The organism is Solilutibacter pythonis (assembly GCF_003697345.1).
GTDB lineage: Bacteria > Pseudomonadota > Gammaproteobacteria > Xanthomonadales > Xanthomonadaceae > Solilutibacter > Solilutibacter pythonis.
Genome location: NZ_RFLY01000016.1, coordinates 1 through 57,671 on the forward strand (window position 1 = coordinate 1; position 57,671 = coordinate 57,671).

Annotated in this window: 41 protein-coding genes, 2 pseudogenes and 2 CRISPR repeat arrays (1 of these 45 running past the window's edge); of the genes and pseudogenes, 33 read left to right on the forward strand and 10 right to left on the reverse strand. The window is 64.2% G+C overall.

Features of this window, described 5'->3' with window-relative positions; all coding sequences use genetic code 11:
* Positions 1-696: 696 nt before the first annotated feature.
* The 24 genes and pseudogenes from groES (at position 697) to cas2 (ending at position 27,968) form a co-directional block, all read left to right on the forward strand.
* Positions 697-984, forward strand: coding sequence for a co-chaperone GroES (gene groES, locus EBB59_RS10640; protein WP_122102136.1), 288 nt, complete (start codon positions 697-699; stop codon positions 982-984).
* Between the two features lie 39 nt (positions 985-1,023).
* A complete protein-coding gene (gene groL, locus EBB59_RS10645) occupies positions 1,024-2,664 on the forward strand; it encodes a chaperonin GroEL (RefSeq protein ID WP_122102137.1) in 1,641 nt (546 codons plus the stop codon).
* A gap of 230 nt (positions 2,665-2,894) precedes the next feature.
* The gene (gene cas1f / locus EBB59_RS10650) at positions 2,895-3,866 is read left to right on the forward strand and encodes a type I-F CRISPR-associated endonuclease Cas1f (RefSeq protein WP_122102138.1); all 972 of its coding nucleotides are present in this window, start codon (positions 2,895-2,897) and stop codon (positions 3,864-3,866) included.
* Entirely contained in the window at positions 3,863-7,207 is a 3,345-nt protein-coding gene (gene cas3f, locus EBB59_RS10655; protein ID WP_122102139.1) for a type I-F CRISPR-associated helicase Cas3f, read from the forward strand. Before cas1f ends, cas3f begins: the two co-directional genes overlap by 4 nt.
* 587 nt (positions 7,208-7,794) lie before the next feature.
* The gene (gene csy1 / locus EBB59_RS10660) at positions 7,795-9,159 is read left to right on the forward strand and encodes a type I-F CRISPR-associated protein Csy1 (RefSeq protein ID WP_122102140.1); all 1,365 of its coding nucleotides are present in this window, start codon (positions 7,795-7,797) and stop codon (positions 9,157-9,159) included.
* The gene (gene csy2, locus EBB59_RS10665) at positions 9,156-10,142 is read left to right on the forward strand and encodes a type I-F CRISPR-associated protein Csy2 (protein ID WP_122102189.1); all 987 of its coding nucleotides are present in this window, start codon (positions 9,156-9,158) and stop codon (positions 10,140-10,142) included. Before csy1 ends, csy2 begins: the two co-directional genes overlap by 4 nt.
* A gap of 21 nt (positions 10,143-10,163) precedes the next feature.
* A complete protein-coding gene (gene csy3 / locus EBB59_RS10670) occupies positions 10,164-11,195 on the forward strand; it encodes a type I-F CRISPR-associated protein Csy3 (protein WP_122102141.1) in 1,032 nt (343 codons plus the stop codon).
* Between the two features lies 1 nt (position 11,196).
* Positions 11,197-11,757, forward strand: a complete 561-nt coding sequence (cas6f, locus tag EBB59_RS10675) for a type I-F CRISPR-associated endoribonuclease Cas6/Csy4 (protein ID WP_122102142.1) — start codon at positions 11,197-11,199, stop codon at positions 11,755-11,757.
* Positions 11,758-11,888: 131 nt separating this feature from the next.
* Positions 11,889-13,116: direct repeats of the CRISPR family, unit length 28 nt; unit sequence GTTCACGGCCGCGTAGGCCGCTTAGAAA.
* Positions 13,117-13,529: 413 nt separating this feature from the next.
* Entirely contained in the window at positions 13,530-15,065 is a 1,536-nt protein-coding gene (locus EBB59_RS10680) for a catalase (protein WP_122102143.1), read from the forward strand.
* Between the two features lie 211 nt (positions 15,066-15,276).
* The gene (locus EBB59_RS10685; RefSeq protein WP_245979262.1) at positions 15,277-15,813 is read left to right on the forward strand and encodes an ankyrin repeat domain-containing protein; all 537 of its coding nucleotides are present in this window, start codon (positions 15,277-15,279) and stop codon (positions 15,811-15,813) included.
* A gap of 127 nt (positions 15,814-15,940) precedes the next feature.
* Positions 15,941-18,190, forward strand: coding sequence for a CRISPR-associated endonuclease Cas3'' (locus EBB59_RS10690; protein ID WP_122102145.1), 2,250 nt, complete (start codon positions 15,941-15,943; stop codon positions 18,188-18,190).
* 337 nt (positions 18,191-18,527) lie between these two features.
* Positions 18,528-18,797 carry a nucleotidyl transferase AbiEii/AbiGii toxin family protein gene (locus tag EBB59_RS14245; RefSeq protein ID WP_245979239.1) on the forward strand — a complete coding sequence of 90 codons (270 nt, stop codon included), beginning with the start codon at positions 18,528-18,530 and terminating at the stop codon, positions 18,795-18,797.
* Positions 18,798-18,929: 132 nt separating this feature from the next.
* On the forward strand, positions 18,930-19,331 hold the full coding sequence (locus EBB59_RS14250; RefSeq protein ID WP_245979241.1) for a hypothetical protein: 402 nt from the start codon (positions 18,930-18,932) through the stop codon (positions 19,329-19,331).
* Between the two features lie 628 nt (positions 19,332-19,959).
* A pseudogene (locus EBB59_RS10710) lies at positions 19,960-20,784 on the forward strand (DnaB-like helicase C-terminal domain-containing protein).
* Entirely contained in the window at positions 20,766-21,290 is a 525-nt protein-coding gene (locus EBB59_RS14255; protein WP_245979243.1) for a transposase family protein, read from the forward strand. Before EBB59_RS10710 ends, EBB59_RS14255 begins: the two are co-directional and overlap by 19 nt.
* Positions 21,235-21,513 (forward strand): transposase, encoded by a 279-nt coding sequence (locus EBB59_RS14390; RefSeq protein ID WP_281273242.1) that lies wholly within the window; start codon positions 21,235-21,237, stop codon positions 21,511-21,513. Before EBB59_RS14255 ends, EBB59_RS14390 begins: the two co-directional genes overlap by 56 nt.
* Positions 21,513-21,716, forward strand: a complete 204-nt coding sequence (locus tag EBB59_RS14395; RefSeq protein ID WP_281273243.1) for a transposase — start codon at positions 21,513-21,515, stop codon at positions 21,714-21,716. The genes EBB59_RS14390 and EBB59_RS14395 overlap by 1 nt, the downstream gene beginning before the upstream one ends.
* On the forward strand, positions 21,713-22,195 hold the full coding sequence (locus tag EBB59_RS14400; protein ID WP_425451830.1) for a transposase: 483 nt from the start codon (positions 21,713-21,715) through the stop codon (positions 22,193-22,195). The genes EBB59_RS14395 and EBB59_RS14400 overlap by 4 nt, the downstream gene beginning before the upstream one ends.
* Positions 22,196-22,612: 417 nt before the next feature.
* Positions 22,613-23,287, forward strand: a complete 675-nt coding sequence (gene cas5c, locus EBB59_RS10720; RefSeq protein ID WP_122102148.1) for a type I-C CRISPR-associated protein Cas5c — start codon at positions 22,613-22,615, stop codon at positions 23,285-23,287.
* Positions 23,284-25,122: a type I-C CRISPR-associated protein Cas8c/Csd1 gene (gene cas8c, locus EBB59_RS10725; protein WP_122102149.1), complete on the forward strand. Its 1,839-nt coding sequence runs from the start codon at positions 23,284-23,286 to the stop codon at positions 25,120-25,122. The genes cas5c and cas8c overlap by 4 nt, the downstream gene beginning before the upstream one ends.
* Positions 25,119-25,985, forward strand: a complete 867-nt coding sequence (gene cas7c / locus EBB59_RS10730) for a type I-C CRISPR-associated protein Cas7/Csd2 (RefSeq protein WP_122102150.1) — start codon at positions 25,119-25,121, stop codon at positions 25,983-25,985. The genes cas8c and cas7c overlap by 4 nt, the downstream gene beginning before the upstream one ends.
* A 15-nt stretch (positions 25,986-26,000) precedes the next feature.
* Positions 26,001-26,624: a CRISPR-associated protein Cas4 gene (gene cas4 / locus EBB59_RS10735; protein ID WP_122102151.1), complete on the forward strand. Its 624-nt coding sequence runs from the start codon at positions 26,001-26,003 to the stop codon at positions 26,622-26,624.
* A 3-nt stretch (positions 26,625-26,627) separates the two neighbouring features.
* Positions 26,628-27,662 carry a type I-C CRISPR-associated endonuclease Cas1c gene (gene cas1c / locus EBB59_RS10740; protein WP_122102152.1) on the forward strand — a complete coding sequence of 345 codons (1,035 nt, stop codon included), beginning with the start codon at positions 26,628-26,630 and terminating at the stop codon, positions 27,660-27,662.
* A gap of 15 nt (positions 27,663-27,677) precedes the next feature.
* Positions 27,678-27,968: a CRISPR-associated endonuclease Cas2 gene (gene cas2, locus EBB59_RS10745; RefSeq protein WP_122102153.1), complete on the forward strand. Its 291-nt coding sequence runs from the start codon at positions 27,678-27,680 to the stop codon at positions 27,966-27,968.
* Positions 27,969-28,145: 177 nt separating this feature from the next.
* A CRISPR array of direct repeats spans positions 28,146-36,785; the repeat unit is 31 nt; unit sequence GTCACGCCCTCGCGGGCGTGGGAATTGAAAC.
* Positions 36,786-37,285: 500 nt separating this feature from the next.
* On the opposite strand, the gene EBB59_RS10750 is transcribed toward cas2, so the two are convergent.
* The 3 genes from EBB59_RS10750 to radC are packed head-to-tail and all read right to left on the reverse strand — an operon-like array spanning position 37,286 to position 40,574.
* Positions 37,286-38,137, reverse strand: a complete 852-nt coding sequence (locus tag EBB59_RS10750; protein ID WP_122102154.1) for an SPOR domain-containing protein — start codon at positions 38,135-38,137, stop codon at positions 37,286-37,288.
* A gap of 13 nt (positions 38,138-38,150) precedes the next feature.
* Positions 38,151-39,839: an arginine--tRNA ligase gene (argS, locus tag EBB59_RS10755; protein ID WP_122102155.1), complete on the reverse strand. Its 1,689-nt coding sequence runs from the start codon at positions 39,837-39,839 to the stop codon at positions 38,151-38,153.
* 60 nt (positions 39,840-39,899) lie between these two features.
* Entirely contained in the window at positions 39,900-40,574 is a 675-nt protein-coding gene (gene radC / locus EBB59_RS10760; RefSeq protein WP_122102156.1) for a RadC family protein, read from the reverse strand.
* A gap of 118 nt (positions 40,575-40,692) precedes the next feature.
* Here radC and coaBC point away from each other — a divergent pair.
* The 3 genes and pseudogenes from coaBC to EBB59_RS10775 all read left to right on the forward strand — a co-directional run bounded on the left by coaBC (position 40,693) and on the right by EBB59_RS10775 (position 44,723).
* Positions 40,693-41,894 (forward strand): annotated as a pseudogene (coaBC, locus tag EBB59_RS10765) (bifunctional phosphopantothenoylcysteine decarboxylase/phosphopantothenate--cysteine ligase CoaBC).
* Positions 41,895-41,897: 3 nt separating this feature from the next.
* The gene (dut, locus tag EBB59_RS10770; protein ID WP_122102157.1) at positions 41,898-42,356 is read left to right on the forward strand and encodes a dUTP diphosphatase; all 459 of its coding nucleotides are present in this window, start codon (positions 41,898-41,900) and stop codon (positions 42,354-42,356) included.
* 9 nt (positions 42,357-42,365) lie between these two features.
* Positions 42,366-44,723, forward strand: a complete 2,358-nt coding sequence (locus EBB59_RS10775) for a phosphomannomutase/phosphoglucomutase (RefSeq protein WP_122102190.1) — start codon at positions 42,366-42,368, stop codon at positions 44,721-44,723.
* A gap of 45 nt (positions 44,724-44,768) precedes the next feature.
* On the opposite strand, the gene EBB59_RS10780 is transcribed toward EBB59_RS10775, so the two are convergent.
* The 3 genes from EBB59_RS10780 to EBB59_RS10790 form a co-directional block, all read right to left on the reverse strand.
* Positions 44,769-45,248, reverse strand: coding sequence for a DUF494 family protein (locus tag EBB59_RS10780; protein WP_122102158.1), 480 nt, complete (start codon positions 45,246-45,248; stop codon positions 44,769-44,771).
* Positions 45,249-45,284: 36 nt separating this feature from the next.
* Positions 45,285-46,427: a DNA-processing protein DprA gene (gene dprA / locus EBB59_RS10785; RefSeq protein ID WP_122102159.1), complete on the reverse strand. Its 1,143-nt coding sequence runs from the start codon at positions 46,425-46,427 to the stop codon at positions 45,285-45,287.
* Positions 46,428-46,499: 72 nt separating this feature from the next.
* Entirely contained in the window at positions 46,500-47,672 is a 1,173-nt protein-coding gene (locus tag EBB59_RS10790; RefSeq protein WP_122102160.1) for a LysM peptidoglycan-binding domain-containing protein, read from the reverse strand.
* A gap of 144 nt (positions 47,673-47,816) precedes the next feature.
* Between EBB59_RS10790 and def the strand changes: the two genes are divergently transcribed.
* The 4 genes from def (at position 47,817) to EBB59_RS10810 (ending at position 52,473) form a co-directional block, all read left to right on the forward strand.
* Positions 47,817-48,326: a peptide deformylase gene (gene def, locus EBB59_RS10795; RefSeq protein ID WP_122102161.1), complete on the forward strand. Its 510-nt coding sequence runs from the start codon at positions 47,817-47,819 to the stop codon at positions 48,324-48,326.
* Between the two features lie 140 nt (positions 48,327-48,466).
* Positions 48,467-49,384 (forward strand): methionyl-tRNA formyltransferase, encoded by a 918-nt coding sequence (gene fmt / locus EBB59_RS10800; RefSeq protein WP_122102162.1) that lies wholly within the window; start codon positions 48,467-48,469, stop codon positions 49,382-49,384.
* Entirely contained in the window at positions 49,365-50,675 is a 1,311-nt protein-coding gene (gene rsmB / locus EBB59_RS10805; RefSeq protein ID WP_122102163.1) for a 16S rRNA (cytosine(967)-C(5))-methyltransferase RsmB, read from the forward strand. The genes fmt and rsmB overlap by 20 nt, the downstream gene beginning before the upstream one ends.
* 103 nt (positions 50,676-50,778) lie before the next feature.
* Positions 50,779-52,473 (forward strand): ArnT family glycosyltransferase, encoded by a 1,695-nt coding sequence (locus EBB59_RS10810; protein WP_122102191.1) that lies wholly within the window; start codon positions 50,779-50,781, stop codon positions 52,471-52,473.
* Here EBB59_RS10810 and EBB59_RS13505 read toward each other — a convergent pair.
* Complete coding sequence (locus EBB59_RS13505) at positions 52,444-53,235, reverse strand: glycosyltransferase family 2 protein (protein WP_147455567.1); 792 nt, start codon at positions 53,233-53,235, stop codon at positions 52,444-52,446. The genes EBB59_RS10810 and EBB59_RS13505 overlap by 30 nt on opposite strands.
* Before the next feature lie 14 nt (positions 53,236-53,249).
* Here EBB59_RS13505 and EBB59_RS10820 point away from each other — a divergent pair, with 14 nt between their 5' ends.
* A complete protein-coding gene (locus tag EBB59_RS10820; RefSeq protein WP_158601781.1) occupies positions 53,250-54,278 on the forward strand; it encodes a glycosyltransferase in 1,029 nt (342 codons plus the stop codon).
* Between the two features lie 3 nt (positions 54,279-54,281).
* Here EBB59_RS10820 and EBB59_RS10825 read toward each other — a convergent pair whose 3' ends face one another.
* The 3 genes from EBB59_RS10825 to EBB59_RS10835 all read right to left on the reverse strand — a co-directional run bounded on the left by EBB59_RS10825 (position 54,282) and on the right by EBB59_RS10835 (position 57,292).
* Positions 54,282-55,778, reverse strand: coding sequence for a PH domain-containing protein (locus EBB59_RS10825; RefSeq protein ID WP_122102165.1), 1,497 nt, complete (start codon positions 55,776-55,778; stop codon positions 54,282-54,284).
* Positions 55,779-55,788: 10 nt separating this feature from the next.
* Complete coding sequence (locus tag EBB59_RS10830; protein ID WP_122102166.1) at positions 55,789-56,301, reverse strand: PH domain-containing protein; 513 nt, start codon at positions 56,299-56,301, stop codon at positions 55,789-55,791.
* A gap of 79 nt (positions 56,302-56,380) precedes the next feature.
* Positions 56,381-57,292, reverse strand: coding sequence for a lauroyl acyltransferase (locus tag EBB59_RS10835; protein WP_122102167.1), 912 nt, complete (start codon positions 57,290-57,292; stop codon positions 56,381-56,383).
* Positions 57,293-57,335: 43 nt separating this feature from the next.
* On the opposite strand from EBB59_RS10835, the gene dtd reads away from it, so the two are divergent.
* Positions 57,336-57,671, forward strand: the 5' portion of a protein-coding gene (gene dtd / locus EBB59_RS10840) for a D-aminoacyl-tRNA deacylase (protein WP_122102168.1). Its footprint extends 105 nt past the window's final position; only the first 336 of its 441 coding nucleotides appear in the window; it begins with the start codon at positions 57,336-57,338; its stop codon lies beyond the right edge, outside the window.

Sequence of the window (57,671 nt, forward strand, 5' to 3'; positions counted from 1 at the left end):
CCGCCGTGACCTTGCTGCCGGCTTTCGGCAGGTCGAAGGGTTTGATGACCGGAAAGCCGTCGCCATAGTGGGTGGCATCCGGTGCCGGGGGCTGGACGGATTCGCTGACCGGCGAGCAGGCGGCCATACTCATCATCAATATCGATAATCCCAGTGTGCGCATGGGTGGGCTCCATGTGGGGCGGGGCTGGGGCAGTCTATCCATATCGCGGCGCGGCCGGCGGCATGGGCGGCCGAGGTCGTCGCATAGGTGAGGGCGAGGATCGATTGCGTGTCGAGCACGGGACGTGGCGGTGGCGAGGCGGACGTTCCGTGACGGGTCATGCAAGTGCGCAACGCATGGGGCCGGTCGCAGCGCCGCGCAATTGTTCGACGAGCGTGACGGGTCGCGCGGGTGCGAAACGCACATGCCCGGCGCTTTCGATGCGATCACCTGCATATGACGGGTCGCGCGGGTGCGCAACGCATGGGTCGCCCGCTGGCCTCCGCTCAGGTTGGCCCAGGGTGACGGGTCGCACGGGCGCGCAACGCACGGGCACGGTGATGCCGGTCGCCCCTTGAAAGCCCCGGGGGCCGCCCCATCTCGAAGGCATCCTGGCTCGGCGCCCTGCGCGTCCGGCGGTTTGGCGCTCCCCGGCGCCGATTGCTAAAATGGCCGGGTTTTTTCATCCCAATCAACCACTTGAGAGATTCGTCATGAACATCAAGCCACTCTACGACCGCATCGTGGTCAAGCCGATCGAAGCCGAGGAACTGTCCGCCGGCGGTATCGTCATCCCCGACAACGCCAAGGAAAAGCCGACCAAGGGCGAAGTGGTCGCGGTCGGCGCCGGCAAGGCGCTCGACAACGGCCAGACCCGTCCGATGCAGGTCAAGGTCGGCGACAAGGTGATCTACGGCCAGTATTCCGGCAGCGCCTACAAGCACGACGGCATCGAATACAAGATCGTGCGCGAGGACGACATCCTCGCCGTGCTCGCTTGATTCCCACCCCCCGAATTCGTCATTTGAAGGATTGAACACATGGCTGTCAAAGACATCCGTTTCGGCGAAGACGCCCGTTCGCGCATGGTGCGCGGCGTCAACGTGCTGGCCAACGCCGTCAAGGCCACCCTCGGCCCGAAGGGCCGCAACGTCGTGCTCGACAAGAGCTTCGGCGCTCCGACCATCACCAAGGATGGCGTGTCCGTCGCCAAGGAAATCGAACTGGCCGACAAGTTCGAGAACATGGGCGCGCAGATGGTGAAGGAAGTCGCTTCCAAGACTTCCGACAACGCCGGTGACGGCACCACCACCGCCACCGTGCTGGCCCAGGCGATGATCCGCGAAGGCATGAAGGGCGTGGCCGCCGGCATGAACCCGATGGACCTCAAGCGCGGCATCGACAAGGCCGTCACCGAGGCCGTCGGCCAGCTCAAGTCCATGTCCAAGCCCACCGCCGACGACAAGGCCATCGCCCAGGTCGGCACCATCTCGGCCAACTCGGACGAATCGATCGGCAACATCATCGCCGATGCGATGAAGAAGGTCGGCAAGGAAGGCGTGATCACCGTCGAGGAAGGCTCGGGCCTGGACAACGAGCTGGACGTCGTCGAAGGCATGCAGTTCGACCGCGGCTACCTATCGCCGTACTTCGTCAACAACCAGCAGAGCATGAGCGCCGAGCTGGAAGACCCGTTCATCCTGCTGCACGACAAGAAGATCTCCAATGTGCGCGATCTGCTGCCGGTGCTCGAAGGCGTGGCCAAGGCCGGCAAGCCGCTGCTCATCGTGGCCGAAGAAGTCGAGGGCGAGGCGCTGGCGACACTGGTGGTCAACACCATCCGCGGCATCGTCAAGGTTTGCGCGGTGAAGGCGCCGGGCTTCGGCGATCGTCGCAAGGCGATGCTGGAGGACATGGCGATCCTGACCGGCGGCACCGTGATCTCCGAGGAAGTCGGCCTCTCGCTTGAGAAGGCCACCATTAAGGATCTCGGCCGCGCCAAGAAAGTGCAGGTCTCGAAGGAGAACACCACCATCATCGATGGCGCAGGCGACACCGCCGGTATCGAGGCGCGCATCAAGCAGATCAAGGCGCAGATCGAGGAAACCTCCTCCGATTACGACCGCGAGAAGCTGCAAGAGCGCGTGGCCAAGCTGGCCGGTGGCGTGGCCGTCATCAAGGTCGGCGCGGCGACGGAAGTCGAAATGAAGGAAAAGAAGGCGCGCGTCGAAGACGCCCTGCACGCGACCCGCGCGGCGGTGGAAGAAGGCATCGTGCCGGGTGGCGGCGTCGCCCTCATCCGTGCGCTGTCGGCAATCAAGAACCTGAAAGGCGCCAACGAAGATCAGAACCACGGCATCGAGATCGCGCTCCGCGCGATGGAGGCGCCGTTGCGCGAGATCGTCACCAACGCCGGCGAAGAACCGAGCGTGATCGTCAACAAGGTGAAGGAAGGCGAGGGCAACTTCGGCTACAACGCCGCCACCGGCGAGTTCGTGGACATGGTCGAAGCCGGCATCCTCGACCCGACCAAGGTGACTCGCACCGCGTTACAGAACGCCGCCTCGATTGCCGGTCTGATGATCACCACCGAAGCCATGGTGGCCGAAGCGCCGAAGAAGGAAGAGCCGGCGATGCCGCCGGGTGGTGGTATGGGCGGCATGGGCGGCATGGATTTCTAAGACGCCCGCTCCCTCCCATCGGGTTGGCGGCCGCTACCCGGAGGCGCATGTGACGGCTCATGCACATCGCTTTCCGCTTGCCGGCCGCGCAACCCGCTGGCGACGACCCGGCGAATCTCCCGCCAGGGCCGCAAGACGAGAACCCCCGCAGCGATGCGGGGGTTTTTGTTTGCCGTCGAACCGGTGAAATATGCTGTTGTCATGCTGGCCCGGATGCCAGGGGGGAAGCCGTGGACGATCTGTCGCCATCGGATATGAAGTCCATTCTGCTGTCCAAGCGGGTCAATCTCTACTATTTGCAGCATTGCCGGGTGCTGGTCAACGGCGGTCGGGTCGAATACGTTACCGATGCCGGCAAGCAGTCCCTTTACTGGAATATTCCCATCGCCAATACCACGGTGGTGCTATTGGGAACGGGCACCTCCGTCACCCAGGCGGCGATGCGCGAACTGGCCAAGGCCGGCGTACTGGTCGGCTTCTGTGGCGGTGGTGGAACGCCACTGTTTTCGGCCAACGAGGTCGATGTCGATGTGGCCTGGTTCTCGCCGCAAAGCGAATATCGGCCCACCGAATATTTGCAGGCGTGGGTGTCGTTCTGGTTCGATGACGCGCGGCGCCTGCGCGCGGCCAAATCAATCCAGAAGGCGCGTCTTCAGTGCAGCGGCGCGCAATGGCTGAAATCGCGCGCACTGCGCGATGCCGGGTTCGAGCCCGATGCCCGGTTGTTGGGCGCGTCGTTGGAAAAATCGGCCGCCGCGGTCGAAACGTGTGCGGACGTCAATGCGTTGCTGACCGAGGAAGCCCGGCTGACCAAGGCCCTGTTCCGCCTCGCCGCGCGCACGGCGGGTTATGGAGATTTCACCCGCGCCAAACGCGGAAGCGGCACCGACCCGGCCAATCGGTTTCTCGATCACGGCAATTATCTGGCTTATGGACTGGCTGCCAGCGCGACCTGGGTATTGGGTCTGCCGCATGGCCTGGCCGTGCTTCATGGCAAGACGCGCCGTGGCGGGTTGGTGTTCGATGTCGCCGATCTGGTCAAGGACGCGGCCATTCTGCCGCAGGCATTCGTTTCGGCGATGCGCGGCGACGAGGAGCAGACCTTCCGGCAAGCCTGCATCGAACGACTCACGCGCATGGAGGCGCTGGACTTCATGATCGATACCTTGAAGCAAATCGCGCTGGAAACGGCCTCGGCATGAATATCCTGCTGGTTTCCGAGTGCAGCGGGCGGGCGATCAATGCGACCCGGCGCATCCTCGACCAGTTTGCCGAGCGCCGGGGCGAGCGCGCCTGGCAGACGCCGATCACGCGGGAAGGTCTGAATACATTGCGTCAGTTGCTGCGCAAGAGCGCGCGCAAGAACACGGCGGTGGCCTGTCACTGGATTCGCGGCTTGAACCACACCGAGTTGCTGTGGATTGTCGGCAACGCGAGTCGCTTCAATGCGCAGGGCGCGGTGCCCACCAACACGACCCGCCGCGACGTGCTGCGCAATACCGATGAAAACGACTGGCATACCGGCGAGGACATCGGTCTGCTGGCGCAACTGGCCGCCTTGCTGCATGACCTTGGCAAGGCCAGCGTGGCGTTCCAGCATCGATTGGCGGGCCGGCTTGTCGAGCGCAATCTGTATCGGCACGAATGGGTCTCGCTGCGCTTGTTCCTGACCTTCGTCGGCGAGGATGACGATGAAGGTTGGCTGCGGCGTCTCGCCAGCCCGACGGTGGATGACGATGTCGCATGGCTGGCGGCCGGGCGCTATCTGCGCGATGGCATCGATACCACCGCGCCCCCTTTCGCCCATTTGCCGCCTTTGGCCGCCGCCGTGGCGTGGCTGGTCCTGACGCATCACCGCCTGCCGATCATGCCGATGTATGAGGAAACCGGCGAGCAGTCCTGGCTGGGGCGGCGATGCAGGGATTTCGATCAAAGCGGACGGCTGCACGATCTGCTCGCCGATGTCCGCCACGACTGGAACGAAGTCCGGCGGCAGGCAGAGACGAAAGAAACATGCGCTTACTGGTCGATGGCGGGTGAACTGCCGGTGCGCCTGCCCCGATGGCGCGCCCGCGCCGCCAAGCTCGCACAGCGCTTGCTGGCGTTGCGGGCCAAGCCCGGCAAGGGCGACTGGCTGTCCAATCCCTACGTCATGCACGTCGCCCGCATGAGTCTGATGTTGGCGGATCACCATTATTCGTCGCTGCCGACGGATTCGCATGAGCGCGTCAGCGGGGATGTCGGTTACGCCATCTATGCCAATACCGATCGGGAGGGCAGGCTCAAGCAGCCACTGGACGAGCATCTGCTGGGCGTTGCGCGCAATGCGGCGATGATTTGCCGCAGCCTGCCGGACTTCACCGCGCACTTGCCCCATTTGGTCCACAGGACGCTCCGCAAACGCACCCGCCACCCCGCTTTCCGTTGGCAGGACAAAGCCTTCGATGCTGCCGAGGCCATGCGTGAACGCGCGTGCGCGCATGGCGCTTTCATCGTCAACATGGCCTCGACCGGGCGCGGCAAGACCATCGCCAACGCGCGCATCATGTATGCGCTGGCCGATCCGCAGCGTGGCATGCGGTGCAGCTTTGCCATCGGCCTGCGCACGCTCACCTTGCAAACCGGGCGCTCTTTCCAGCGCGACCTGGGGTTGCAGGATGACGAAATCGCCATCCGTGTGGGCGGCTCCGCCAACCGCCGATTGTTCGAATATCACCAGCGGCGGGCCGAGCGTTGCGGTTCGGCTTCCACGCAGGCGCTGATGGAAGAAGACGGCGCGGTGTTCTACGAAGGCAATACTGAAGACCACCCGCTGCTGCGCATGGCGATGAACGATGAGCGCATCAAGTACCTGCTGAGCGCGCCGGTGCTGGTCTGCACCATCGATCACTTGATGCCCGCTGCCGAAGCGCAACGCGCCGGTCGGCAGATCGCGCCGATGTTGCGCCTGATGAGCGGCGATCTGGTGCTGGACGAGCCGGACGATTTCGATCTCTCCGACCTGCCCGCGTTGACCCGGCTGGTGCACTGGGCGGGATTGCTTGGTGGCAGAGTGCTGCTGTCGTCGGCCACCTTGCCGCCGGGCCTGGTTCATGGGCTGTTCGAAGCCTACCGGCGGGGGCGCATCCAGTACCAGGGCAACCGCGGCATGGGCGGTGGGCAGATGTTGCCGCCGCCACCGGTCGCCTGTCTGTGGGTGGACGAGTTCAAGACCGTGGCGGCCGATTGCCGCGAACCGGAACAGTTCGAAGCGGCGCATGCGGATTTCGTCGCTGCCCGGGTGGGGGCGCTGGGCAAGCAGCCGCCCAAACGGCGGGGCGAATTGCTGCCGTTATCCATCAATGCGAAAAGCAAGGAACGTATTCGCCGCCAGTTCGCCGAGCATGCGCGGCAAGCGATATTGAAGGCGCATGCGCTGCATGCCGCGGTGGATGCGAAAACCGGCAAGCGCCGCAGTTTCGGCGTGGTGCGGATGGCGAACGTCGAGCCGCTGTACGACGTGGCCACGGAGCTGTTCCGGCTGGGCGCGCCGGAAGGCATCCATATCCATTTGTGCGTCTATCACTCGCGGTTCCCGCTGCTCCTGCGTTCGGCCATCGAGCATGAGCTGGATACCGTGCTGGATCGGCGTGGCGTGGACGACCCGGCCTGCTCGCGGCCCAACGTCCGCAAATTGCTGGAGGCCTGTCCCGAGCGGGATCACGTCTTCGTGGTGCTCGCCTCCCCCGTTGCGGAAGTGGGCAGGGATTGGTCGCTGGACTGGGCCGTGGTGGAGCCTTCGTCGATGCGCTCGCTGATCCAGTTGGCCGGGCGCGTATGCCGGCATCGCGACCCACCGAACGAACATTCCAATGTGTTCATCTTCGACACCAACCTCAAGCATTTCGAACGGGGCAGGCCCGCCTTCGTGCGGCCGGGGTTCGAGGAGATGCGAGATCGTCCCGGCGCGCTGCGCTTGGAGAGCCATGCCTTGAGCACGCTGCTGGCGCCAGAGGAGTATGCCGTCATCGATGCCCGTTCGAGAGTCCAGGCCAGGCCGCTCGAAAGCCTGCGTCCACGGACGCGGCTGGTGGATCTGGAGCATGCGCGCCTGCACCTGGTGATGCGCGCCAGTCAAAAGGGCGTGCTCAACGCGGCCAGCATCTGGGCCACGCCGCGCGCGGCGCTTACCTGGGCGTTACCGCAGCAGCAGCCGTTCCGCGACGATGGCGGATGTCGCGAAGAGACCCTGGCATTCCTGCCGGATGATGACGAAACACGCCTGATTCCGCACCGGGTGCGGGAAGCGCCCGGTGAAAAAATCTATACCACCGCCGGAGACGCGTTGGAGGATATCGATCTGACTGCCAGCGGTGGGCCGCGAATCGCACCGTGGATGCGGTTCGACATGCTCGCGTTACTGGAGCCGCTGGCCGAAGCGCAGAACGTTTCGCTTCGCACGGCCGCCGAACGCTTCACCATCGCCAATGTGCCATTGCCCACCGATGGTCGCCTGGCGCATTGGCGATGGCACCCGGTGTTGGGTTTCACCTTGGCGGGCTGATGGGGGCATGATCGTCATGGGGCGATCGTTTTCATGCCCATCGGGGGAGGTCGGTTGTGTGGGGTGTTGGCGTGCTTGGCCTCTGCTTCAGCATTCTTGTGGCGATCGCCATGGCGAGGAGAAGCCTGGGGGCGGGTGTGCGCTTGGCGTGTCAGGTATCAGGGTGATCCGGTTGGTGAGGGGCGTACGGCTGTGTTGCCGCAAGGCTGCCTGTTCGGCAGTGGATGTCGGTGCCGTGAAGCACGCGTGCAATTTTCTCAGCTACTTGTTCAGTAGAAGTCGGCGGCCAATAGAGTACATCGTAACGTGCAAACGTTTTTCGAAATACGCATACAATGGATTTATTTTTCAGAATGATTGAATTATCGTTGAATTGGCGATATTTCCATTCTGACAGGGATGGCGTCCTGGCAACCTGGCAACTTTCCCAATCGACGTTCGCGATTTATAGGAGGGACGAGATGTTTAGTACGCATCGCACCAGAAGAGTATGGGGGCCTGTTGGCCCCCATGCGCGCACCCCGTAGCGAGTTGCTGCGGGAGTCCTATCTCATTCGACCTTCCTGGGCCGAAGAACAGGAGTCCCCATGAACGAACGAACCCAGCGTATCCGTGAAACCATTGGCGGTTTCATTGAGGAGCGATTTGTCGCCAAGTCGAAAGGTGGCAAGGACGACGACGTATTAGCCTCCAAATACGGATACGACGCCTGGCTCGCCGACGCGGCTCGACGAGTCGGCCAGATCCAGGCAGTTACTCATGTGCTGAAGGCCACGCACCCGGATGCCAAGGGCAGCAGCCTGTATGTCCGGCCCAAACAGTTGCCGGAGCGGCCCGAAGCCGGTTCCCATGCACTGGGGGAAACGTATGCCGAAGATATCGTCGGTAATGCCGCCGCACTGGATGTCTACAAACTGCTGAAACTGGAGGTGGAGGGGCGGCGTCTTTTGGATTGGCTGCAAAGCGAGGATTCGGACTTGCTTGCCGCACTGTCCGACGATCCCGCCGTGGCGGTGGCCCATGCGGCGGCGTTCCGGTCACTGGTGCGTCCTGCGGAAACATATGCCAGCCATCTCAATGCCAAGCAGTTGTATTGGTGCATTGGCGAAGATGCGACCGACGATACCCAGTATCATCTTTTGCAGCCGATGTTTCCCAGCAGCCTGATGCATGCGGTCCATGCCAATATACAGCGCAGCCGCTTTGACGATGACGTGGTCGAGATGCGCAAAGCCCGGCGCGAGAATAAGCCGCATCATGGTGTGGAACCGGAATACCAAGGGCTTGGTGTGCGAAAACTCGGGGGAACTAAGCCCCAGAACGTTTCGCAATTGAATAGTGAGCGGGGGGGGATCAATTATCTTCTGGCATCTTTGCCGCCGGAATGGAAACAGGGCCGCCCACGTGAATTCCTGCGAGTCACTACGGCCATTCCACGCTTTGAATATTTTGAGGATGTGCGTGCCCTGCTGAAGGCTTACATCAAGCATGTGAAATCCTACGACCAGCGCCGTCATGCGCAGGATGATAAGCGCCGGCGGCTGGAGCGGCGTTTGGGGACGATGCTGGGGGTCTTCGGTGTGACGACAGCCCAATCGTTCGAGCCGGGTTGGACGCGGCAGGTGGAATGCAATCTCGCGGAATGCGAAAAACTCTGGCTCGATCCCGGGCGCAGGACACTTCAGTGTCGGGAGCAAGCCAATGACCCGGAAGGGCATGAGGACGATCTTGCTTTCAACAAGGCATTCGATCACCAGGACTGGCCCGACGAAGTGGCGGCCCGCTTCGCAAAATGGTTAAGCGACCGGCTGCGCAAGGAGGACGTACCCACGGGTGATGTCGAGCTCAGGCATTTTGCGCGCGAGGCCGTCGTCGATGCGGTGGATTGGCCCAATCCCATGCGGCGCGACTTGCCGAACAAGCGGCAATGGAATACCGGGGTGGCGTCATGAATGATCAATGCCCCGGCTTCAGCCATCTGCTGATATTTCCCAGGCGTCGCGTGCAGAACGCCAATGCCATTTCAAGCCCATTGACCCATGGCTTCCCTTCCATGACCGCTTTCATCGGCCTAATGTGGGCCTTGCAGCGAAAAGCGCGACTGGCGGGAGTCGAGGATATTCGCTTCCGGGCGATTGGCGTGATTTGTCATCGCCACCAGGAACTCGTCACCGGCCGATACGACAAGGCGTTCCGGCTCACCCGCAATCCGATTGGCAAGGATGGCAAGATCGCCGCCATCGTCGAGGAAGGGCGCATTCACCTGGACATCAGTCTCGTTCTGGCGGTGGAAGCGCCCATGATCGGGCGAGATCGGGACAGCGACCAAGCATTGGCGGCACGGCTCGGTGATTCGTTGGAGACGATGCGCATCGCCGGTGGCACGCAGCTTTCCGCCGGGCCCAGGTCGCAGCCGTATTGGGCGGCGATGACGGGGGATGCCGAAGGCCGTAATGCCGTGTTCCGTTCCACCATATTGCGGTTGCTGCCGGGCTTCGCACTGGTGTCGCGTGACGATCTGTTGTCGGAAACGCTCGAAGCGCAACGCAAGCATAATCCCGATGCCACCGTGCTGGACGCGTGGTTGACGTGTTCGCGCTGGAACCACCGTTACGACAGCAGTGAGCGGAAATGGGTGCAGGATCGGTCCAAGGGCAGCGGTTGGATCGTACCGATTCCGGTTGGCTACACCGCGTTGACCGACTTGCAGCCCGCGGGCAGCGTGGTCAATGCGCGCGACGCGGACACGCCGTTCCGCTTCGTTGAAAGCTTGTATTCGCTGGGTCAATGGATTGGCCCGCATCGCATCGAATACCCCGGGCAGCTGCTCTGGTATCCCGATACTCAAGCGGATACAGGGGTATATCGGTGTCGTAACGATTTCATCAACCCGCAAATGCCGGCTGATGAACTGGACTGGCTCGAAGACGCATAATCATTGACTCTGGAGAACATCATGACCATTAAGAATCCGTCCGTTCTGGCCTTCGAACGCAAGCTCGATCCATCCGATGCCGTTTTCAACGCGGGACGCTGGGATGGGCGCGGCAACAGCGAGCGTTGGGAGCCGGTACGTATCCGGGAAAAATCCGTGCGGGGCACTATTTCCAACCGTTTGAAAGCGGGTGAACAAGACCCGCTCAAGCTCGATGCCGCCATCGACAAACCCAATCTCCAGACCGTGGATGTCGCGGCATTACCGATGTCTGCCGATACGCTGCGGGTGCGTTTCACGCTCCGGGTTTTACCGGGCATGGGCGAGCCGTCCGCCTGCAATGAATCCGAATACCGCGAAAGGCTGCTATCGGTAGTGAGCGAGTATAAGGAGCGGCATGGCCTCGCGGCCCTGGCCCAGCGCTATGCGATCAACTTGGCCAATGGCCGATTCCTGTGGCGGAACCGTATTGGCGCCGAACAGGTTGAAGTGCATGTCGATCGTTTGAGAAATGGCGCCGTGGAAAATATCGGTATATTCGATGCGCTGGCATTTTCGCTGCGCGACTTCGAAGTGCCGGCGAGTGCGCAGTCGGCCGTAAGCGACGTGAAGAATGCCATCCAGATGGGTTTGTCAGGCCAGGAACATGTCTTGTTGCAAGTCACTGCCTATTTGCGAGTGGGGGAAGGACAGGAGGTGTTTCCTTCGCAGGAGCTGATTCTTGACCGCGGACGTGGAGATAAAAGCAAGACGCTGTATGGTGTCGGTTCCGAGGAAGATGCCGTCGCCGCCATGCACTCGCAGAAGATCGGTAATGCCCTGCGGACGGTGGATACTTGGTATCAAGGGGCGGATGTCAATGGCCCCATAGCGGTTGAACCTTATGGGTCGGTTACTACCCAAGGCAAGGCCTATCGACAACCGCGTGGAAGCAAGGATGATTTCTACACCCTGTTCGATGGCTGGATGCTCAAGGACAAGGTGCCTGCCGTCGAACAACAGCATTATGTGATGGCCGTGCTGCTTCGTGGCGGCGTCTTCGGCGAGGGTTGAGATGGATGCCTATATCGAAATCACCTTGCGGCCGGACGGTGAGTTCCCTCGGTATATACTGATGGATGCATTGATCGCCAAATTCCACCGCGCGCTGGTGAAGGCGGGCACTGAGCGGATGGGTGTGAGCTTTCCACAGTGGAGTAAAGGAAAGCGCCCGACCCTGGGAGGTGTTGTCCGTCTGCATGGGAATTCCGAAGATTTAAAACTATTGATGGAAAGAGACTGGTTCCGTGGCATGCGTGACCATGTGCGAATCGATGGTCCAAATCCCGTGCCGGCGCATCGGACATATTGGCGGGTGGAGCGCCAGAAAGCCAAGAGCGCAAACAACATGCGGAAACGCGCGATGCGGCGACACGGATTGAGTAAGGAGGAAGCAGCCAAACGTATACCGGATGATGCTGGTGATTGGCTGGACTTGCCATTCACTACCCAGCGCAGTAGCAGCACCGGCCAGCACTATCGTCTGTTCATTAACCAACGGCAAGTAGACTCGATCGGCTCGGGGGGCTTCAACAGCCATGGAATGAGCACGGGGAGCGGTGTACCGAGCTTCTGACCCAAATTTCGGCAAGGCCAAGGATGGCCTTTGTAATCAATAACTTAGCCATTCCCAGCATAAAAGGGATAACTTGCTCTCAGTTAACCTTGTTCTTTGTAAATTCAATGGGTTACGCCGAATTTTGGCTAGTTCACGGCCGCGTAGGCCGCTTAGAAATGGATGAGTCCCGGCCCCTCTTATTACTTGCTGTTCACGGCCGCGTAGGCCGCTTAGAAAACTGATTGAGTCCCGCGGTACGCAGCTCACTAGTTCACGGCCGCGTAGGCCGCTTAGAAAATACAGGGTTAGTACAGACGCGAGCGACAGGAGTTCACGGCCGCGTAGGCCGCTTAGAAAGCACGAGGGATCGAGGACCGGCCGCCACCGGGGTTCACGGCCGCGTAGGCCGCTTAGAAACGGTCAGATCATTGCCCCGGCGTAGCAACTCCGTTCACGGCCGCGTAGGCCGCTTAGAAATTATCGACACCAGTAAGACCGATAAACGATACGTTCACGGCCGCGTAGGCCGCTTAGAAAGGCCACATCTCGGGGGACCGAGACGTCAAATCGTTCACGGCCGCGTAGGCCGCTTAGAAAATCGAGATCATGCGGACGGACATTAATACGATGTTCACGGCCGCGTAGGCCGCTTAGAAATCCAGGCAGGGTAGCAACTGTGGCAAAATCGAGTTCACGGCCGCGTAGGCCGCTTAGAAAAATCGGGTGCTGCAAGATTACGGGATAATCCGGTTCACGGCCGCGTAGGCCGCTTAGAAAGCTAACCACGCGGGCTGTCGAAATACTGGAAGGTTCACGGCCGCGTAGGCCGCTTAGAAAATCATCCCACCGCCATGACCCATCATCACCCAGTTCACGGCCGCGTAGGCCGCTTAGAAAACGGTCTTGTGCCCGCGTCCCGTAGGGCCATCGTTCACGGCCGCGTAGGCCGCTTAGAAAACAAGAGACTCATCAGGCTGATAAAAGCTACGGTTCACGGCCGCGTAGGCCGCTTAGAAAGGGCGAAGTGCAGCTCTGGAACCGCGCGCATAGTTCACGGCCGCGTAGGCCGCTTAGAAAAATTACGGGACACTATCTCAAGACGACTATAGGTTCACGGCCGCGTAGGCCGCTTAGAAAACGATGGATGCGAGTATCGCCCTATAGGGCTAGTTCACGGCCGCGTAGGCCGCTTAGAAAAAACGATCAGCCGTTGATTTCTGTTCGTCGGCGTTCACGGCCGCGTAGGCCGCTTAGAAATGCGACGGCCCCTGCCTGCGGCCACCACCCTCGTTTACGGCCACGTAGGCCGCTTAGAAAAAGCGCCAGGGCGTAACGGACAGCCCGATATGGTTCACGGCCGCGTAGGCCGCTAAATAATGTATGCCGAAAATCCCATTTGCTCGACGGCACTCACGGTCGTATGGAAATACTTTAATATTTTCGGATCAAAATCTAATTGTCGGTGGATTTTTTTCATGTAAAAAATGGATGTTTTGAACTTATTGCCAACGGGGTGGGTTGACTTATCCAAAATTAATATTATTGTTGTGCTGCCCGCATTGAGTAATCATTGGCGCCCAGGTGAGCGGTTCCTGACGGGATTGAAAGACAAGTGCTCATTAAGGCTGGAGTATTCCAGTCAATTAATTCGTTCTTGGATTTAAATCTCCCTGATTGATAGGTAAGCTCTATCGTGCGGATGGGAAATTTCGATTTCATTTTGATGGCGAACTCTCGCAGTATGCCTGCGGGAGAGCGGTATCCATGTGTATTCAAAGCCGAGGTTTGCCATGACATTCACTACAACGCTAGGGACGACAGCTTTGCTGGTCGCCGGTCTGACGACTGGTGGCGTCTCCGACAGCACAATGACGCGCGATAACGGTGCGCCGGTTGGCGACAACCAGAATTCTCAGACGGCTGGCCCCGATGGGCCGGTGCTGTTGCAGGATGTGCACCTCATCGAGAAATTGCAGCGCTTCGATCGAGAGCGCATTCCCGAGCGTGTGGTGCATGCGCGCGGTACTGGCGCGTTTGGCCGGTTCGTCAGTTCTGGCGACCACAGTGCCCTGACGCAAGCGGCTCCGTTTCTGGCAGCGGGCAAGGTCACTCCGGTATTCGTGCGTTTTTCGACGGTAATCCACCCCTCTGGCTCGCCGGAGACACTGCGAGATCCTCACGGCTTCGCCACTAAGTTTTATAGCGATCAGGGCAACTGGGATTTGGTGGGCAACAATCTGCCGATATTCTTCATCCGCGATGCGATCAAGTTTCCGGACATGGTCCATTCGTTGAAGCCCTCGCCGATCAATAATGTGCAGGATCCGAACCGCTTCTTCGATTTCTTCAGCCATCAGCCCGAATCCACCCACATGCTGACGCAGGTGTATTCCGATCTGGGAACGCCGGCGAGTTACCGCATGATGGATGGCAATGGCGTGCATGCCTACAAATTCATCAATGCCGCGGGGGAAGTGCGCTATGTCAAGTTCAATTGGCGCAGCAATCAGGGGGTGAAGACCCTTGACCTGGACCAGGTGGCCGAAGTGCAGTCGCGCGATTTCAATCACTTGACCAACGATCTTTACGGCGCGATTGGGCGTGGCGAATTCCCGAGCTGGGATCTCTACGTGCAGGTGCTGAAGCCCGAGCAGCTCAATGGTTTCGCCTTCAATCCGCTGGATGCCACGAAGATCTGGCCGGATGTGCCGGCGGTGAAACTCGGCACCATGACGCTCGATAAAGTGCCCGGCAATTTCTTCCAGTCCACGGAGCAGAGCGCGTTCGCGCCCGCGAATCTGATCCCGGGTATCGAGCCGAGCGAGGATCGCTTGTTGCAGGGGCGTATTTTCAGCTATGCCGATACTCAGCTTTACCGGCTGGGTGCCAATCACAAGCAATTGCCGATCAATGCGCCGCGCAATATAACCATTGCCAACCACAATCAGGATGGTTTCATGCGCTTGCGGGAGGACATGGATAACGTCAATTACCAGCCCAGCCGTACCGGCGATGGCCATGTCGAGGATCGCCGCCATCTCTACTCGCAGTTGGCTTTGAGCGGCGCCACCCAGCAGCAGCGTATCGCCAAGACCGATAATTTCAGTCAGGCCGGTGCGTTCTGGCGGGGGTTGTCGCGCAAGGCGCAGGGCAATCTGATTCGCAATCTGGCGGCTGACCTTGGGCAGGTGCGTGATGCCATGATCAAGAACACGATGGTGGCGCACTTCTACAAGGCCGATGCCGATTACGGCCGGAAACTGGCGAGCGCGGTGAAAGCCGACCTCCGTGAAGTGGAACGGATCGCGGCCAAGCTCGAAGGTTGATCCAGCTCGCGCACCGGCGTCATGCGGTGCGCATACCGAATCCGGCATGCAGTTGCATCGCCGGCCGTCCGGGGTGGTTCATGCCGCTCTCCCTTCAGGAAGGCCACCCCGGACACCTCTTCATGAACATGGCCTGGTTTGGCCGGGCAGCTCGTCCCTTCGAAAAGAAACTGAAATGACTTCCATTGCACGCCACGTATTCTTGTTGTTGATGTTGCTTGGTCCGTCCATGGCGATATCGGCCGAGCCCGCCCGGGACCTGAGCCCACAGGGGCTTGCGCCATATTGGTTCAAGGCTGTCCGTGCGGGCGATATGGATTTGGTGGAAACGCTCTTGCAGCGCGGTATCGATATCGAAGTGACTAACGAGCGTGGCTTCAGCGCCTTGATTTTGGCCGCTTACAATGGTCAGCCGGCACTGGTAAGCGATTTGCTGAAGCGTGGCGCCGACCCCAATCGCGGCGACCGGACCGGCAATACGGCATTGATGGGCGCCTTGTTTCGTGGCGATGAAGCCTCCGCGCGTCTTTTGCTGGCGGACCCGCGCATTGATATCGATCGAAAGAACAATGCCGGCCAGACTGCCGCCATGTTCGCGGCCCTGTTCGGGCGTACCGAATTGCTGCTGGAACTGGCCGATCATGGTGCCGATCTCGATGCCGTGGACGCGGCTGGCGCCAGCGTGCGCTCGTTGGCCGCGCGGCAGGGGCATGACACGCTGCTTGCCGAATTGGACAAGCGCCATTGAAGTGAAATGCGGTTGTCGATGATGGCTGGAAGCTCCCCATCCTTTTTCGAGAGTGTCGATTTCCAGTGTCGTGGTAGATACACCAAAGCGGTGTATGCTTCGGTAAACCACGGAGGAGGGGGATGGGATGGATTTCTACGCGCATTCCGGCAGGCATGCCGATAAATCCGACTGGCAACCGCTGTCGGCCCATTGCAACGACGTAGGGGAGGGGGCCGCGCAACGGGCGGCGTTCTTCGGGGCAGAGGCATTGGCGCGCCCCGCGGGGCAATTACACGACCTGGGTAAATACACCGAGAAGTTCCAGGGGCGGCTGGAGGGCGAGGTGCCGAAGGTCGATCACTCCACTTGGGGGGCGTGGGTGGCGACGCAGCGTTATGTGGGCCGGGAAAAAGGGCTGGCCAATCTGATCGCCTATGCCATTGCCGGCCACCATGCGGGCCTGGCGAATGGCAGCGGTCTGGAGAGGGCACGGAAGTCGCTTGCCGAGCGATTGGGCGATGATTATCTCGCCACACTGCCGCCCCTGCTCCCGCATTGGGCGCGGGAAATCGAGCTTCCCACGCATCTTGCGTTGCCCCGGGGATTCAAGCCGAATCAGGCGCGCGGCGCGTTCCAGCTTTCATTGTTGACTCGGATGGTCTTTTCCTGCCTGGTCGATGCCGATTTCGTCGATACCGACAATTATTACCGGCGGCTGGAAGGAAAAGCGCCGCGTCCCGAGAATGCCGGGCTGGCGCTCGAAGCGTTGCGAGACCGTCTCGATGCCCGCCTGTCCAGCTTCAAGGCCGACAGCCACGTCAACCGTATCCGTGCCGAGGTGCTGGCGCATGTGCGCGCGGAGGCCACGCACGCGCCCGGCCTGTTTTCGTTGAGCGTGCCGACGGGCGGCGGCAAGACGCTGGCCTCGCTGGCTTTCGCGTTGGATCATGCCATCGCCCACGGCCTGCGCCGGGTGATCTACGTGATTCCCTTCACCAGCGTCGTCGAGCAGACCGCCGCCGTCTTCCGCGCCGCGCTTGGTGAGTTGGGCGCGGCGGCGGTATTGGAGCATCACAGCGCCTTCCACGAAGACCCCGACAGCGCCCCGCAATCCATCGAAAAACGCCGCCTGGCGATGGAGAACTGGGATGCCCCCATCGTGGTCACTACGGCGGTGCAATTCTTCGAAAGCCTGTATGCCGATCGCCCTTCGCGCTGCCGCAAGTTGCACAACATCGCCGGCAGCGTGGTGATCCTGGACGAGGCCCAGACCCTGCCGCTGGATCTGCTGCGTCCCTGCGTCGCCTTGTTGGACGAACTGGCCTTGAACTATCGCACGAGCCTGGTGCTTTGCACGGCGACGCAGCCTGCCCTGCGCAGGGATCAGGGCTTCAGCGACGGGCTGGAAAACGTCCATGAGCTGGCGCCCGACCCGTCCGCGTTATATCAGCGCCTGCGCCGGGTACGGGTGCGGCACGTCGGCGTGATGGATGACCAGGCGCTTGCCGGCGCCCTGCGTGAACGCGAGCAGGCGCTTTGCATCGTCAACAATCGCCGCCATGCCCGAACGCTGTTCGATGCCATCGCCGATGCGCCGGGTGCGCGCCACCTCACCACCTTGATGTATGCCCGCCATCGCAGCGACGTGCTGGCGGATATCCGTCAACGTTTGAAGGATGGGCAGCCCTGCCGCGTCGTATCCACCAGCTTGGTGGAAGCCGGCGTGGATGTGGATTTCCCGGCCGTTTTGCGCGCCGAAGCCGGGTTGGATTCCATCGCCCAGGCCGCCGGGCGATGCAACCGCGAAGGCCGGCGAGGCCCGGGCGAGAGCGATGTCCTGGTGTTCGCGGCCCCCGACTGGCAGCCGCCCCGCGAGCTGGAGCACCAAGCGGCCGTGTTCCGCGCCATCGAGCCGGCACACCGGGACGACCTGCTGGCGTTGGATGCGGTCGAAGCCTATTTTCGCGAACTATACGCCCGTCTTGGCGATGGAAGGCTGGACCGCGATGACCTGCTCGGCCTGCTCAGGGCGGCCGCGCCCGACACCTTGCCGCTGGAGACGCTGGCGGCGAAGTTCCGCCTCATCCAGACCCGGATGCGGCCGATCATCATTCCTTTCGACCACGACAGCGGCGAGCGTATCCCGGAGGTGGACGAAGCACTGGACGACCTGGCGTTCGCGCCCGGCGCCGCGCGCAAGCTACAACCCTATCTGGTGCAAGTTCCGGAGCAGGCTTACGACGCCCTGCGGCAAGCGCACGCCATCCAGCCGGTAGCCCCCGAGCGCTACGCCGATCAATTCGTGGTGCTGCTCAATCCACGCTTGTACGACAAGCGGTTCGGGCTGCATTGGGAGGCGCCGCAGTTTTTAGAGGCGGACAGACTTGTAATTTGAATTTGGGTATTTGGATTCTTTGGTTGGTGGCTAATCATGGGGCAGCAATCTGGCTTGGAGCTGGCTGTGGGGCACCTGGACGCTTCGTCGGGCCAGTGTTGACCGCTGAACAGTTGGCCTCTGCGCTGCGTGCTGGTTCCACGCGCAATTTGTCAGTGCCCCCTGCTGCTGCCGCGCTGATCAGTTCTTTGTTCGCCGAGCTTCCATCAGACTTGATACTGCGGTGTACGGTCGAAGCCGCTGCCGATGTTCGGCGCGTCAACAATCTCTATCGCGAGGCATTGGCCGATGCGCTTCCATCAGTTCGGACGTGGGAGACCTCGGTGGAGCACTTCTTGTGAGTGGCACCACGCATGATGAGGTGATTGCTCACCGCCAGTCCGGGTCATGGCGGAACCTCGAACGGGCTGCACTGACGATCATCGCCGACGTTCAGGAATACGCCGGCAGCGCTTTTCAGCCCAAACTCGGTGGTGGCACTCGCTTGATGCTGGCGTTGGATCACCGCATCAGCCATGACATCGACCTTTTCATACGTGATCCACAATGGGTCGGGTACATCACTCCTCGCCTGAATGAGCGTGTTGAAGCGGTGATTGCGGGCTAGGAAGAGGCGGCGGACTTCCTCAAGCTCAACTTGCCGGATGGCGAAATCGACTTCATTGTCCGAGGCTCCTTGCTCGGTCTCCCAGATGAAGTCTCGTAGGAAACAAGACTGCCACTGGAGCCCATTGCGGAAGTGCTGGCGAAAAAGTTGTTTTATCGGGGCTCGGCGCTAACGCCACGCGACCTGTTTGACTGGTGGACGGTGGAGACATTGAAACCAGCGCTTGTCCAGAAGGCAGAGATGGGGCGTCTGCTGGAGAGTAAGCGCCAAGGTATTCTAAAGGCACTCGAACTGCTGCCGAGATCAACTGCGGCTGCCAGGTTGTGGGATGGAATCTTTGCCCCGGATAAGCCTGATATGCCGGATGTTGCTGCGTGGGGGCGGGATGCACTGGGTCAGTACCAACAGGCTTCGATGAAGATGCTCGGACAGAAACTGGAAGTGAAACGTCTTTTCGAATATTGGGCTTCCAAGCCTGCCAGATCAGTTCCAAGCGCCGATGAACCGTCGACCGATGATGGGCCGGAGCCTTGAAATAATCGCTTTGAAACCATGCTTGATTGGCATGCTCGCAGACATTCTTTATCTGTCCGTCCACAGTGCAGGCGCAGCGGATGTAGTCAAGACGACCAGTCAAGTGGACGCTGGCGAGCGAGTGAGCCTCAGTCTCCGCAACCTGCTCCGTAAAGGCCAGGAAGCGTCTGCGCATTGATTGACTAGAGAACAAAAGACCTTGTGCGTGCGCTCGAATGTTAGGAGCGAAACTGGCGGTTGCTGAAAGACGTGGTCGATCCGGCAGACACCCGCACCACGATAAACCCCGTGCAAGTGTTTGGCGTGACCGCCACGGAGGTGTCCGCGAATCTGGAAACCGTGGCGCCAGAGTGGGGTTTCTCAGTGCCCGAGAAGTCCGTGCCAGAAGTCGTGAGGCTGGCTGGATTGCATTCTGATCCCGAGACGTCGCGCCGCTCAAGCGCGAATTCTCGGACGATGCCATGCGGCTTTCCGATGGGGGCAATGGTCGTTGGACGCTGAGCTGCGGCCAGTATTTCGAGGAGTTCGATGGCGATGGACCTTGACGAAAGCTAAAGAGTGGGTTGCCAAGGCCCCTGTTCGCGATGCCGTTCCTACGGAAGCGGCGCTATCTCAATGGTTCGAGGGATTGCAAGGCCGCTACAACGATCCTTTCGACCATGAATTCTCAACGGGTTTCCTCGAAATTGACTCGCTCACGGCTGGTCTCCATCCAGAGGGCTTGGTTGTCATCGGTGGACGACCGATGTCGGGGAAAACGGCTCTCGCGCTTGGAATAAGTCAGTATGTAGGGGGCAAGAATCAAGGCGGAGTCGTATTCTTCACTCCGGAGTCCACCTCCACTCTGATGGCAACACGCTTAGTCGCGGCATTGAGTCGGGTCGCAATTGGAGCCATTCGGTCTGGTCGCGACATTGATGGAAATCATTGAAGGAAAATAACAAATTCAGTCCACATCCTGAAACAGGCTCGAATATGGATCGACGATACGCTGGGGCTGACTCCGGAAGTGATGCGAAGCAAGGTATTTCGGATTGCCGAGGATCACGGCGCCCCAGAACTCATCGTTGTCGATAATCTGCAACAGATGCGAGTTCCCGGCCTCAGAGGCAACCGAATCGCATCGCTCAAAGAACTTGCTAAAGAGACTCGTGCTCCAATCATTGCCACTTCACATTTGCTGCGCTCTACGGAGAGAGGCTACGGTAACAATAGCCGCCCAGTCCTGAGTGATCTTCGAGATTCTGGAGCGATTGAAGACATTGCTGACGGTGTTCTACTGCTCAATCGGAATGATGCCGACCCAGAGATGCTTGAGGTCATTGTCACAAAGCAGAAGCATGGCCCCATTGGTTCAGTTCTTCTTCGCTTCCTCGAAAGCTTCTCACTCGTCGACTCCATCCAAACAACTGACGACCGTGAGCAGTCCTGGTCGTGCCAACGAACATCCTGAACCTCCCCGCGTACCGGGTGAGGCGGGGCGAGGAGGACGAGCACGACTATCGCGTCTACGTCGTGGTGGTGTCGCCGATCACGACCTGCATCCATTGCCGGTCGGACGCGCTGGTCGGCTTCGGACGGCGGGAGCGACACGTCAAAGACCTGCCGATGCACACCCGACGTGTCGGGCTGTACATCGACACCCGGCGCTTCCAGTGCCGGAGCTGCGGCAAGACTTTCTACGAGACGCTGCTCGACGTAGCCGTGACCGCTCGGCTGGCATGCTGGATCGGCCAGCAGAGCCTCAAGCGGCCGTTCCTGTCGATCTCCGACGAGACCGGCATCGACGAGAAGACGTTTGCAACATCTTCCGGGACTAAACCAACGAGCTGGAAGCACAGGTGCGCTTCGAGATGCCCAAGATCATGGGCACGACGAAATCCACCTGATCAAGCCGCGCTGCGTGATCTCAAACATCGGCAACAACACGCTGGTCGACCTGCTGCCGAACCGCAATAAGGACTCGGTGCTCAAGTACCTTGCCAAGCTGGATCGTCGCGACAAGGTGCAGGTCGTGGCGATGGATATGTGGACGCCCTGCCGCGATGCCGTCGAGACGGTGTTGCCGCACGCCACCATCGTCATCGACAAGTTCCACGTGGTTAGCATGGCGAACGACGCTGTGGAGAAGGCACGCAAGGGCCTGCGTGGGGCACTGACGCCATCTCAGCGGGTGGGTTGATGCACGACCGCTTCGTGCTGCTCAAGCGCCAGTGTGACCTGACTGACAAGGATCGCCTCAACCTCGACGGCTGGACCAAGAACTATCCGGCGCTGGGCGAGGCGTACCGCGCCAAGGAGGCGTTCTACGGCATCTACGAGGCCGCGTCGCCGCGTCGCCCGAGGACGCGGTTCAGCGCTACGCGGCATGGGAGCAGGCCCTGACGTCCGAGATCAGGCCGTACTTCGTCGATCTGCTGCGGGCGTGGTCCAACTGGCGCTTCCACATTCTCAACTACTTCGAGCATCCGGTGACGAACGCCTACACTGAGGGCCTGAACAACCTGATCCGAGTGATGAACCGGCTGTGTCGGGGCTACTCGTTCGAGGCATTCCGGGCCAAGATTCTGTTTGCCGAGGGCATCCGCAAGCACACGCTGTCGCGGCTCAAGTACCAGAAGCGCGCTCCTGATCGCGTGCCGAGGTCAATGCAGGCGCCCCGTACCGCCTCTGGAGCCGCCACGCCACGTCGCGCCGAAGAGCTACGGCATGGACATCGACCGGCTGGTCGAGATGTTGGAGCGTGGGGAGCTCTGACCCGATCAATCGAATGGCCAGCACGCGCCGAGCTGGCCACTACTGGCTGGATCAAACAACGATTCCGCACACCATCAAACTTTACTGATGATCATCCCGAAGGGTGAACTTTGCTTTTTTAATGTGTTGACAAGGGCATTCCCGCGCGATAAAAAGAAAGGGCCAGCGTGACAGCGCTGGCCCTTGTGTCCGAAGTGCTCTTTCTGAAGGGTGTATCCAGTGGTTCGTGCAGACCAAAGGAGGAAATGATGGTTGGCCATCATTTGAACAGAATATAGGAGCTTCGGTGCATGGCACATGGAAGTGCCGCGCACTGCTACCTTACGTTGAGAAGTCAGCTCAAGCAATGACTTGAATTTACCTTGGGCTGGGAATAGAAATACTGATGATCCCTCCCGGAGGGAGCTTTGCGTGTGTTTCTGCCTCCACTTTTGGGTGGAGGCAGTCTTCCTCTCTTAAGGCTGCTATAACATTCAGCATGAGGGGGTAATGGGAAAGTTTTCAGGTTGAGCATAGGGGTGGATATGGCTTACGGAATCAAACTTCACGTCTGGGGCGAGCGGGCGCTGTTCACCCGGCCGGAGATGAAAGTGGAACGGGTATCGTACGACGTCATCACGCCATCGGCGGCGCGCGGCATCCTGCAAGCGATCCACTGGAAGCCGGCCATCGAATGGGTGGTGGACAGCATCCAGGTGCTGAAACCGATCCGCTTCGAATCCATCCGCCGCAATGAAGTGGGCGGCAAGCTTTCGGCCGCCAACATCCGCAAGGCGATCAAGGCGGGGCGTACCGAGGGGCTGGTCAGTCTGGTCGAAGACGACCGCCAGCAACGTGCCGCCACGGTATTGCGCGATGTCGGTTACGTCATCGGCGCGCATTTCGAGCTGACCGGCCGGGCTGGGCCGGAGGACAACGAAGGCAAGCATCTGGACATCTTCAACCGCCGTGCCCGGCGCGGGCAGTGCTTCCAGATGCCCTGTCTCGGTACGCGCGAATTTCCCGCGAATTTCGCCCTGGTCGAAGACGAGACCGGCAAGCCCGCGCCGGATGCCGCCCTGCAAGGCGAACGCGACCTGGGGTGGATGCTGCACGACATCGACTTCGCCAACGGCATGACGCCGCGCTTCTTCCGCGCCCGCATGGTGGATGGCTTGATCGATGTGCCGCCCTTCGATGGCGGCGAGGTGCGCGCATGATCCTCGGCGCACTCAACGACTATTACCAACGCCTGCTGGAGGACGCGGATTCCGGCGTGGCGCGGCCCGGCTACAGCCAGGAGAAGATCGGCTTCGCCATCGTGCTGTCGGTGGAGGGCGAGGTGGTCGAGGTGATCGACCTGCGCGAGGATTCGGGCAAGAAGAAGATTCCCGCCCTGCTCAGCGTGCCGCGGCCGGAAAAGCGTACAGCCGGCGTCAAACCCAATTTCCTCTGGGACAAGACCAGCTACGTGCTGGGCGTCAGCGCCAGCAGCAAACGCAGCGAGCAAGAACATGCCGCGTTCAAGGCGTTGCACCAGGAAGCGCTGGCGGGCAACGACGATCCCGGCCTGGAGGCGCTTCGTGCTTTCTTGCAGAAATGGCGACCCGCGCAGTTCGACGGGCATCCGCGGTTCGCCCCCTTCGGCGAGGAGCTGCTCGATGCCAATCTGGTGTTCCGCTTGCGGGACGACGAGAAAAGCAGCGAGGGCCTGCGCTGGCTGCATCAGCGCCCGGCCGCCCTCAGGCTCTGGGCCGATCGACAAAGCGGGACGGCGGATGGCGCCTCCGCCCTATGTCTGGTGACTGGCGAACAAGCGCCGCTCGCGCGGCTGCATCCGGCGATCAGGGGGGTCAACGGCGCGCAGAGTTCGGGCGCCTCCATCGTCTCGTTCAATCTGGATGCCTTCAATTCCTACGGCAAGCGCCAGGGCGAAAACGCGCCGGTATCCGAACCCGCCGCCTTCGCCTACACCACCGCGCTCAACCATTTGCTGCGCCGGGTTGCTTCAAACCGCCAGCGCGTGCAGATCGGCGACACCACGGTGGTGTTCTGGGCGCAAGCGCCGAATGCCGGGGCGGCGAGCGAGGCCGAGGATTTGCTGGCCGGCTTCTTCAACCCGGGCGATGAGGATGCCCAGGCCACCACTCGCCTGCGCGAAGCCCTTGAACAAGTGCGGCGGGCGCTCCCGCTGCGCGATCTCGGCGGGCGGCTGGATGACGGCACCCGTATCCACGTACTGGGTCTGGCGCCGAATGCCTCGCGCCTGTCCATCCGCTTCTGGGAAACCGTGAGCCTGGCGCGGTTCGCCAGACGCTTGGCCGATCATTTCGACGACATCGCGCTGGCACCCCTGCCATGGCGCCACCTACCCACCCCGCAGACCCTGGCCCTGGCCACCGCCCCGCTTTACGAGGGCAAGAAACCCAGCGCGGAGGACGTTTCTCCCCTGCTGGCCGGCGAATTGACCCGCGCGATCCTGAACGGGAGGCGTTACCCGCAAAGCCTGTTGGCCGCATTGGTCATGCGTTTCCGCGCCGATGGAAAAATCACTCGCACGCGCGTCGCGCTCTGCAAGGCGGTACTGGTACGTAACGCAAGGCTCAAAAATCCACACGACAAGCAAAGGGAGGTTCTCGTGAGTCTCGATCAAGATTGTTCCGATGCCGGCTATCTGCTCGGCCGCCTGTTCTCCACGCTGGAAAACATCCAGCGCGCTGCATTGGGGGCACAGCTCAATGCGACCATCCGCGACCGTTATTACGGCGCGGCCTCGGCCACGCCGGCCAGTATTTTTCCGGTGTTGCTGCGTAATGCGCAGAATCACTTCTCCAAGCTGCGCAAGCAGAAACCCGGCCTGGCGGTCGTGTTGGAAAAGGAGATCGGCCAGGTCATGAATGCGTTGCCGACCCGCTTCCCGCGCAGCCTGTCCATCGAGCAACAGGGCCGCTTCGCCATCGGCTATTACCACCAGAACCAAGCTCGCTTCGCCGGCCATGGCGATGAAGCGGCCAATACCGAAATCGATACCGAATCCGAAGGAGAAACCGCATGAGCGCCATCGCCCACCGCTACGAGTTCGTCTACCTGTTCGATGTCACCAATGGCAACCCCAATGGCGACCCCGATGCCGGCAACCTGCCGCGGCTCGACCCCGAAACCAACCGTGGCCTAGTTACCGACGTGGCCCTGAAGCGGAAGATTCGCAACTACGTGGCGTTGGAAAAAGAGGGTGCCCCCGGTTTCGCCATCTACATGCAGGAAAAATCGGTGCTGAACAACCAGCACAAGCAAGCCTATGAAGCGCTCGGCATCAAACCGGAGCCGAAGAAATTGCCCAAGAAAGAGGCCCAAGCCCGCGAATTGACCGCATGGATGTGCGGCAACTTTTTCGATGTGCGCAGTTTTGGCGCGGTGATGACCACGGAAGTCAATACCGGCCAGGTACGTGGGCCGATCCAGATGGCTTTCGCCAGCTCCGTCGAGCCGGTGCTGCCGTTGGAGGTTTCCATCACCCGTGTGGCCGTCACCAACGAGAAGGATCTGGAAAAAGAACGCACCATGGGGCGCAAGCACATCCTGCCCTATGGCCTGTATCGCGCGCATGGCTTCATTTCCGCCAAGCTGGCCGAGCGCACCGGCTTCTCCGAGGACGATCTGCAACTGTTCTGGCGCGCGCTGACAAACATGTTCGAGCATGACCGTTCGGCGGCGCGTGGAGAAATGGCCGCCCGTAAACTGATCGTGTTCAAGCATGAACACGTCATGGGCAATGCGCCGGCGCACGTGCTGTTCGACAAGGTGAAGGTCGAGCGTATCGATGCCGAATCACCGGCGCCCGCCCGCGGCTACGGCGATTACCGGGTCGTGATCGACCGCGAGCTGCCCGAGGGGGTCAGCGTGGAAGAGCTGCTCTGAAGGCGGGGCGGAGACGTGGAGGACGAAGACTTCATCCCGATCTCCGCCCTCCAGCATTATTTGTATTGCCCGCGGCAATGCGCCCTGATCCACGTCGAACAGCAATGGGCCGAAAACCGGCTGACGGCGGAAGGACGCGTACTACACCAGCGTACCGATGCCCCGCAGGCCGAAAAGCGGCGAGGTGTCCGGTCGGTCAGCGCGATGCCGCTGGTGAACGCCGCGCTCGGCATCGTCGGCAAGGCGGACATGGTGGAGTTCCATTCCGGCGAAGAGGGGGCAAGCGTATTCCCGGTCGAATACAAGCGTGGGCGGCCCAAGCCACACCGGGCCGATGAGGTGCAGCTATGCGCGCAGGCACTGTGCCTGGAATCCATGCTGGCGCAATCGGTTCGGATGGGCGCGTTGTTCTATGGCCAGACGCGCCGGCGCAAGGATGTCGAATTCGACGAATCCCTGCGCTCGCTGACCCGCGAGACGATTCGCAAGACCCGGATAATGCGGGATGCCGGGAAAACGCCTTCGGCCAGTTATGATCCAAAGCGGTGCGATGCCTGTTCGTTGCTCGATCTTTGTCAACCGAAGTTGTTATCCGGCCACCCGGTCGCGAGCTGGCTGGCTCGTCAATTGGAGCTGTGAGTCGTGCGCCGGCAGCTCAATACCTTGTACGTCACCACCGATGGCGCCTGGCTCCGCAAGGACGGGGCCAATGTCGTGATGGAAGTCGATCGGGACGAGCGGGTCAGGCTGCCCGCGCATATGTTGGAAGGCTTGGTTTGTATCGGCCGGGTCGGTATTTCGCCGCCGCTCATGGGCTATTGCATGGAGCAAGGCATCAGCATCAGTCACCTCACCTCGCAAGGCCGGTTCCAAGCCCGCGTGGAAGGGCCGGTTTCGGGCAACGTGCTGCTACGACGCGCGCAATACCGCGCCAGTGACGACCCGGTGCGGTGTGCCGCCATCGTCCGTCATGTGCTGATCGGGAAAATTCACAACCAGCGCGCCGTGCTTGCGCGCGGCTGGCGCGATCATGGCAGTGGAATCCCCGACGTGCCCGCATTCCAACATGCGCTCAAGCGGCTGAAGCATATTCCCAGGCGATTGCTTCAAGAGCATGATGTCGACGTGCTGCGTGGCCGGGAGGGCGAGGCGGCGAAGTCTTATTTCGGCGTATTCGATCAGTTGATTCGGGTGGATGTCCCCGCGCTTCGATTTTCAGGTAGAAACCGACGTCCTCCCCGTGATGCCTTCAATGCGCTGCTGTCGTTTTTTTATACGCTGATTACACACGATTGCCGCTCGGCGCTGGAAACCGTCGGGCTCGATCCGGCGGTCGGGTTCCTGCATCGTGATCGCCCCGGTCGGCCAAGTCTGGCGCTCGACCTGGCCGAGGAATTGCGTCCGCTGCTTGGCGAGCGGATGGCGTTATCGCTGATCAACCGCAGGCAATTGAATGAGCGCGATTTCCAGGTCTTCGATAATGGTGCGGTGCTGCTCAAGGAACAGGCGCGAAAAACGGCGCTGGTGGCTTACCAGGAACGAAAGCGCGAGCAACTAGGGCACGCCTTCCTGGAGGAGAAAGTCGACATCGGCCTGCTGCCATTTTTGCAGGCCCAATTGCTGGCGCGGCATTTGCGGGGCGATCTGGATGGCTATCCGCCATTTCTCTGGAAATAACCTGGGCGCTCGGTCATGATGGTGTTGGTCAGCTATGACGTCAGTACCACTTCTCCTGGCGGCGACCGACGATTGCGCCAAGTCGCCAAGGCTTGTCGTGATCTTGGACAACGTGTTCAATATTCGGTCTTCGAGATCGAAGTCAATCCAGCGCAATGGGTCGCGCTACGGCAGCGACTGTGTGACCTGATCGACCCCGGGCTGGACAGCCTGCGTTTCTACCAACTGGGTTCCAACTGGGAGCGGAAAGTCGAGCACGTTGGCAGCAAACCCGCCCTCGACCTGAAAGGTCCGCTGGTCTTCTGAGCGCGAACCACAAGTGTCCTGGCTAAACCCGGGACGTTCGCACAACTCTAACCCCTTGTTCTTACGAACCGACAAGGCGTGAGTCCCCAGCTAAGGGGAACGGTCGCATGTCCCCGCCGCACATTCGCGGAAAAGCATTTTTTTCTATTTGTGGATCAGTGGTTTATGATGGTAGCGGTCACGCCCTCGCGGGCGTGGGAATTGAAACACGCTGTACTACCGCATGATCGACGGGCCTGACTGTCACGCCCTCGCGGGCGTGGGAATTGAAACACCTGCGTAATCACTTGACGCCCTTCAATCCCGAGTCACGCCCTCGCGGGCGTGGGAATTGAAACTTGATGGCATTGTCGATCATGGTCAACTCCTGTTGGTCACGCCCTCGCGGGCGTGGGAATTGAAACGCTTGAACAAGGAGATCTTCAATGAATAACCGTGGTCACGCCCTCGCGGGCGTGGGAATTGAAACCGTCGCTCGAAATTGACTCGCTCACGGCTGGTCTCCATCGTCACGCCCTCGCGGGCGTGGGAATTGAAACCGTCGGGTCTCGCAGCCGCAGCCGGATACCGGGGTCACGCCCTCGCGGGCGTGGGAATTGAAACCAGGAGATCGCGCGCGCAGAGGCGACCGGCGACAGTCACGCCCTCGCGGGCGTGGGAATTGAAACCTACCGCGCCACCGCTCTGGATATACCAGCCAGGTCACGCCCTCGCGGGCGTGGGAATTGAAACACCCACTCTGTTTGCCGCACGTTGTCGCCGAGCGGTCACGCCCTCGCGGGCGTGGGAATTGAAACATCTCCTTCAGCTATGACGTCGTCCACAGTCGTGACGTCACGCCCTCGCGGGCGTGGGAATTGAAACATTCCGGGCTTTAAACCGCACTGCCTCCGAGCTAGTCACGCCCTCGCGGGCGTGGGAATTGAAACCATCGTGGTCACTCCTTCCATTGCGCTGCAATGGGTCACGCCCTCGCGGGCGTGGGAATTGAAACGCCCCTCAAGATATGGTTGGCTATTATCTTTGTCGTCACGCCCTCGCGGGCGTGGGAATTGAAACGCCGGCACGTTGGCGGTCTTGACCAGTTCGCCGCCCGTCACGCCCTCGCGGGCGTGGGAATTGAAACGGCTTGAACGCGGTAGCGCCGGCATAGCTGCGCGGGTCACGCCCTCGCGGGCGTGGGAATTGAAACAGCGTGCGGGATGTCGTGGCAACCGATAACGGCGTCACGCCCTCGCGGGCGTGGGAATTGAAACTAGCAGGCAAGACAAAATTTTGTTGACAGGCAAGTCACGCCCTCGCGGGCGTGGGAATTGAAACTACAAGCAGTTGTCGCTCGCGAACCACGTCAACGGGTCACGCCCTCGCGGGCGTGGGAATTGAAACAGTGAGTTGGAGCGGAATAACCTGCCGTTTGCTGGTCACGCCCTCGCGGGCGTGGGAATTGAAACTTCTGGCCGGCGCGCTGATCGCGCTGCTGGCCGCGTCACGCCCTCGCGGGCGTGGGAATTGAAACTTGGTGAAGGCCAGCGGCACGAACGGCGACTCGATGGTCACGCCCTCGCGGGCGTGGGAATTGAAACTGGGGCACCTCCTCGGTCGCGACCTTGCGCAGCGTCACGCCCTCGCGGGCGTGGGAATTGAAACTCTTTCTCGCTCACGTGATCACCTCAAAGATGGCGGTCACGCCCTCGCGGGCGTGGGAATTGAAACACGGTCCCCTCCACGGATTTTTGGCCGGTGATGACGTCACGCCCTCGCGGGCGTGGGAATTGAAACACGCTGGAACAGTACGTCGAGGCGGGCATCATGACGTCACGCCCTCGCGGGCGTGGGAATTGAAACTCGCAGTCGCAGCAGGAAGTCAATCAGGCGCTCAACAGTCACGCCCTCGCGGGCGTGGGAATTGAAACGGGCATTATCCATCAGCAATGGTTGGATCGTTGCGCGTCACGCCCTCGCGGGCGTGGGAATTGAAACGGGCTAATTACGGGAGTTATGGAATGGATATTGGTCGTCACGCCCTCGCGGGCGTGGGAATTGAAACTGGCAGTCGACCAGGCCGTCGTCCTCGCTACTCCGGTCACGCCCTCGCGGGCGTGGGAATTGAAACGCATAGCGTCTTCAATGCGCGCTTGATTGCGCCGGTCACGCCCTCGCGGGCGTGGGAATTGAAACTGCACCCTCGCCCGGTACTCCGATGCTGATATCGTCACGCCCTCGCGGGCGTGGGAATTGAAACCCATGAGGCAGGACGAGGAAAAGCAATCCTTGGGTCACGCCCTCGCGGGCGTGGGAATTGAAACGTTTTGTCGGATATGGCTTATGACGATCAGGGTAAGTCACGCCCTCGCGGGCGTGGGAATTGAAACGACAACCCGGTCGCGCTGGCGCATGTGCCGTACCTGTCACGCCCTCGCGGGCGTGGGAATTGAAACGTCTATGACGACGACGCCAGCTTCTACGACGTGCAGGTCACGCCCTCGCGGGCGTGGGAATTGAAACGCATGTCAGAGTTTCCTCCTTTTATGGGCTAGGCGGGTCACGCCCTCGCGGGCGTGGGAATTGAAACCCGTTACACCCTACCCGTTAGCGGTAGTCTTGGTCGTCACGCCCTCGCGGGCGTGGGAATTGAAACCCTGATGGTGCGCGGCATGACCGGGCTGTTGCAGGGTCACGCCCTCGCGGGCGTGGGAATTGAAACCGCTCAAAGCGATGACATAGGTCATTGCGCTGGGGTCACGCCCTCGCGGGCGTGGGAATTGAAACGTCTTGCAGTTCGTCGAGTGTCATGGCAGTGTGATGGTCACGCCCTCGCGGGCGTGGGAATTGAAACTGCATCTATCCCTAGTACGTTTGCTAGGTCGATGATGTCACGCCCTCGCGGGCGTGGGAATTGAAACGCGCGTTACTGTGACGCGCGTGCGGCCGTTACGCCGGTCACGCCCTCGCGGGCGTGGGAATTGAAACTCTTCCAGCAACGCCGTCTCGGTCTCGCCTAGGGTGTCACGCCCTCGCGGGCGTGGGAATTGAAACCAGCTGCGACGCCAGCAAGCGCAGGTGGAGGCGGGGTCACGCCCTCGCGGGCGTGGGAATTGAAACAAGTACATTAAGATGAAATGGCACGAGCAAATGAGTCACGCCCTCGCGGGCGTGGGAATTGAAACCGCTACCGCACCCGCGTGCCGCTCGCGCTCGAGTTGTCACGCCCTCGCGGGCGTGGGAATTGAAACTCCAAGTCGTGGATGGTGTGGTCGGCGGGCAGCGTCACGCCCTCGCGGGCGTGGGAATTGAAACTTCATGCCTTGATCCTGACCAACGAGGCTGTCCAAGGTCACGCCCTCGCGGGCGTGGGAATTGAAACTTCTGCGACATGATCCACACCACCGATCAATTCCAGTCACGCCCTCGCGGGCGTGGGAATTGAAACGGGTCAAACTCGACCACGGACAGGCCGTTGCCGATGGTCACGCCCTCGCGGGCGTGGGAATTGAAACTTGACGTAAACACGTAATGAGGCAATTACGCTCGTCACGCCCTCGCGGGCGTGGGAATTGAAACGACTATGGCTATGCCCTGACGGTCCACAAGTCGCAAGTCACGCCCTCGCGGGCGTGGGAATTGAAACTTGTTTCCTCGTTGTGACCGGGATCGCCCCGGGGTAGTCACGCCCTCGCGGGCGTGGGAATTGAAACGGGTTCGGCAGCGCGCCCTTGAGCATCTTGCGAAGTCACGCCCTCGCGGGCGTGGGAATTGAAACGCCCTGAAGGACATCAAGGAGCTGATCGCGGAGGTGGGTCACGCCCTCGCGGGCGTGGGAATTGAAACGTGTTCATGATCGGGACCTCAGTGGAAGGGCGAGTGTCACGCCCTCGCGGGCGTGGGAATTGAAACGCTGCCGGCGACATCGTGCTGGCGTCCGGCTTTGGTCACGCCCTCGCGGGCGTGGGAATTGAAACAGCTCGTGCAGCTTGGCGGCGCAGGTCGACAGCTTGTCACGCCCTCGCGGGCGTGGGAATTGAAACACTTCTTCGGCGACGCAATGCGCTAAAGCCTTCGTCACGCCCTCGCGGGCGTGGGAATTGAAACCGTTAGCGATTTTTCCGCCGCGCTCAGATTGCTTGTCACGCCCTCGCGGGCGTGGGAATTGAAACTTGACGTAGCACATGCCGGCGAACCACTCGGGCGGTCACGCCCTCGCGGGCGTGGGAATTGAAACCTGCGTGGCTCATCAAGTAAGGTCGTGTCCGGCAGTCACGCCCTCGCGGGCGTGGGAATTGAAACTGGCGCAGCAGGTCGCGCATGACGCCGACCTTGATCGTCACGCCCTCGCGGGCGTGGGAATTGAAACAGTTGAGCTGGTCATTTCGTCGCCAGTGAATTGCACGTCACGCCCTCGCGGGCGTGGGAATTGAAACCCACTACGGATGCGCTTGTAAGTTACGGGGATCATGGTCACGCCCTCGCGGGCGTGGGAATTGAAACGGCTTGAACGCGGTAGCGCCGGCATAGCTGCGCGGGTCACGCCCTCGCGGGCGTGGGAATTGAAACCTGCCGGGCCTCATACTCCGCGGCAAGCTCTGGGTGTCACGCCCTCGCGGGCGTGGGAATTGAAACTCGATCCTGTCAGGGATGGGCGCGGCGTGGATGATGTCACGCCCTCGCGGGCGTGGGAATTGAAACACGATCACGGGCGCCAACACGGATTCGCCACTGAACGTCACGCCCTCGCGGGCGTGGGAATTGAAACATGATTGGTTAGGGCCAGCAGCAGGCCCGTATGCAGTCACGCCCTCGCGGGCGTGGGAATTGAAACGGTATAGCTCCACACACCGTCGCGCCGGATAAGCGGTCACGCCCTCGCGGGCGTGGGAATTGAAACTTGCTATTATTAAGTCGTACCCAGCAACAACCACAGTCACGCCCTCGCGGGCGTGGGAATTGAAACGACAGTAAGCTACAGATAGCCTAGCATCCTCCCTAGTCACGCCCTCGCGGGCGTGGGAATTGAAACATGATTTCAGGGCATGTGTCCCTGTTTAACAGCCGTCACGCCCTCGCGGGCGTGGGAATTGAAACGACTGTGCTCATCCTGAGCCGTGTCTCTTTGACGGTCACGCCCTCGCGGGCGTGGGAATTGAAACCAGCCGGGCAGCAAGGAGCCACACGGAGCGGCAGCGTCACGCCCTCGCGGGCGTGGGAATTGAAACAGCGCCCCGATTACTACGATCAGCGCACAGACCAAGTCACGCCCTCGCGGGCGTGGGAATTGAAACCTGCGCTGTCCAAGTATCACAGGTTGTTGCCGCGTCACGCCCTCGCGGGCGTGGGAATTGAAACAGTGTCTGCGGTCAGTGTTGCGCCTGCGGCTTGAGTCACGCCCTCGCGGGCGTGGGAATTGAAACGACCGTGCGAACCACGGCCTGGCCGGCTCGGAAACGTCACGCCCTCGCGGGCGTGGGAATTGAAACGCGCCAGTTGTGCGGACGCTTGGCGCGCTGCTGCGCGTCACGCCCTCGCGGGCGTGGGAATTGAAACGCCAGTCGCCTTGCCGACTTCATCGCGCATCTGGAGTCACGCCCTCGCGGGCGTGGGAATTGAAACGTGCTGTTCCACCGCGACCGCGATCAACTCGCCGCGTCACGCCCTCGCGGGCGTGGGAATTGAAACGTCTTGGGTGGTCTGCTTCGCCAGCTTGAAGTTGGTCACGCCCTCGCGGGCGTGGGAATTGAAACCCTTACAGGCAGTTGACAGCGGAGACGATCATCGTCACGCCCTCGCGGGCGTGGGAATTGAAACAAGTCCCGGCCCAGGTGGACGAAGGGGACGTTGGCGTCACGCCCTCGCGGGCGTGGGAATTGAAACCCTGCAAGCTGGTGAAACCGATACATCAATCGGCGTCACGCCCTCGCGGGCGTGGGAATTGAAACATCGTGGCTCCGAAGAAAAGGGCCACCGCCGACGTCACGCCCTCGCGGGCGTGGGAATTGAAACATGCCCAAGAACGCCGCTCACGGCATGATCGAGCGTCACGCCCTCGCGGGCGTGGGAATTGAAACATGGACGATCTCGAGGTCTTTGATCCGTTGATCGAGTCACGCCCTCGCGGGCGTGGGAATTGAAACCTGCTGTTTGGCTCCGCTCGGCAGTACCTCAGCGAGGTCACGCCCTCGCGGGCGTGGGAATTGAAACGATATCGGCGTCGGAGTACCGTGCGAGGGTGCAGTCACGCCCTCGCGGGCGTGGGAATTGAAACGTTGAATGCTGTTTCTCGGCGCTCAAGATCAGCGCGTCACGCCCTCGCGGGCGTGGGAATTGAAACCGTGGCACTTGCCAGCAGATCAGCAGCCGTCTCTGGTCACGCCCTCGCGGGCGTGGGAATTGAAACCCAGACCCCGCGTGCGATGCCAGGAGGCAGTGCCGTCACGCCCTCGCGGGCGTGGGAATTGAAACACGAAAAGGGCAAAGAGCAAGGCGACACGGATAGCGTCACGCCCTCGCGGGCGTGGGAATTGAAACCCTGTTCTTTGGATTTCTCGGAGCCTGTTGCGGCGTCACGCCCTCGCGGGCGTGGGAATTGAAACGTTCGAGTCCGGCGCTGCCCTCACTCCTGCTATGGTCACGCTCTCGCGGGCGTGGGAATTGAAACGTCAAGAACATGCAGCCCACGCTGGAGGTGAAGGGGGTCACGCCCTCGCGGGCGTGGGAATTGAAACCTTTGTGCCGGTATGCCAACCCGCACCGTCCGCCCGTCACGCCCTCGCGGGCGTGGGAATTGAAACGACCTACGCGTGCTGAGCGATGCCAGCGCACTGGTCACGCCCTCGCGGGCGTGGGAATTGAAACACAGCGCGTCCTACACCAGATGGCACTTATTTACGAGTCACGCCCTCGCGGGCGTGGGAATTGAAACCCGGAAGGCCTCCGGGAATCCCCGGAGGCCCCCGGTCACGCCCTCGCGGGCGTGGGAATTGAAACCGGGTCAACGTTCATCTTTGATTCGTCCATTAGCTGTCACGCCCTCGCGGGCGTGGGAATTGAAACAACCAGATCAGCACCAGCAAAATTACAACGGCCCAGTCACGCCCTCGCGGGCGTGGGAATTGAAACGCGTCATGATGTTAGAGGCAACGTTGCGCCAGCTGTCACGCCCTCGCGGGCGTGGGAATTGAAACTGTGACAGTCAAGCCCCGCCGAAAGGCGGGGTCTCGTCACGCCCTCGCGGGCGTGGGAATTAAAACTTCATGACCGCATAAGCCAAGAGCGGGCCAACCATCGTCACGCCCTCGCGGGCGTGGGAATTGAAACATGCAGGGATGGCCGGGCACGGCCATCTGGTGGAGTCACGCCCTCGCGGGCGTGGGAATTGAAACTATAAGCGCGTCCATCAAGCTGTGCGTTATAGAGTGTCACGCCCTCGCGGGCGTGGGAATTGAAACCAGGCGCCCACGTGAAGCGGCGAGGCGCGATGCGGGTCACGCCCTCGCGGGCATGGGAATTGAAACGCGCTGATCCAGACGAGGACGGCAATTGCCGAGGTCACGCCCTCGCGGGCGTGGGAATTGAAACCGCAGCGGCGTGGCAGTACTACATCCGCACCTGGTCACGCCCTCGCGGGCGTGGGAATTGAAACTGTGACAGTCAAGCCCCGCCGAAAGGCGGGGTCGTCACGCCCTCGCGGGCGTGGGAATTGAAACGCCAGTGATGATAGTGATGGGGTGCATGGCAGGGGGTCACGCCCTCGCGGGCGTGGGAATTGAAACGCTTCCACGGTACGCCGCCGATTGATGTGGAGAGTCACGCCCTCGCGGGCGTGGGAATTGAAACATCTACCGGATTGCAGATGCCGTTGTGTGGCTGATGTCACGCCCTCGCGGGCGTGGGAATTGAAACATCTACCGGATTGCAGATGCCGTTGTGTGGCTGATGTCACGCCCTCGCGGGCGTGGGAATTGAAACAGCCAGGCCAAGGGCGGGCAGCCACGCTCCCGCGTCACGCCCTCGCGGGCGTGGGAATTGAAACATCGAGCCCCCACGCGCACGTATTCCTGGACAGCCTGTCACGCCCTCGCGGGCGTGGGAATTGAAACGCGCAGCAGGCGCTCGGCGTCGCGCATCTGCGCGTGTCACGTCACGCCCTCGCGGGCGTGGGAATTGAAACGAATGATAAAAAGCACGCACGAGCGGTCTCCACAGGTCACGCCCTCGCGGGCGTGGGAATTGAAACGCCGATGTGCTGGCATGGCGACTGGCGGTGGAATGTCACGCCCTCGCGGGCGTGGGAATTGAAACTGGTACATGATGTCCCCTAATCAGATTGCGAGCGTGTCACGCCCTCGCGGGCGTGGGAATTGAAACCCTGTACCTGTGGGCATCAGCACAAGCGGGTGGGGTCACGCCCTCGCGGGCGTGGGAATTGAAACTCTGTGCCACTGCACCGCGTCCAGCTATCATCAGCGGTCACGCCCTCGCGGGCGTGGGAATTGAAACAGGATGCGCCGCATGGTCTTGCCGCCGAACGCCTTGGTCACGCCCTCGCGGGCGTGGGAATTGAAACGGGAAGATTCGCCCGATTGACGACGAGGCCCGCGTCACGCCCTCGCGGGCGTGGGAATTGAAACTTGATCCAGCGTCTTGGCCGCTACGTGTGCCAGCAGTCACGCCCTCGCGGGCGTGGGAATTGAAACTGGCGAGCTATTAAGGGGGTGGGGGATATCACTAGTCACGCCCTCGCGGGCGTGGGAATTGAAACTCCTCCGGCTCCGCAATTTTAAGATATTTCCACGTCACGCCCTTGCGGGCGTGAAAATTGAAACGCCGACTGGCGCTTGCCGGAGGTTGAGGAACTGATCATGCCCTTGGGGCGGGGAACGGGACGTGCTCCGTGATTCCCGGCCTTGCCCTTGGGGCGCGCCCTTGCGGGGGTGGAAATTGAAACCTCGAAAGGTCGCTGGCTTCGCTGCTGCACCTGGGACGCGCCCTCGCGGGCTTGGGATTGAAGCCACGGGCGAGCACCGGGAAGATTACGGATGCAATGGTCACGCCCTCGCGGGCGCGGGAATTGAAACAATCGTGGGCATCGTGAAGAAGCTCGCTTTATCGAAAGTGTCGCGCCCGCATGGGCGCGGGAATTGAAACTCGCCACGCCGGGCGTGCGATGTACTTGTCAGTGGGCGCGTACCCGCCCGCAAGGGCGTGACTCGATGGCATCCAGCATCGGCCAGGGATTCACGGTTGTCGGGGAAGCGATCGGGTCAATCTCGTGAAAGAGGCCGGCGCGGTAGCGGTTGGGCCGCGCTACCGCCTGGCGGGGCGGTTTATTTGGATTTGATCGCCACCGCCGACAGGCCGCCGTTGGCGAGTTTCTGTTTGGCGTCGGCCAGCTCGGTGGCGCTGGCGTAGGGGCCCATGCGCACGCGGAAGACGGTCTTGCCGCCGATGTCGGCCGATTCCACCCGTGCGTTGAGGCCGAGCAGGGCGATTCTGGCCTTGGTCGCTTCCGCATCGCCATTGGCCTGGAAGGCGCCGGCTTGCAGGATGTACGGGGTGGCGTTGGCCGGCCTGGCGGCGGTTTCGGCGCGCGCGGCCTGGGAGGCGGGCGGCGCGGGTGGCGGTGCGACCGGCGGGTTGTTGCCAGCCGGGGCCGGCTGCGCGCCGCTCTCGTTGATCGGCCGCGGCAGCGCCTGGCCACTCGCGGCGGCGACCGCGCGCGCATGGGCATCGACGGCCTGGTTGGCGGCATCCTGGTTGGCCGCTTTCGCCGCGGCATCGGCGGCGGCCTGGCGGCGGGCCTCTTCCTTCTGTATGGCGGCGAGCTGGGCATCGGTCATCGCCACTTCCTCGCCGGGCAGTACTTCGTAGAAATCAAAGCCGGTGGGCTTTTCGGTCGTGGTCTTGGCCGGTGGCGGCGGCGTCCGCGCGGCGGTAGCCGGGTCGAAGGCGCCATCGGGTTCGTGGTTGCCTTTGGGCTGTGCGTCCGGGTTGGGTTGCGGCCCGCCGATGCGGAAGAAGCCGCCTTCGCCCTTCTGGCCGTCACCGATGAACTTTGGCGCCGCCAATACCGCCACCAGCGCGATCAGCACGCCGATCACCAGCCAGGCCCAACCCGGCAGCCCGCTGTTTCCGCCGCCGCTGCGGCGGGCCTGGGATTTTCCGCGTCGTGCGGCCATTCGTTCCTGCTCCTTACATTTTTTCCGGTGCCGAGACACCGAGCAAATCCATCCCGTTCTTCAGCACCTGCGCGGTGGCGGTGCAGAGGGCGAGCCGGGCGTCGCGCTCGTCGCGGTCTTCCACCAGCACCGGCTGCGCGTGATAGGCGGTATGGAAGGCGGTGGCGAGCTCGCGCAGATACTGCGCGATCGCGTGTGGCTCCAGCGTGACTGCGGCGGTTTCGACCACCTCGGGGTAGCGCGAAAGCTCGATCATCAATGCCTGGCTGGTGCCGTCGCCGAGTCCGTCGAGGTGGGCGAGGCCGTTGTCGATGTCGATGTCGTGGCCCTTTTCCGCCGCCTGCCGCAACAGGCTGTGAACGCGGGCGTGGGCGTACTGCACGTAGTAGACGGGGTTGTCGTTCGACTGCGAGCGGGCCAGGTCGATGTCGAAGGTGAGCTGGGAATCGGGCTTGCGCGCGATGAGGAACCAACGCGTCGCGTCCTTGCCGGCCTCTTCGATCAGGTCGCGCAGCGTGACGTAGCTACCGGCGCGTTTGCTGAGCTTCACTTCCTCGCCGCCGCGCATCACGGTGACCATCTGGTGCAGTACGTAATCCGGGTAGCCTTGGGGAATGCCGGCGTCGAGCGCCTGGAGGCCCGCGCGCACCCGCGCCAGCGAGCCGTGGTGGTCGGCGCCCAGTTCGGTGATGGCGCGCCGCCAGCCGCGCTGCCATTTGTTGCGGTGATAGGCCACGTCTGGCACGAAATAGGTGTAGCTGCCATCGGACTTGCGCATCACCCGGTCTTTGTCGTCGCCGAAATCGGTGGTGCGCAACCATAGCGCGCCGCCTTCCTCGTAGGCATGGCCGTGCTTGAGCAGCTCGGCCACGGTCTCTTCCACCTTGCCGTCGGCATACAGCGAGGATTCGAGGAAATAGTTGTCGAAGGCGACGGCGTAGGCAGCGAGGTCGGCATTCTGTTCGCGGCGCAGCCAGGCCACGGAGAACTGGCGGATGGCGTCGAGGTCGTCCTTGTCGCCTGAGGAGGTGATGGTCTGGCCTTCGACCTCGACGAGGTCGCCGCGCATGTACGCGTCGGCGACGTCGGCGATGTAGTCGCCGTTGTAGGCGTCGGCCGGCCAGCCGGCGTCGCCGGGCTTCAGGCCGTCGGCGCGCGCCTTGACCGATTTCGTCAGGTTCTCGATCTGCATGCCGGCGTCGTTGTAGTAGAACTCGCGGATCACGCGCCAGCCGTTGGCCGCCAGCACGCGGGCGATGGAGTCGCCGATCGCGGCGGCGCGGCCGTGACCGACGTGCAGCGGGCCGGTGGGGTTGGCGGAGACGTATTCCACGCCGACGGTCTGGCCGGCGCCGCTGTCGTTGCGGCCGAAGGCGTCGCCCCCGGCATGCACCGCGCGCACCACGCTCTGCCACGCGGCGGTGGCGAGGTGGAAGTTGATGAAGCCCGGCCCGGCGATCTCGGTGCGGGCGATGGCGGCGTCGCGCGGCAGGGCATCCACCAGCGCCTGGGCCAGCGCGCGCGGGTTGCCGCGCGCGGCCTTCGCCAGCAGCATCGCGGCGTTGGTGGAGAAATCGCCGTGGCTGGCTTCGCGCGGGCGCTCGATGACGAAATCGGGTGTGGGGGTATCGGCGGGTAGGGTGCCGGTGGCGCGAAGGGCGGCGATGCCCTGTTCGACCAGGGACTTGAGCTGGGCTTTCACTGGGATGCGGCGTGGGGTGTTGCGGCCGCATAGTCTACGGCAGTGTGGCGCATCCGGCTTTCAAACCCAGCCGCGGGCGGCCATCGATACCGGTGGGCCGTCGGCGACGACGAAGTGGTCGAGCAGGCGTACGTCCACCAGCCGCAGCGCGTGTTTCAGTTGCCGGGTCACGGCGAAGTCCGCCTGGCTGGGGTTGGGGTCGCCGCTGGGGTGGTTGTGGCCGACGATCACCGCCGCCGCGTTGTGCGCCAGCGCGCGCCGCACCACCTCGCGCGGGTGCACCTCGGCGCCGTCGATGGTGCCGGTGAATAGTTCCTCGAAGGCCAGCGCGCGATGGCGGTTGTCGAGAAACAGCGCGGCGAAGATTTCGTGGGTGCGGCTGCGCAGGCGCTGGCCGAAGTAGCGGCCGGCGGCCTCGGGCTCGGTCAGCGCGTCGCCGCGTTCCAGCCCGGCGGCCATGAAGCGCCCGCACAGTTCCAGTGCGGCCGACAGCAGGCAGGCGCGCGCCGGGCCGACGCCGCGCAGCGCCGCCAGTTCGCCGGGCGGGCGCTCCAGCAGGCGGCGCAGCGACCCGGTTTCGGTCAGCAGGCCGCGCGCGGTGCTGACCGCGTCCTGGCCGCGCAGGCCGGAGCCGAGGAACAGGGCCAGCAATTCGGCGTCCGACAGGCTGGCCGCGCCCTTCCGGAGCAGTTTTTCCCTGGGGCGTTCGTTTTCGGGCCAGTGGCGGATAGGCATGAGGCGGCAATGCGTGGGCGTGCGGTCAGCTTGCGCCGGGTGGGTGTCGTTCGGCATCGGGCGAATACCGGGTTCGGGTAAGCTGGGCGTTTGTTGGCATGTAGGAAATTCCCGGCCCGTGACCGTCGCGACCCCCCTCGGAGGAAAACGCGTCCTGCTGTGCGTGACCGGCGGGGTGGCCGCCTACAAGGCGGCGGAGTTGGCGCGCCTGCTCGGCAAGGCCGGGGTGGCGGTGCGGGTGGCGATGACCGAGGGCGCGAGGCATTTCGTCGGCGCGACCACCTTCCAGGCGTTGACCGGCAACCCGGTGCGCGAAAGCCTGTGGGATGCCGCCGCCGAGGCCGCGATGGGGCATATCGAACTGGCGCGCTGGCCGGATGCCATCGTCATCGCGCCCGCTACCGCCCACACCCTGGCGAAGCTGGCGCATGGCCTGGCCGACGATCTGGTATCCACGCTCTGCCTCGCCACCGCCGCGCCGATGCTCGTCGCGCCGGCGATGAATCACCGCATGTGGTTGCATCCGGCGACGCAGTCGAACGTGGAGACGCTAAAGGCACGCGGTGTCTGGCTGGTTGGCCCGGGCGTCGGCGCGCAGGCCTGTGGCGAGACCGGGCCGGGGCGGATGAGCGAGCCGGAGGAGATCGTCGCCGCGCTGGCGGAGCGGCTGACATGAGCCTGGCCGGTCGGCGGGTCGTGGTCAGTGCCGGGCCGACCTGCGAGGACATCGACCCGGCGCGTTTCCTCGGCAATCGCTCCAGCGGCAAGATGGGGTTCGCGATTGCCGCCGAAGCCGCGCGCCGTGGCGCCGGGGTCGTGCTGGTGGCAGGGCCGGTGCAACTGGCCACGCCGGGGGATGTCGAGCGCATCGACGTGCGCAGTGCCGCCGACATGCACGCCGCGGTGATGGCGGCGCTGCCGGCGGATGTCTACATCGGCGCCGCGGCGGTGGCCGATTTCACTCCCAGGGCGTTTTCCGCCTCGAAGCTCAAGAAGACGCCCGGATGCGACACCCTGACCCTGACGCTGGTGCGCACCCGGGACATCCTGGCCGAGGTTGCCGCGCATCCCTTGCGCCCCCGGCTGGTGGTGGGGTTCGCCGCCGAGACCGACGACCTGGCGCGTTACGCGCGCGGCAAGTTGGAGGCCAAACGCGTGGACATGATCTGCGCCAACCGGGTCGGCGTCGCCGGTAGTGGTTTCGAAGCCGACGACAATACCCTTTCCCTCTATTGGCGCGATGGCGAAGCGCGTCTTGGCCCGGCGCCGAAGACCGCGCTCGCCGCCACCCTCATCGATCTCATCACCTCACGACTCTGATCCATGCAACATATCCTGCAAATGAAAGTGCTCGACCCCCGCATCGGGGGGGAGTGGCCGCTGCCCGCCCATGCCACCGAGGGCAGCGCCGGCCTGGACTTGCGCGCGGCCATCGATGCGCCGCTGACCCTGGCGCCGGGCGAGACCGCGCTGGTGCCCTCGGGTATCGCCATCCACATTGCCGACCCCGGCCTGTGCGCGATGGTGTTGCCGCGCTCGGGTCTCGGCCACCGGCACGGCATCGTGCTCGGCAACGGCACCGGGCTGATCGATGCCGATTACCAGGGGCCGCTGATGGTGTCGGTCTGGAACCGTGGCGGCGCGGCGCATACGTTGGAGCCGGGAGACCGCATCGCCCAACTGGTGCTGATGCCGGTGGTGCGGGCGGTGTTCGAGAGGGTGGAGGCATTCGAGGCCAGCGCGCGCGGCGCTGGTGGGTTTGGTCACACGGGTTTGCGCTGAGGGGAAATGATGGCGATCAAGATCAACCGGCAATCGTTGCCGAAACTGCAAATGGGTTCGCCGGAGGAAGCGCGGCGGGCATTGACACTGATGGCGGTGCTGTGCGGTCTGCTGGCGCTGTGGTTCATGTGGTCGGGGCTGCGGCTGTGGTGGGCGCAGGCGGCGGACGAAGCCCTGATGTTCGAGCGCGACCGCGTGGCGGGCGAGATCGGGCACCAGTTCGGCGCTTTGAGCGCCCAGGTGGTGGAGGCCGTGGCGAAGCCCGAGGTGGCCGAGGCGTTGAAGGCCGGCGACCGCGAGGCCGCGGCGGCGCTGACGGCGGCGTTGCCCAAGGCCGCCGCGGTGGAGGTGTATCCCGCCGACCTGGGGGCTTTCTACGACAAGTTGCCGGAGACCGGCTACGGCAAGCTGGCGGTGGTCGAGGAAGTGCAGATGGCCGGTAAGCCGGTGATGCGCGTCGGCCGGAGCGGCGCCGGCGGCATGTTGCTGGCCGGCGTCCCGCTGCCCGAGGGCGCCGCCGCGCTGGCGGCATTCCCGCTGACCGAGGCCAATCGCCTGATCGCCACGGTGAAAACGGGCAATGGCTACATCGCCCTGCGCCAAGGCATGGTGAACGTGATCCAAGACGGGGATCCCGCGCTGGCCGGGACTTCCGAGGCCAACGCGGCGCCGGTGCGCGGCGGCGGTTTCCGCATCGCCATTGGCCTGCCGACCGCCGAGGCCGGGCCTTATGGGCTGGGTGCGCTCGCTTGTGGGGCGATCGGTCTGCTGCTGGCCATCGTCGCGGGGTTGTTGCTGGCTTGGCCGCGCCTGAATCGCCGGCGCCCGGCGGCCGTGGTGGACGAAGCGGAAGCGCCGACGCTCGGCGAGACGCTGGCCGCCGCTCCGCTCACGCAGGCGGAGGGCCGGGGACGCGTGTCGCTGGCCGACCGAATGGGTATGGAGGAAATCGAAATGTCGCAGGACTCGAACGTGGCCGCCGGCCTCGCGCCGGAGCGGCTCGACCGTGACATCTTCCGCGCCTACGACATCCGTGGCGTGGTCGGACAGGGGCTGGATGCCGAGGTGGCGCGGGCGATCGGCCAGGCCGTCGGCTCGTTGATGCGGGAGCAGGGGCTGAGCGACATCGTGGTCGGTCGCGATGGCCGGCTGTCCGGGCCGGCGCTTTCCGCCGCCCTGATCGAGGGCCTGCGCAGCACCGGCCGCAAGGTCATCGACATCGGCCTGGCGCCGACTCCGCTGGTCTACTTCGCCGCCTATCACCTGCGCGCCGGCTCCTGCGTGGCGGTGACTGGCAGCCATAATCCGCCGGACTACAACGGCTTCAAGATCGTGGTCGGCGGCGAGACGCTGTCCGGCGAGGCGATCGTCGCGCTGTACCAGCGCATCGTCGAGGGGCGGCTGTACCGCGCAGCCGGGCCGGGCGCGCTGGAGACCCGCGATGCCGCCGGCGACTATTTGCAGCGGGTGGCCGCCGATATCCAACTGGGGCGGCCGCTGCGGGTGGTGGTGGATGCCGGCAACGGCGCCGCCGGCGATCTCGGGCCGAAGGTGCTGGAGGCGATCGGCGCCGAGGTCGAGCCGCTGTATTGCGAGATCGACGGCCATTTCCCCAATCATCATCCCGATCCCAGCGATCCGCACAATCTGGCGGATCTGACCCAGGCCGTGCAGCGCAGCGGCGCCGATATCGGTCTGGCTTTCGATGGAGATGGCGATCGCCTCGGCGTGGTCACGCCGGCCGGCCGCAACGTCTTCCCTGACCGTCTGTTGATGCTGTTCGCCGCCGACGTGCTGGAGCGACAGCCGGGCGCGGTGATCGTGTACGACGTCAAATGCACCGGCGCGTTGATGCCGTGGGTGCTGCGCCACGGCGGCAGTCCGCTGATGTGGAAGACCGGCCACTCCTTCATCAAGGCCAAGATGCGCGAGACCGATGCCGAGCTGGCCGGCGAGATGAGCGGCCACTTCTTCTTCAAGGAGCGCTGGTACGGTTTCGACGACGGGATCTATTCGGCCGCGCGTCTGCTGGAGATACTGGCCGCGCGCACGGACGACGCCGATACGGTGTTCGCCGGGATACCCGAGGGCATCAGCACGCCGGAGCTGAAGATTCCGGTCGAAGACCCGCACGCCTTCATCGAGCGGTTCGTGGCGATGGGCGATTTCGCCGAGGCCCGCAGCAATACCATCGATGGCCTCCGCGCCGATTGGAAGAACGGTTGGGGCTTGGTGCGCGCCTCCAATACCACGCCGATCCTGGTGTTGCGCTTCGAAGCGGTGGATGAGCCGGCGTTGCGGGAGATACAGGAGGCTTTCCGCGAGCGCCTGTTGGCGCTGGAGCCGGCGTTGGACATCCCGTTCTGAGCCGGCCTCGCCGACGATGCGCCGGGCGTTTGCCCGGCGCCGGCGTCAGTGCAGCGGCTCGGGATCGTCGCCGAACATCTGGGTTTCCATCCAGGCGTAGGCGGCTTCGGCGCCGGGCTGGTTGAACAGCACCATCAGCACCACCCACTTGAGGTCGTCGAGGTCGATGTCGTCCTGATCCAGCGCCATCGCGCGGTCGAGCACCAACTCGCGCTGGTCGGGGTCGAGGATGCCGTGCTGTTCGAGGAACAGCAGAAAGCCGCGCGCCTCGACGTCCAGCTTGTCCAGCTCCGGGCCGTGGAAGACGCGCAGTGGGGCATGGGCGCGGGTGGTGCGGGCAACCGGGCGGCGGGCGTCCAGGGCTTCCAGCCAGTCGAATGCGCGGTTGGCCTCGGCGGGGCTGAAGCCGGCCTGTAGCAGTTCCCTTTGGAGGGAGTCGCGGTCGCGGACGTGCTGGTCGACGTCCTCGTTGGTGAAGTAATGCTCGAACAGGTACAGCAGCACGTCCAGGATGCTTTCTTTCATTGCCCTCGCCCTGCGCCGGTGGCGCGTTACAGGTGATCAGCGGGATACCGGGGACTTGCGGGTGTAGCGACCATGTTCGACCGACACACGGCCTTCCAGTTCCAACGCCAGCAGCATGGGCGAGAGTTCGACCACCGTCAATCCCGTTCGTGCCACCAGGGTATCCATAGGGGTGGGGTCATGGCCGAGCGCCCGCCACAAGCCATGGGGGTCGGGAGGGTCGGCGTTGTCGTCATCCCCCGACGCCGGGGTGGAGCCGCCAAGGCGTTGGCGCAAGCCGGTGGCCAGGTGGTCGAGGAGCGGGGCCAGCGATGCCAGTATTTCGTCGGGGCTGGCGATCAGGCCGGCGCCTTCGCGCAGCAGGCGGTGGCAGCCGCGCGCCATCGGGTTGTGGATCGAGCCGGGCAGGGCGAACACCTCGCGCCCGGCCTCGGCGGCGAGCCGGGCGGTGATCAGCGCGCCGGAGCGTTCGGCGGCCTCCACCACCAGGGTCGCCAGGGTCAGCCCGGCGACGATCCGGTTGCGCGCGGGGAAATGGCCGCGCATGGGCGGCGTTCCCGGCGGCAGTTCACTGACCAGCACGCCGCGCCCGGCGATCCGCGCCATCAGCTCCGTGTGGGCGGCGGGGTAGGCGACGTCGGGACCGCAGCCCAATACGGCCACCGTCAGCCCTTCGGGGGCGGCCAGCGCGCCGGCATGGGCGGCGGCATCGATCCCGGCGGCGAGGCCGCTGGTGATCGCCCAGCCGCCGGTGGCCAGTCGCCGGGCGAAGGCATGGGCGTTGTCCAGCCCGTTGGCGCTGGCTCGCCGGCTGCCGACGATGGCGATCTGCGGATGCCAGAGCCGCCCCGGCTCGCCAGCCACGAACAACGCCAGCGGCGGGCGGCGGGTACGGGCCAGCAGCGGCGGATAGTCGGGGCCGTGGCAGCCGATCAGGTGATGGCCGGGCGTGTCCAGCCAGCGCCGAGCTTGGTCGATGCGGCGCTCGGCGCCAGCATCGCGCCCGCGCAGGGTCGAGCGCGCCGTTTCGTCGAGGCCGGCGTCGCGCCATGCGCCGGGGCCGGCGGCCAGGGCCGCCTGGGGTGAGCCGGCGCCCGCCAGCAAGCGGTGGCGCGGGGCGAGGGCGCCGCCGGCCAGGGCCAGGCGCAACAGGGCATCCGTGTCGGGTGTGAGCGGCATGCGTACAGCCTGCCGCGGAAACGAAGACGGCGCCCTCGGGCGCCGTCTGGTGGTCGGGTCGGAAAAGTCCGCTCAGTACGGGGCGTCGGGATGCTTCAGCTCATAGCCGGCCTTGCTTGGCTTGACGCTGTCCATCACCAGGCCATAGCTGACCTTGTCGAAGGTGCGGAAGACCATCACATGGCCGGCGAATTCGTCCGGCAGGCGCACTCGGTTGTTGCCGCCGACCAGATCCTGGCTGCGTTCCGGCACCTGCACGCGGTCCACCGCGTGGCTGCCGACCCGCCACATCGAGAAAACGGTGCCGTTGTCGACGCCGTCGCGGGCGCCGACCGAGAGCGCCACCACGTCGCGCGGGCCGGCCACGATGTTGCGGTCGGCCACCGACAACACCTGGGCCTTCTGGTAGGGGAACTGGCGTTTCGGCGGGTGCGGGATGAATTGCAGGTCGTAGGCGGTGCTTTCGATCGGTACCAGTTTGTCGCCAATCCGGACTTCGACCATCTTGTCGTCAAGCATCAGTGTGGAGGCTTCGATGCCGCCAGCCTCGCCACGGGTGATCACGCCGGTATTGACCTTGCGCATCTCGATGCCGAGCTTTTCCATCCTGCCGCCCTTGGCCAGCAGGATTTCGCTCCAAATTCGTTCGTAGGACGGGTCCAGTATGGGCCGGCCGGCACGGTCGAGCTGGTCGTGGCCGACCAGCGCGCAGCAGCCGGCGCGACGGCCCATCCGGTAGGTCTGCACCGGGCGCAGCACGGCGAAGCGCTGGCCGGATCGGGAACTGGGACCCAGGCCGCGCACGTACACGGATTGGCTCTGGATGCCCAGCAGGCGGTCGTCTTCGAGGCCGACCACATAGGGGAGGTTGTCGATGCGGTCGTATATCCGCATGTCCTTCAGGAACGGCTCGACCTGCGACAGCGGCACCGCCGGGATCGGCGCGTCAGCGCGCGGGCCGGGCTGGACGCGGTTGAGGTAGGCCAGGCTCAGTACGTCGCCCGGGTAGATCAGGTGCGGATTCCCGACCTGTGGATTGGCCTGCCAGATTTCCGGCCACAGCCACGGCTTCTTCAGGAAGCGCGCGGCGATGTCCCACAGGGTGTCGCCCTTGCGCACCACGTAGGTATCCGGGTGGCCGCCGCGGAACTCCTGCGCCAGCGTGTAACCGGCCATCGCGGTCAGCGCGGTGGCAATGAAGGCGATCCGCAGTTTGTGCGTTACGCGTGAAAAATCGACAGCCATCAAAAAATTCCCCAAGGATCGGCCCCGCAACGGAGCATTTTGACCTCAACGGGGGCGGATTCACAACCATCACGTTAGAATCCGCCCTCTACACTAGTGACTTGGATTGGCCGTTTCCCCACGGCCGGACATTGCCCGACCGCCATGGCCCTGCTGACGATACTCGAATTTCCCGATCCCCGCCTGCGCACCAAGGCCGTGCCGGTCGATGCCGGCGCCGTGCCGGGCGCGGATTTCCAGAAGCTGCTCGATGACATGTTCGAAACCATGTACGCCGCGCCCGGCATCGGCCTGGCGGCGAGCCAGGTGGACGTGCACCAGCGTTTCATGGTGATCGATGTCAGCGAGGCGCACGATGAGCCGCTGGTCTTCATCAACCCGGAGATATTGGCGAAGCAGGGCGAGCAGGTCTATCAGGAAGGCTGCCTGTCGGTGCCCGGCATTTATGCCGATGTCACCCGCGCCGATGCCATCACCGTGCGCGCGCTGGGTCGCGATGGCCAGCCCTTCGAAAGGCATGCCGATGGCCTGCTGGCCGTCTGCATCCAGCACGAGATGGATCATCTCGATGGCAAGCTGTTCGTCGATTACCTCTCGCCGCTCAAGCGCGAGATGGTGAAGCGGAAGCTGGCCAAGCAGAAGAAGGCGGCATGAGCGGGGGCCGGGGGCCGGGGGCCGGGGGGCGGGGAAAAGTCGCGGAGCGACTGAATAACAGCGCCTGGAGACAAAGCCGCCGCCCGGCTTCCGCTTCGGCTTTTCCCTGGGCTCTGCTTTCCGCCCCTGGCCGCTGACCGATGAGAGTCGTTTTCGCCGGTACCCCGGAATTCGCCGTGCCCTGCTTCCACGCGGTGCGCGAGAAAGTGGGCGTGAGCGCCGTGTTGACCCAGCCCGACCGCCCGGCCGGGCGCGGGCGCGGGGTGCAGATGTCGCCGGTCAAGCAGGCCGCGCTGGCCGCCAACGTCGCCGTGCACCAGCCCGAAACGCTGAAAGCCCGCGAGGCGCGCGAATGGCTGCGCGCGCTGCAACCGGATTTGCTGGTGGTGGTGGCCTACGGCCTGATCCTGCCGCAATCGATCCTCGATATCCCGGTGCATGGGGCTTGGAACGTGCACGCCTCGCTGCTGCCGCGCTGGCGCGGCGCGGCGCCCATCCAGCGGGCGATCGAAGCGGGCGATGCCGAAACCGGCGTTTGCCTCATGCGGATGCAGAAGGGCCTGGATACCGGGCCGGTGATGCTGAGCCTGACCACGCCGATCGGCGAGACCGATACCGGCGGCAGCCTGCACGACCGGCTTGCCGCGCTCGGTGCGCAAGTGTTGGCCGATGGCCTCGGTTTGCTGCGGATCGGCCTTCTGCCCAGCGCGATTGCGCAGGACGAAGCGGGCGTCAGCTACGCCCACAAACTGGACAAGGCCGAAGCCCGGCTGGACTGGACGCGGCCAGCCGAACGGCTGGCGCGCCAGGTGCGTGCCTTCCACCCGTGGCCGGTGGCCGAGGCGGTGTTGGGCGGCGAGCGCGTGCGCATCCACGGCGCGCTGCCGCTCGCGGCGGTCGATGCCGGCAATGCCCCACCCGGCACGATCATCGCCACCGGCCGTGAAGGCATCGATGTCGCCACCGGCGCGGGCGCGCTGCGCATCCGCGTGTTGCAGCGCGAAGGGGGCAAGGCGATCACCGCCGCCGACTGGCTCAATGCGCGACGCATCCGCTGAGCGGCCGATGAGCGGCGTACAACCCCGCATGGCCGCCGTCCGCGCGATCGACGCGGTACTGCACCGTGGCCGCTCGCTGAAGGCCGAACTGGGCGTGGAACTGCCGAAGCTCGCCGACCCGCGCGACCGTGCGCTGGTCGAGGCGATCGTGATGGCCGCGTTGCGCGAGCATGGCCGCTACGCCGAGGCGCTGAACGGCTGGATGACGCGCCCGCCCGGCAAGCGCGACGGCGCCTTGCGGGCGTTGCTCTACGCCGGTTTCGCCCAACTCGATGCGATGCGGCTGCCCGCGCACGCCGCGGTCGATGCCACGGTCGAGACCGCGCGCGGGCTGGGCCGTGGCCACCAATCCGGGCTGATCAACGCCCTTCTGCGCCGCGCCTTGCGTGAGCCGCTGCCGGCGCCGCGCGCCGACGCCGCCTGGCCGCGCTGGCTGGCCGAGCACATCCGCGTCGCCTGGCCGGACGATGCCGAAGCCGTTTTCGCCGCCAGCGCCCAACCGCCGCCGATGTGGCTGCGGGTGAATCGCCGCCGCATCGCGCGCGCCGCCTATGCCGAGCGCCTTGCCGATGCCGGCATCGCCCCGCATCCATCGCCGGACATGGATGACGCCATCCGCCTCGACACGCCGCTGCCGGTGGAGGCGCTGCCCGGTTTCGCCACGGGCGAAGTCTCGGTGCAGGACGGCAGCGCCCAGCGTGTCGCCGATGCCCTGGCGCCGCCGGTCGCCACGCGCGTGTTGGATGCGTGCGCCGCGCCGGGCGGCAAGGCCGCGCACCTGGCCGAGCGCCATCCCGGCGCGCGCGTCCTGGCGCTGGATACCGACGCGCGCCGCGTGCGCCGCATGGAGGAAGGCTTCGCCCGGCTCGGCCTTTGCGTTGAATCGCGGGTGGCCGATGCGACCGCGCCTGATCGGTGGTGGAACGGCGAGCCCTTCGGTGCCATCGTCATCGACGCCCCGTGTTCGGCGACCGGCATCGTTCGCCGCCAGCCAGACGTGCTGCTGCATCGGCGCGAAACCGACATCGCCGCACTGGTCGCGTTGCAGGCGCGTTTGCTGGATGCGCTATGGCCTCTGCTCGAATCCGGCGGCAGCCTGCTGTACGCGACCTGCTCGATCCTAGCGGTGGAGAACGCGCGGCAGATCGAGGCGTTTCTGGCCCGCACGCCCGAGGCGCGGCTCAAGCCGCTGGATGCGCGTTTTGGCCGCGATACCGGCTTTGGCCACCAACGCCTGCCGGGCGAAGACGGCATGGACGGCTTTTTCTACGCCCGCCTCGCGCGCGATTGAGCCAATGGAAGGCCGCCGTGGCGGCCAAGCCGGATGCCGCTACAAGACCCATGGCAGCCGGGCCCGAAGCGCGATGCAGGAGCGCTCCGTTATCCTGCCCGCCATGCCGAATCTCGATACCCGCCGTGAACGTCTTTTCTTCTGGCTGACCGCCTTCGTCCTGCTGTTTGCCGGCCTTGGCTTGCGCGACCCCTGGCCCGCCGACGAGCCGCGCTTCGCGCTGGTGGCGCGGCAGATGGTGGAGAGCGGGCAATGGCTGTTCCCGATGCGCGGCGACGAGCTGTATCCGGACAAGCCGCCGCTCTTGATGTGGCTGCAAGCGGTCTTCCTCTCGACGACCGGCAGCCTGCGCCTTTCTTTCCTGCTGCCGACCCTGCTGGCTTCGCTCGGCACGTTGGCGCTGGTGCGCGATCTCGGCCGCCGGCTGTGGAATGCCGAGGCCGGCGCGTACGCATCGTGGGCATTGCTGTTCGCCCTCCAGTTCACCTTCCAGGCCAAGCGCGCGCAGATCGACCCGCTGGTGGTGTTCTGGATCACGCTCTCGGTCTACGGCTTGCTGCGCCATCTGCTGCGCGGCCCGGCCGCGGCGTGGTGGTATCTCGGCTGGGCGGCGGCGGGGCTTGGCGTGATCAGTAAGGGCGTCGGCGTGGTGGCGCTGCTGGTGCTGTTGCCGGCCGCGTTCGCGTGGGGGCGGCGCTGGCCCGGCATCGGCCGGGTGCGTGGGCGTGAATGGCTGGGCGGCGTCGCCATGCTGCTGTTGCCGGTCCTGCTCTGGCTGGCGCCGATGCTGCTGGCGGTCAAGGCCAGCGGCGACCCGCTGATGCAGGGCTATGCCGACAACATCCTGCTCAAGCAGACCGCCCAGCGCTACGCCAATGCCTGGCATCACCATCAGCCCTGGTACTACTTCCTCGTGGTGATGGCGACGCAATGGTTGCCGGCGGTCGCCGCCGTGCCCTTCGTCGCGCCGCGCTGGCGCGAGGCGCTGAAGGCGCGCGATGCCCGCGTCCTGCTGCCGCTCGGGGGCGTGGCGCTGATCGTGCTGTTCTTCTCGCTTTCCAGCGGCAAGCGCGAGGTCTACATCCTGCCGGCGCTGCCGTTGCTGTGCCTGGCGATGGGCCCGTGGCTGGGCGATGTCGTGGGCCGGCGCGGTGTGCGCGCCGGCGCTTTCGTCGCCGCTGTGCTGTTCGCGCTGTCATTGCTCGTCGCCGGCCTGGCCGTGGTGCTTGGCCAGCCCGGTTTCGAGGCCCGGCTCGCGGCGATCCGCGGCACGGTGGATGGCGATGCGCTGGGCGCGATGCTGGCGGTCATCGGCGGCGTCGGCTTGTTCGCCGCGTTGGCCTTGCGGCCGAAGCGCGGCGTTGCGGCGTTGCATGCGGTGATCGCCGCGCTGTGGCTGGGCTACAGCTTCATCGGCTATCCGCTGTTGAACGATGCCAGCTCGGCGCGCGGGCTGATGCGCGCGAGCGGCGAGAGGATTGGCCCGGACGCCGAGCTGGCGCTGGTGGCGTGGAAGGAACAGAATCTGCTGATGGCCGACCGCCCGGCGCGCACCTTTGGCTTCAAGCGCGACAACGCCGGGCAGTTGCGCGATGCCCGCGCCTGGCAGGCCGAGCGTCCGCAAACGCGCTGGCTGCTGATCGAGGACGATGCGCTGGACGATTGCATCGACGACAGCCACGCCATCGACATGGGCGTCTACAACCGCCGCCGCTGGCTGTTGCTGCCGGCCGCCGCGACACGCCCCGGTTGCGTGCCGACGCCAGGCTCAGCGGCGCCGGGCGAACTCACGGAGTAGCCGGTACTTCAGCGCCGCGTAGCGCATGTGCTCGCGGTGGAAGGCGCGGCCGGCGTGGCCGTCCAGCGCGCCGCCTTGCACGATCAGGTTCTTGAGCGCGTAGGCCGCCGCCGCCAGCAGGCCGCGCCCCGGCCAGGCGTTCTTGCCGCGCGCGGCGCGCGCCTCGGCCCAAAGCGCGGCGTACTTCGCCAACTTGTTGCGGTATTCGCGCGCGCTGCGCGCGGTGTCGTGTTCCAGCCGGATGCGCGAGCGGCGCACCGTGCGCCCGGCGGTGTCGAGATACTCGTGCACCGGCACATCGGCGTGGCGCAGATCGGCGCGGAACAGCCGCTCGATCGCTTCACGCGCGAAGCTACCGTGGCGCATCGGTTGGCCCAGCCAGTGCGTGCGGCGAAGCAACAGCCAGACATCGGCCTGTTCGATTTCGCCGGCAAACAGCGCTCGCAGCGCGTCTTGCGCGTCCGCTTCCAGCCATTCGTCGGCATCCAGCAGGATCACCCATGGCTGCGTGGCGCGCGCGATGGCGGCGTTCTTCTGCCGTGCGAAGCCGTCCCAATCGCGATGTTCGACCCGCGCGCCGAGTTCGCGCGCGATGGCGACGGTGGCATCGCCGGAGCCGGAATCGAGCACGATCACCTCGCGGCAGACCGGCATCAGCGACGCCACGCAGCGGCCGATGCGGTCGGCTTCGTTCTTCGCCACCACCACGCCGGAGAGCGGAAGTTTTTCCTGTGCCGATTGCATGGCGCGGGAGTATGTCATGCGACACTTCCCCGATGAGCGCCGCGCCGCTGTCCATCGCCCACCTGCTGTTGACCCGTCGCTTCGCCGGCAGCGAGCGGCATGCGGTGGAACTGGCGAACGCGCAGGCCGCGCAGGGGCACCAGGTCACGATGATCCTGCGCAAGGCCGGCGCCGAGGACCGCCCCGACGCCATCGCCCATCGCCTGTCCGGGCGCGTGCGCGTCATCGTGGTTGGCGACCTGCTCGCCGGCTGGCGTGCGCGGCGGGTGCTGAAACGCCTGCGCCCGGACATCGCCCACGCCCATCTTTCCGGTGGCGCGCGCGCGCTGAAGGGGTGGAAGGATGCCGCGAGCCGGCGCATCGCCACCCTGCACATCCGCTACAAGCCGCAGCAGCACGAAGGGCTGGATGGCCTGATTGCCATCGCGCCCTGGCAGTTGGCCGAGATGCCCGCGGCGATGCGCGCGCGCAGCGTGCAGATCGACAATTGGACGCTGCCGCGGACACCGGCGCCCGACGCCCGCGCCCGGCTGCGCGCCGAGTGGGGCATCGCGCCCGAGGCTTTCGTGTTCGGCGCGCTTGGCCGTATCGAGGACAGCAAGGGCCTGGACGTGCTGATCGAAGCATGGCGGCGCGCTGGCCTGCCGGGCGCGGCGCGGCTGGTGATCGCCGGGCAGGGCGGGGCGTGGCAACGGTTGCGCGAAAGTGCGCCGAAGGCGGTGGCGATGCCGGGCTTCGTGGCCAATCCGGGCGATTGGCTGGAGGTTTTCGACGTCTTCGTTTCCGCCGCTCGCAGCGAGCCGTTCGGGCTGGTGCTGCTGGAGGCGATGGACGCGCGCCTGCCGGTGCTGGCTTCGGCCAGCGAAGGGGCGCGGCACCTGCGCGAAGTCATCGCCACGCCGCTGGTGCCGATCGGCGATGCCGATGCGTTGGCCGCCGCCCTGCGCGCGATGCACGAAGCCAGGCCCGCGCGTCGCGATTACCCGATGCAACGTTTCCGCATCGAGGACAAGCTGGCCGGGATCGAGGCGTTCTACCGCGCGGTCATCGCGCGCGGCTGAGGCTCACCAGCGCAGCGCGCTCTTCGCCAGCCGCTTCGCCAGCGTAGCGCGCAGGGCTTCGGCATCCTCGGGGCGCAGGTGGGCGATGTGCAGCGGGGCCAGCGCGTTGGCGCCGGCGGTGTCCAGCAGCAGGCCGCGCATGCCGAACAGGCGGTCGAGCGGCGAGCGCGTCAATTGCAGCGCCTGAAGCTTGTCCACCTCCGCGAAGCGCCATTGCCGCGACCACCAGCCGTGGCGCACGGCGATGAGCCCGCCATGCAGGCGCCAGCCGGTGCATCGCGCGGCCTTCCACGACAGGAAGGCCGACCAGGGCAGCCACAGCAGCGCCAGCCAGCCCCAGTCGCCAAAGTGCCAAATCAGCGCGGCGGCGAGTGGCGGCGTCCACAACCAGTCGCTCAGCCACATTCGCAGCCAGGCCAGCCGGTGCAGTGGCCGCCAGTCCTCCAGCGGCCATTCGACGCGCGGCAGCAGGTGGCGGACGATTTCGTCGCAGCGCGCCGGGCTGGCCACCGGGGCCAGCTCGCGCAGGCCGCGCTGCTGGTGCTGGCCGCTGGCGCTGACCGCGGTATCCACCGACAGCTCGCGACGCCCGAACAGCCGGTGCAGCACGCCTTCCTTCAATAACCAGGCCTGGATGCGCCGCTTGGGCGCACTGGTGCGGATACGGGTGAAAAGGCCACGGCTGACGGTCAGGCGGCGGCCCGTTTCGCTGAGCGTGAAGCCGTGGTACTGCATAAGCGACACCGCCACCGACAGCACCCGCAGCACCACGACGAACAGGACGAAAAAGGACAGCCCGGCCAGGAGATAGTCCAGCCAGCCGAAATGCCGGCCTTCCACGTAGCCCACGCCGGAGCGGATGAAACGCTCGCCGAGGCTTGCGAACAGGTCGGACGACACTTGCGATACGGCGGCGAAGCCGGCGGCGACCAGCACCAGGCCGCGGTTGGAGATCAAGCCGTGGCGGATCACCTCGCCGGTATCCATCGCCAGCAGCACCCGCGCCTCGGAGCCGGCGCGCGGCTCGCTGCTGGCGATGCTTTCGCCGCCGCGTTCGCGCACCAGTTTCTCCAGCGCCAGCGCCTTGTCCATCCGCAGCACACGCATCTCGGCTTCGGGCTTGTTGCCGCCGGCCGATTCCAGCCGCACCTCGGCCACGGCGAAGATCCGGTGCAGCAGCGTCTGGTGCAGGGCGACGTTGTGGATGCGCGCATAGGCGATCTGCCGCAGCTTGCGTTCGAGCAGGCCGCTGCGGATTTCGATGCGCTCGTCCAGCAGCCGGTAACGGTAGGTGAAGTATTGCCACACGGAGATGGCGGCCAGCACACCCACCCCGATGAGCGGCCACAGTTCGTTGCGGTTGCCGCGCCCGGCCAACAGCAGGAACAGGAGCGGGATGACGAACTGCTTGAGGTGCTGCAAGGTTACGAACAGCCACGACCACGGATGCAGCCGGTGTTCTTCGCCATCGATGCGCAGCGGCGGGATCGGCGGCGGCATGGCGCGGGCTTCAGTCGTCATCGCGTTCCGGCTCGATCCGGCGCGCCAACTCGGCGCGCAGCGCCTCGGCATCGTTCTCGTCCAGGCAGGGCAGCCGGACCGCGTGCGCGCGGGTGCCGGCGGTATGCACGATCAGCGTCGCCAGTGCGCGCCCGCGCTCCAGCGGCCCGCGCTTGATGTCGAGATGCTGCACCCGGGTGGCCGGCACCAGCGTGCAGCTCTGCCACAGCTTGCCGCTTTTCACGGCAAAGCCTTCCTCGTCCAGCTTCCAGCGGTAATAGCCGTGGCGGCGTCCGCCGAGCCACGCGCCGTATGCCGCGCCGATGACCAGCCCGGCGAGCGGCCCGAGCCAGTTCGGCGCATTGAAGGCGTTGTGCGCGAGCACGCCGCCGCCGATGCCCGGCAACAGTGCCAGCAGACCGAAGCCGACGGCATGGCTGAGGCGGAACAGCACCCGCCCGCGTGCCGGCAGCGGTTGCCAGATATCGGGGTGGACGACTGAAAGCGCGGGTTCGGAAAACATGGCGATAGCGGAATCGAAGTCGCGCAAGCCTAGCCGGTTTGGCCCGTCGCCGGTAACGAGCCGTCGGTAATGAACCGGCTCAGTAGCAGTCCGGCCAGTAGGGATTGCCGAATTTTCCGCCCTCGGGCTGCTGCGACCAGCGCTTGTAGGTCCACTGGTACTGCGCCGGGTCGCGGCGCACGATGGCCTCGATGCCGGCATTGAGCGCGCTTGCCGATGCCAGCGCGTCGTGGCTGGCGATCGCCGGTGGCGCGGCCTCGACCTGGAGCGTGAAGCGCGGGCCCTCGCCCTGGCGCTCGCACCAGGCGTAAAGCACCTGAGCGCCGGTGCGCTCGGCCAGCCGTCCGACCAGGGTCATGGTGGAGGCGGGCACGCCGAAGAATGGCGCCCATACGCCATCGCCCTGCTTGGGCTGCTGGTCGGGCAGGATGCCGACCACGCCACCGCCCCGCAGACGCTTGAACAATTGGCGGATGCCGATGCCCTCGGCGCGTATCTGCTCGACCCGGCCGGCATCGTCCCGGGCCTCGCGCACCCGGCGCAGGAAGGCCTCGACCAGCGGCGATTCCGGTGGCGCGTAAAGGATGGCGAGCGCCGTGCGCATCGCCAGCCAGCGGTTCAGCAGTTCCCAGTTGCCGTGGTGCGGCGCGGCCACGATGAGCCCGCGCCCCGAGGCCAGCGCGGCATCGAACAAGGCCACGCCCGGGCCTTCGTCGATCAGCGCCAGCGTTTCCGCCGCCGGGCGGGTCCAGATGCGCAGCGTCTCGAAACTCTGGCGGCCGGTGCTGCGCAGCGTCGCTTCGTGCAGGGCCGCGCGTTCGGCCTCGGGCATCCCGGGGAAGGCCAGCTCCAGCCCGCGCATCGCCACCCGGCTCTCGCGGCGGTGGCCGTTGCGCCAGTATCCGGCCAGCCGGTCGCCCAGCCAGCGCAGTGCCGGCCACGGCAGCCAGCCAGCCAGCCGGGCAAGCAGGAACAGGAGGGAGGCGCGCATCCGGCTAGTGTAGGCGCTGGCCGGTCAAAGGTATTCTTGGCGGATGCTTGCCCTGATCCAGCGCGTTGGCCGCGCCCAGGTTGATATCGATGGCGAAACCGTGGGCCGGATCGGTCCGGGTCTGCTGGCGCTGGTCTGCGCCGAACGCGGCGACGACGCGGCCCGCGTCGTCCGCATGGCCGAAAAGCTGCTGAGCTACCGCGTCTTCGCCGACGGCAACGGCCGCATGAACCGCTCGCTGACCGATACCGGCGGCCAGTTGCTCCTGGTCAGCCAATTCACCCTGGCCGCGGATACCGCCAGCGGCCTGCGCCCGAGCTTCAGCGCCGCCGCCGCCCCGGACGAAGCTGAACGCCTGTACCGGCAACTGGTACAGGAA

Coding starts and splice junctions, on each gene's coding strand:
- cas7c (WP_122102150.1), top strand. CDS start 25,119: ATGAGCGCCATCGCCCACCGCTACGAGTTCGTCTACCTGTTCGATGTC.
- rsmB (WP_122102163.1), top strand. CDS start 49,365: ATGCGCGACGCATCCGCTGAGCGGCCGATGAGCGGCGTACAACCCCGC.
- EBB59_RS10680 (WP_122102143.1), top strand. CDS start 13,530: ATGACATTCACTACAACGCTAGGGACGACAGCTTTGCTGGTCGCCGGT.
- radC (WP_122102156.1), bottom strand. CDS start 40,574: ATGCCTATCCGCCACTGGCCCGAAAACGAACGCCCCAGGGAAAAACTG.
- EBB59_RS10835 (WP_122102167.1), bottom strand. CDS start 57,292: ATGCGCGCCTCCCTCCTGTTCCTGCTTGCCCGGCTGGCTGGCTGGCTG.
- EBB59_RS10775 (WP_122102190.1), top strand. CDS start 42,366: ATGGCGATCAAGATCAACCGGCAATCGTTGCCGAAACTGCAAATGGGT.
- groL (WP_122102137.1), top strand. CDS start 1,024: ATGGCTGTCAAAGACATCCGTTTCGGCGAAGACGCCCGTTCGCGCATG.
- def (WP_122102161.1), top strand. CDS start 47,817: ATGGCCCTGCTGACGATACTCGAATTTCCCGATCCCCGCCTGCGCACC.
- EBB59_RS10780 (WP_122102158.1), bottom strand. CDS start 45,248: ATGAAAGAAAGCATCCTGGACGTGCTGCTGTACCTGTTCGAGCATTAC.
- EBB59_RS10825 (WP_122102165.1), bottom strand. CDS start 55,778: ATGCCGCCGCCGATCCCGCCGCTGCGCATCGATGGCGAAGAACACCGG.
- EBB59_RS10820 (WP_158601781.1), top strand. CDS start 53,250: ATGAGCGCCGCGCCGCTGTCCATCGCCCACCTGCTGTTGACCCGTCGC.
- cas8c (WP_122102149.1), top strand. CDS start 23,284: ATGATCCTCGGCGCACTCAACGACTATTACCAACGCCTGCTGGAGGAC.
- dprA (WP_122102159.1), bottom strand. CDS start 46,427: ATGCCGCTCACACCCGACACGGATGCCCTGTTGCGCCTGGCCCTGGCC.
- csy1 (WP_122102140.1), top strand. CDS start 7,795: ATGAACGAACGAACCCAGCGTATCCGTGAAACCATTGGCGGTTTCATT.
- EBB59_RS10810 (WP_122102191.1), top strand. CDS start 50,779: ATGCCGAATCTCGATACCCGCCGTGAACGTCTTTTCTTCTGGCTGACC.
- groES (WP_122102136.1), top strand. CDS start 697: ATGAACATCAAGCCACTCTACGACCGCATCGTGGTCAAGCCGATCGAA.
- EBB59_RS10750 (WP_122102154.1), bottom strand. CDS start 38,137: ATGGCCGCACGACGCGGAAAATCCCAGGCCCGCCGCAGCGGCGGCGGA.
- EBB59_RS10690 (WP_122102145.1), top strand. CDS start 15,941: ATGGATTTCTACGCGCATTCCGGCAGGCATGCCGATAAATCCGACTGG.
- EBB59_RS14395 (WP_281273243.1), top strand. CDS start 21,513: ATGCACGACCGCTTCGTGCTGCTCAAGCGCCAGTGTGACCTGACTGAC.
- EBB59_RS13505 (WP_147455567.1), bottom strand. CDS start 53,235: ATGACATACTCCCGCGCCATGCAATCGGCACAGGAAAAACTTCCGCTC.
- cas5c (WP_122102148.1), top strand. CDS start 22,613: ATGGCTTACGGAATCAAACTTCACGTCTGGGGCGAGCGGGCGCTGTTC.
- EBB59_RS10790 (WP_122102160.1), bottom strand. CDS start 47,672: ATGGCTGTCGATTTTTCACGCGTAACGCACAAACTGCGGATCGCCTTC.
- EBB59_RS10685 (WP_245979262.1), top strand. CDS start 15,277: ATGTTGCTTGGTCCGTCCATGGCGATATCGGCCGAGCCCGCCCGGGAC.
- EBB59_RS10830 (WP_122102166.1), bottom strand. CDS start 56,301: ATGTTTTCCGAACCCGCGCTTTCAGTCGTCCACCCCGATATCTGGCAA.
- dut (WP_122102157.1), top strand. CDS start 41,898: ATGCAACATATCCTGCAAATGAAAGTGCTCGACCCCCGCATCGGGGGG.
- csy3 (WP_122102141.1), top strand. CDS start 10,164: ATGACCATTAAGAATCCGTCCGTTCTGGCCTTCGAACGCAAGCTCGAT.
- fmt (WP_122102162.1), top strand. CDS start 48,467: ATGAGAGTCGTTTTCGCCGGTACCCCGGAATTCGCCGTGCCCTGCTTC.
- cas3f (WP_122102139.1), top strand. CDS start 3,863: ATGAATATCCTGCTGGTTTCCGAGTGCAGCGGGCGGGCGATCAATGCG.
- csy2 (WP_122102189.1), top strand. CDS start 9,156: ATGAATGATCAATGCCCCGGCTTCAGCCATCTGCTGATATTTCCCAGG.
- cas6f (WP_122102142.1), top strand. CDS start 11,197: ATGGATGCCTATATCGAAATCACCTTGCGGCCGGACGGTGAGTTCCCT.
- cas2 (WP_122102153.1), top strand. CDS start 27,678: ATGATGGTGTTGGTCAGCTATGACGTCAGTACCACTTCTCCTGGCGGC.